The 53578-nt window shown below is 71.3% G+C and carries 60 protein-coding genes (2 of these 60 running past the window's edge); 37 read left to right on the plus strand and 23 right to left on the minus strand.

The genetic code is table 11. The features are described from left to right. Nucleotides 1-2174 carry the 5' portion of a tetratricopeptide repeat protein gene (locus AB0K18_RS23100; RefSeq protein WP_364917420.1) on the minus strand. 1279 nt of this gene lie to the left of the window's left edge, so the window shows 2174 of its 3453 coding nt (coding positions 1-2174); the start codon lies at nucleotides 2172-2174; its stop codon lies off the left edge, out of view. A gap of 116 nt (nucleotides 2175-2290) precedes the next feature. Continuing rightward, nucleotides 2291-2998, minus strand: a complete 708-nt coding sequence (locus AB0K18_RS23105) for a response regulator transcription factor (RefSeq protein ID WP_345395235.1) — start codon at nucleotides 2996-2998, stop codon at nucleotides 2291-2293. A 176-nt stretch (nucleotides 2999-3174) separates the two neighbouring features. Between AB0K18_RS23105 and AB0K18_RS23110 the strand changes: the two genes are divergently transcribed. From AB0K18_RS23110 to AB0K18_RS23150, 9 genes are all read left to right on the plus strand, one after another. Then, complete coding sequence (locus tag AB0K18_RS23110; RefSeq protein WP_364377966.1) at nucleotides 3175-3426, plus strand: MoaD/ThiS family protein; 252 nt, start codon at nucleotides 3175-3177, stop codon at nucleotides 3424-3426. A gap of 84 nt (nucleotides 3427-3510) precedes the next feature. Beyond that, nucleotides 3511-4176: a DUF2993 domain-containing protein gene (locus AB0K18_RS23115; protein ID WP_364917424.1), complete on the plus strand. Its 666-nt coding sequence runs from the start codon at nucleotides 3511-3513 to the stop codon at nucleotides 4174-4176. Between the two features lie 37 nt (nucleotides 4177-4213). Continuing rightward, nucleotides 4214-4726: a sigma-70 family RNA polymerase sigma factor gene (locus AB0K18_RS23120; protein WP_355417109.1), complete on the plus strand. Its 513-nt coding sequence runs from the start codon at nucleotides 4214-4216 to the stop codon at nucleotides 4724-4726. Next, nucleotides 4726-5658, plus strand: coding sequence for a zf-HC2 domain-containing protein (locus AB0K18_RS23125; RefSeq protein ID WP_364917427.1), 933 nt, complete (start codon nucleotides 4726-4728; stop codon nucleotides 5656-5658). Before AB0K18_RS23120 ends, AB0K18_RS23125 begins: the two co-directional genes overlap by 1 nt. Before the next feature lie 187 nt (nucleotides 5659-5845). After that, on the plus strand, nucleotides 5846-6205 hold the full coding sequence (locus AB0K18_RS23130) for a thioredoxin family protein (RefSeq protein ID WP_364917430.1): 360 nt from the start codon (nucleotides 5846-5848) through the stop codon (nucleotides 6203-6205). Between the two features lie 92 nt (nucleotides 6206-6297). Then, complete coding sequence (locus tag AB0K18_RS23135; RefSeq protein WP_350668905.1) at nucleotides 6298-6381, plus strand: putative leader peptide; 84 nt, start codon at nucleotides 6298-6300, stop codon at nucleotides 6379-6381. A 59-nt stretch (nucleotides 6382-6440) separates the two neighbouring features. Continuing rightward, complete coding sequence (locus tag AB0K18_RS23140) at nucleotides 6441-6821, plus strand: DUF4395 family protein (RefSeq protein WP_364917433.1); 381 nt, start codon at nucleotides 6441-6443, stop codon at nucleotides 6819-6821. Next, nucleotides 6818-7657, plus strand: a complete 840-nt coding sequence (locus AB0K18_RS23145) for a sulfurtransferase (RefSeq protein ID WP_364377972.1) — start codon at nucleotides 6818-6820, stop codon at nucleotides 7655-7657. The genes AB0K18_RS23140 and AB0K18_RS23145 overlap by 4 nt, the downstream gene beginning before the upstream one ends. Continuing rightward, the gene (locus AB0K18_RS23150; protein ID WP_355417121.1) at nucleotides 7657-7956 is read left to right on the plus strand and encodes a DUF1416 domain-containing protein; all 300 of its coding nucleotides are present in this window, start codon (nucleotides 7657-7659) and stop codon (nucleotides 7954-7956) included. The genes AB0K18_RS23145 and AB0K18_RS23150 overlap by 1 nt, the downstream gene beginning before the upstream one ends. A gap of 52 nt (nucleotides 7957-8008) precedes the next feature. On the opposite strand, the gene AB0K18_RS23155 is transcribed toward AB0K18_RS23150, so the two are convergent. Continuing rightward, nucleotides 8009-8560, minus strand: a complete 552-nt coding sequence (locus AB0K18_RS23155; RefSeq protein WP_364917434.1) for an XRE family transcriptional regulator — start codon at nucleotides 8558-8560, stop codon at nucleotides 8009-8011. 160 nt (nucleotides 8561-8720) lie between these two features. On the opposite strand from AB0K18_RS23155, the gene AB0K18_RS23160 reads away from it, so the two are divergent. Beyond that, a complete protein-coding gene (locus tag AB0K18_RS23160; RefSeq protein ID WP_364917435.1) occupies nucleotides 8721-10022 on the plus strand; it encodes a hypothetical protein in 1302 nt (433 codons plus the stop codon). Nucleotides 10023-10031: 9 nt separating this feature from the next. Here AB0K18_RS23160 and AB0K18_RS23165 read toward each other — a convergent pair whose 3' ends face one another. From AB0K18_RS23165 to AB0K18_RS23175, 3 genes are all read right to left on the minus strand, one after another. Next, nucleotides 10032-11573, minus strand: a complete 1542-nt coding sequence (locus tag AB0K18_RS23165) for a hypothetical protein (RefSeq protein WP_364917437.1) — start codon at nucleotides 11571-11573, stop codon at nucleotides 10032-10034. 262 nt (nucleotides 11574-11835) lie between these two features. Beyond that, nucleotides 11836-12483, minus strand: coding sequence for a hypothetical protein (locus tag AB0K18_RS23170; RefSeq protein WP_364917439.1), 648 nt, complete (start codon nucleotides 12481-12483; stop codon nucleotides 11836-11838). After that, complete coding sequence (locus AB0K18_RS23175; protein ID WP_364917441.1) at nucleotides 12480-13145, minus strand: hypothetical protein; 666 nt, start codon at nucleotides 13143-13145, stop codon at nucleotides 12480-12482. Before AB0K18_RS23175 ends, AB0K18_RS23170 begins: the two co-directional genes overlap by 4 nt. A gap of 170 nt (nucleotides 13146-13315) precedes the next feature. Between AB0K18_RS23175 and AB0K18_RS23180 the strand changes: the two genes are divergently transcribed. The 5 genes from AB0K18_RS23180 (at nucleotide 13316) to AB0K18_RS23200 (ending at nucleotide 21383) form a co-directional block, all read left to right on the plus strand. Then, nucleotides 13316-15262 (plus strand): hypothetical protein, encoded by a 1947-nt coding sequence (locus AB0K18_RS23180; RefSeq protein WP_364917444.1) that lies wholly within the window; start codon nucleotides 13316-13318, stop codon nucleotides 15260-15262. 224 nt (nucleotides 15263-15486) lie between these two features. Further along, complete coding sequence (locus AB0K18_RS23185) at nucleotides 15487-18339, plus strand: ATP-binding protein (RefSeq protein WP_364917447.1); 2853 nt, start codon at nucleotides 15487-15489, stop codon at nucleotides 18337-18339. Nucleotides 18340-18515: 176 nt separating this feature from the next. Then, the gene (locus AB0K18_RS23190) at nucleotides 18516-19745 is read left to right on the plus strand and encodes a MurT ligase domain-containing protein (RefSeq protein ID WP_345395268.1); all 1230 of its coding nucleotides are present in this window, start codon (nucleotides 18516-18518) and stop codon (nucleotides 19743-19745) included. Further along, entirely contained in the window at nucleotides 19735-20454 is a 720-nt protein-coding gene (locus tag AB0K18_RS23195; protein ID WP_355417148.1) for a glutamine amidotransferase, read from the plus strand. Before AB0K18_RS23190 ends, AB0K18_RS23195 begins: the two co-directional genes overlap by 11 nt. Before the next feature lie 137 nt (nucleotides 20455-20591). Further along, nucleotides 20592-21383, plus strand: a complete 792-nt coding sequence (locus AB0K18_RS23200) for a metalloregulator ArsR/SmtB family transcription factor (RefSeq protein ID WP_364917452.1) — start codon at nucleotides 20592-20594, stop codon at nucleotides 21381-21383. Between the two features lie 5 nt (nucleotides 21384-21388). On the opposite strand, the gene AB0K18_RS23205 is transcribed toward AB0K18_RS23200, so the two are convergent. Further along, a complete protein-coding gene (locus tag AB0K18_RS23205; RefSeq protein ID WP_364377989.1) occupies nucleotides 21389-21751 on the minus strand; it encodes a DsrE family protein in 363 nt (120 codons plus the stop codon). 62 nt (nucleotides 21752-21813) lie between these two features. Here AB0K18_RS23205 and AB0K18_RS23210 point away from each other — a divergent pair, with 62 nt between their 5' ends. The 4 genes from AB0K18_RS23210 (at nucleotide 21814) to AB0K18_RS23225 (ending at nucleotide 24296) form a co-directional block, all read left to right on the plus strand. Beyond that, entirely contained in the window at nucleotides 21814-22302 is a 489-nt protein-coding gene (locus AB0K18_RS23210; RefSeq protein WP_364917455.1) for an FABP family protein, read from the plus strand. Beyond that, nucleotides 22302-22598, plus strand: coding sequence for a DUF2470 domain-containing protein (locus AB0K18_RS23215; protein WP_364917458.1), 297 nt, complete (start codon nucleotides 22302-22304; stop codon nucleotides 22596-22598). The genes AB0K18_RS23210 and AB0K18_RS23215 overlap by 1 nt, the downstream gene beginning before the upstream one ends. 303 nt (nucleotides 22599-22901) lie before the next feature. Continuing rightward, nucleotides 22902-23315 (plus strand): Fur family transcriptional regulator, encoded by a 414-nt coding sequence (locus tag AB0K18_RS23220; protein ID WP_345395277.1) that lies wholly within the window; start codon nucleotides 22902-22904, stop codon nucleotides 23313-23315. 42 nt (nucleotides 23316-23357) lie between these two features. Continuing rightward, nucleotides 23358-24296 carry a glycine cleavage T C-terminal barrel domain-containing protein gene (locus AB0K18_RS23225; protein ID WP_364917462.1) on the plus strand — a complete coding sequence of 313 codons (939 nt, stop codon included), beginning with the start codon at nucleotides 23358-23360 and terminating at the stop codon, nucleotides 24294-24296. Here AB0K18_RS23225 and dtd read toward each other — a convergent pair. Continuing rightward, nucleotides 24293-24718: a D-aminoacyl-tRNA deacylase gene (gene dtd / locus AB0K18_RS23230; RefSeq protein ID WP_364917464.1), complete on the minus strand. Its 426-nt coding sequence runs from the start codon at nucleotides 24716-24718 to the stop codon at nucleotides 24293-24295. The genes AB0K18_RS23225 and dtd overlap by 4 nt on opposite strands. Nucleotides 24719-24780: 62 nt before the next feature. Here dtd and AB0K18_RS23235 point away from each other — a divergent pair, with 62 nt between their 5' ends. Next, nucleotides 24781-25689 (plus strand): asparaginase, encoded by a 909-nt coding sequence (locus AB0K18_RS23235; RefSeq protein WP_364917467.1) that lies wholly within the window; start codon nucleotides 24781-24783, stop codon nucleotides 25687-25689. On the opposite strand, the gene AB0K18_RS23240 is transcribed toward AB0K18_RS23235, so the two are convergent. Together AB0K18_RS23240 and AB0K18_RS23245 are read right to left on the minus strand one after the other, a co-directional pair. Continuing rightward, complete coding sequence (locus tag AB0K18_RS23240; RefSeq protein WP_364917470.1) at nucleotides 25686-27305, minus strand: DUF2207 domain-containing protein; 1620 nt, start codon at nucleotides 27303-27305, stop codon at nucleotides 25686-25688. The genes AB0K18_RS23235 and AB0K18_RS23240 overlap by 4 nt on opposite strands. A 27-nt stretch (nucleotides 27306-27332) precedes the next feature. Beyond that, nucleotides 27333-28409, minus strand: a complete 1077-nt coding sequence (locus AB0K18_RS23245; RefSeq protein ID WP_364917472.1) for an FAD-dependent monooxygenase — start codon at nucleotides 28407-28409, stop codon at nucleotides 27333-27335. A 110-nt stretch (nucleotides 28410-28519) separates the two neighbouring features. On the opposite strand from AB0K18_RS23245, the gene AB0K18_RS23250 reads away from it, so the two are divergent. Further along, nucleotides 28520-29431 carry a GntR family transcriptional regulator gene (locus AB0K18_RS23250; protein WP_364917475.1) on the plus strand — a complete coding sequence of 304 codons (912 nt, stop codon included), beginning with the start codon at nucleotides 28520-28522 and terminating at the stop codon, nucleotides 29429-29431. Here the strand turns inward: AB0K18_RS23250 and AB0K18_RS23255 are convergent. Beyond that, a complete protein-coding gene (locus AB0K18_RS23255) occupies nucleotides 29428-30162 on the minus strand; it encodes an alanyl-tRNA editing protein (RefSeq protein ID WP_364917477.1) in 735 nt (244 codons plus the stop codon). The genes AB0K18_RS23250 and AB0K18_RS23255 overlap by 4 nt on opposite strands. Nucleotides 30163-30190: 28 nt before the next feature. Here AB0K18_RS23255 and AB0K18_RS23260 point away from each other — a divergent pair, with 28 nt between their 5' ends. Beyond that, nucleotides 30191-30853, plus strand: coding sequence for an SGNH/GDSL hydrolase family protein (locus tag AB0K18_RS23260; RefSeq protein ID WP_364917479.1), 663 nt, complete (start codon nucleotides 30191-30193; stop codon nucleotides 30851-30853). Here AB0K18_RS23260 and AB0K18_RS23265 read toward each other — a convergent pair. From AB0K18_RS23265 to AB0K18_RS23285, 5 genes are all read right to left on the minus strand, one after another. After that, nucleotides 30838-31203, minus strand: coding sequence for a DUF2516 family protein (locus AB0K18_RS23265; protein WP_364917483.1), 366 nt, complete (start codon nucleotides 31201-31203; stop codon nucleotides 30838-30840). The genes AB0K18_RS23260 and AB0K18_RS23265 overlap by 16 nt on opposite strands. 122 nt (nucleotides 31204-31325) lie before the next feature. Further along, nucleotides 31326-31763 (minus strand): hypothetical protein, encoded by a 438-nt coding sequence (locus tag AB0K18_RS23270; RefSeq protein WP_364917486.1) that lies wholly within the window; start codon nucleotides 31761-31763, stop codon nucleotides 31326-31328. 3 nt (nucleotides 31764-31766) lie between these two features. Then, nucleotides 31767-32258 (minus strand): helix-turn-helix transcriptional regulator, encoded by a 492-nt coding sequence (locus tag AB0K18_RS23275; RefSeq protein WP_345395298.1) that lies wholly within the window; start codon nucleotides 32256-32258, stop codon nucleotides 31767-31769. Nucleotides 32259-32319: 61 nt separating this feature from the next. Next, the gene (locus AB0K18_RS23280) at nucleotides 32320-33225 is read right to left on the minus strand and encodes a M56 family metallopeptidase (RefSeq protein ID WP_364917489.1); all 906 of its coding nucleotides are present in this window, start codon (nucleotides 33223-33225) and stop codon (nucleotides 32320-32322) included. Beyond that, nucleotides 33222-33578, minus strand: coding sequence for a BlaI/MecI/CopY family transcriptional regulator (locus tag AB0K18_RS23285; protein ID WP_345395304.1), 357 nt, complete (start codon nucleotides 33576-33578; stop codon nucleotides 33222-33224). The genes AB0K18_RS23280 and AB0K18_RS23285 overlap by 4 nt, the downstream gene beginning before the upstream one ends. A 107-nt stretch (nucleotides 33579-33685) precedes the next feature. Between AB0K18_RS23285 and AB0K18_RS23290 the strand changes: the two genes are divergently transcribed. The 3 genes from AB0K18_RS23290 to AB0K18_RS23300 are packed head-to-tail and all read left to right on the plus strand — an operon-like array spanning nucleotide 33686 to nucleotide 35861. After that, nucleotides 33686-34333, plus strand: a complete 648-nt coding sequence (locus AB0K18_RS23290; RefSeq protein WP_364917492.1) for a hypothetical protein — start codon at nucleotides 33686-33688, stop codon at nucleotides 34331-34333. Beyond that, nucleotides 34326-35339: a methyltransferase gene (locus tag AB0K18_RS23295; protein WP_364917496.1), complete on the plus strand. Its 1014-nt coding sequence runs from the start codon at nucleotides 34326-34328 to the stop codon at nucleotides 35337-35339. Before AB0K18_RS23290 ends, AB0K18_RS23295 begins: the two co-directional genes overlap by 8 nt. An 18-nt stretch (nucleotides 35340-35357) precedes the next feature. Then, entirely contained in the window at nucleotides 35358-35861 is a 504-nt protein-coding gene (locus tag AB0K18_RS23300; protein WP_364917499.1) for an O-acetyl-ADP-ribose deacetylase, read from the plus strand. On the opposite strand, the gene AB0K18_RS23305 is transcribed toward AB0K18_RS23300, so the two are convergent. The 3 genes from AB0K18_RS23305 to AB0K18_RS23315 all read right to left on the minus strand — a co-directional run bounded on the left by AB0K18_RS23305 (nucleotide 35858) and on the right by AB0K18_RS23315 (nucleotide 40295). Beyond that, nucleotides 35858-38602: an AbfB domain-containing protein gene (locus AB0K18_RS23305; protein WP_364917502.1), complete on the minus strand. Its 2745-nt coding sequence runs from the start codon at nucleotides 38600-38602 to the stop codon at nucleotides 35858-35860. The two genes, AB0K18_RS23300 and AB0K18_RS23305, sit on opposite strands and share 4 nt — an antisense overlap. Nucleotides 38603-38767: 165 nt before the next feature. Next, nucleotides 38768-39559, minus strand: coding sequence for a class I SAM-dependent methyltransferase (locus AB0K18_RS23310; RefSeq protein WP_364917505.1), 792 nt, complete (start codon nucleotides 39557-39559; stop codon nucleotides 38768-38770). Further along, a complete protein-coding gene (locus AB0K18_RS23315) occupies nucleotides 39552-40295 on the minus strand; it encodes an SDR family NAD(P)-dependent oxidoreductase (RefSeq protein ID WP_364917508.1) in 744 nt (247 codons plus the stop codon). The genes AB0K18_RS23310 and AB0K18_RS23315 overlap by 8 nt, the downstream gene beginning before the upstream one ends. Nucleotides 40296-40409: 114 nt before the next feature. On the opposite strand from AB0K18_RS23315, the gene mshA reads away from it, so the two are divergent. The 3 genes from mshA to AB0K18_RS23330 are packed head-to-tail and all read left to right on the plus strand — an operon-like array spanning nucleotide 40410 to nucleotide 42968. Beyond that, nucleotides 40410-41690: a D-inositol-3-phosphate glycosyltransferase gene (mshA, locus tag AB0K18_RS23320; protein ID WP_364917511.1), complete on the plus strand. Its 1281-nt coding sequence runs from the start codon at nucleotides 40410-40412 to the stop codon at nucleotides 41688-41690. A gap of 36 nt (nucleotides 41691-41726) precedes the next feature. Next, nucleotides 41727-42206 carry a YbjN domain-containing protein gene (locus AB0K18_RS23325; protein ID WP_364554593.1) on the plus strand — a complete coding sequence of 160 codons (480 nt, stop codon included), beginning with the start codon at nucleotides 41727-41729 and terminating at the stop codon, nucleotides 42204-42206. Between the two features lie 18 nt (nucleotides 42207-42224). Next, a complete protein-coding gene (locus AB0K18_RS23330; protein ID WP_364917514.1) occupies nucleotides 42225-42968 on the plus strand; it encodes a phosphoglyceromutase in 744 nt (247 codons plus the stop codon). Between the two features lie 44 nt (nucleotides 42969-43012). Here AB0K18_RS23330 and phoU read toward each other — a convergent pair whose 3' ends face one another. Beyond that, nucleotides 43013-43657: a phosphate signaling complex protein PhoU gene (phoU, locus tag AB0K18_RS23335; RefSeq protein ID WP_364917517.1), complete on the minus strand. Its 645-nt coding sequence runs from the start codon at nucleotides 43655-43657 to the stop codon at nucleotides 43013-43015. 133 nt (nucleotides 43658-43790) lie between these two features. Between phoU and AB0K18_RS23340 the strand changes: the two genes are divergently transcribed. Together AB0K18_RS23340 and AB0K18_RS23345 are read left to right on the plus strand one after the other, a co-directional pair. Then, nucleotides 43791-44960, plus strand: a complete 1170-nt coding sequence (locus AB0K18_RS23340) for an ATP-binding protein (RefSeq protein WP_355430540.1) — start codon at nucleotides 43791-43793, stop codon at nucleotides 44958-44960. A gap of 64 nt (nucleotides 44961-45024) precedes the next feature. Further along, nucleotides 45025-45717, plus strand: coding sequence for a response regulator transcription factor (locus AB0K18_RS23345; protein WP_364917520.1), 693 nt, complete (start codon nucleotides 45025-45027; stop codon nucleotides 45715-45717). Between the two features lie 56 nt (nucleotides 45718-45773). Here AB0K18_RS23345 and AB0K18_RS23350 read toward each other — a convergent pair whose 3' ends face one another. Beyond that, nucleotides 45774-46364, minus strand: a complete 591-nt coding sequence (locus tag AB0K18_RS23350; RefSeq protein WP_364917523.1) for a copper chaperone PCu(A)C — start codon at nucleotides 46362-46364, stop codon at nucleotides 45774-45776. A 251-nt stretch (nucleotides 46365-46615) separates the two neighbouring features. Between AB0K18_RS23350 and AB0K18_RS23355 the strand changes: the two genes are divergently transcribed. The 4 genes from AB0K18_RS23355 (at nucleotide 46616) to AB0K18_RS23370 (ending at nucleotide 48552) form a co-directional block, all read left to right on the plus strand. Then, complete coding sequence (locus tag AB0K18_RS23355) at nucleotides 46616-47098, plus strand: CarD family transcriptional regulator (RefSeq protein WP_020544658.1); 483 nt, start codon at nucleotides 46616-46618, stop codon at nucleotides 47096-47098. A gap of 17 nt (nucleotides 47099-47115) precedes the next feature. Next, nucleotides 47116-47583 (plus strand): 2-C-methyl-D-erythritol 2,4-cyclodiphosphate synthase, encoded by a 468-nt coding sequence (gene ispF / locus AB0K18_RS23360; protein WP_364917526.1) that lies wholly within the window; start codon nucleotides 47116-47118, stop codon nucleotides 47581-47583. Between the two features lie 308 nt (nucleotides 47584-47891). Next, on the plus strand, nucleotides 47892-48179 hold the full coding sequence (locus AB0K18_RS23365; RefSeq protein WP_345395334.1) for a GlsB/YeaQ/YmgE family stress response membrane protein: 288 nt from the start codon (nucleotides 47892-47894) through the stop codon (nucleotides 48177-48179). Between the two features lie 97 nt (nucleotides 48180-48276). Further along, nucleotides 48277-48552, plus strand: coding sequence for a GlsB/YeaQ/YmgE family stress response membrane protein (locus AB0K18_RS23370; protein ID WP_364917529.1), 276 nt, complete (start codon nucleotides 48277-48279; stop codon nucleotides 48550-48552). Between the two features lie 81 nt (nucleotides 48553-48633). Here AB0K18_RS23370 and AB0K18_RS23375 read toward each other — a convergent pair whose 3' ends face one another. Beyond that, the gene (locus AB0K18_RS23375; protein WP_364917532.1) at nucleotides 48634-49854 is read right to left on the minus strand and encodes a DUF2637 domain-containing protein; all 1221 of its coding nucleotides are present in this window, start codon (nucleotides 49852-49854) and stop codon (nucleotides 48634-48636) included. 54 nt (nucleotides 49855-49908) lie between these two features. Between AB0K18_RS23375 and AB0K18_RS23380 the strand changes: the two genes are divergently transcribed. After that, on the plus strand, nucleotides 49909-50295 hold the full coding sequence (locus AB0K18_RS23380) for a PPOX class F420-dependent oxidoreductase (protein ID WP_364917535.1): 387 nt from the start codon (nucleotides 49909-49911) through the stop codon (nucleotides 50293-50295). A gap of 43 nt (nucleotides 50296-50338) precedes the next feature. Next, nucleotides 50339-51730 carry a cysteine--tRNA ligase gene (gene cysS / locus AB0K18_RS23385; RefSeq protein WP_364917538.1) on the plus strand — a complete coding sequence of 464 codons (1392 nt, stop codon included), beginning with the start codon at nucleotides 50339-50341 and terminating at the stop codon, nucleotides 51728-51730. Here cysS and AB0K18_RS23390 read toward each other — a convergent pair whose 3' ends face one another. Next, nucleotides 51731-52711, minus strand: a complete 981-nt coding sequence (locus AB0K18_RS23390; RefSeq protein WP_364917541.1) for a MerR family transcriptional regulator — start codon at nucleotides 52709-52711, stop codon at nucleotides 51731-51733. It lies immediately after the preceding gene. A 94-nt stretch (nucleotides 52712-52805) separates the two neighbouring features. Between AB0K18_RS23390 and rlmB the strand changes: the two genes are divergently transcribed. Then, nucleotides 52806-53578 carry the 5' portion of a 23S rRNA (guanosine(2251)-2'-O)-methyltransferase RlmB gene (rlmB, locus tag AB0K18_RS23395; RefSeq protein ID WP_364917543.1) on the plus strand. Its footprint extends 193 nt past the window's final position, so only the first 773 of its 966 coding nucleotides appear in the window; it begins with the start codon at nucleotides 52806-52808; its stop codon lies off the right edge, out of view.

The raw sequence follows: 53578 nt of genomic DNA on the forward strand, positions 1-53578 counted from the left end.
GCGTGGCGCAGCGCCTGCTCGCTGTTGCCGGCGATGCCGTGCACCTCGGCGAGGTCGTTGAGCGCCCGTGCCTGGCCCTCGCGGTCGCCCAGCGAGACGTGGTCGGCCAGCGCCTCCCCGATGAACCTGGCCGCCAGCGTGGACGGCCCGATGTCGCGGTGGATCGAGCCCAGGTTGCCGCGCATGAGGGCGATGGCCCTGCGGTTGCTCACCTGCATGGCCGAGGCCAGCCCGCCCTGCTGCACCTCCAGGTCGTTCTCGTAGTAGCGCAGCCGCCTGAACGGCTCGAACACCGCCGCCGCCAGCCGCCACGCCATGCCGTGCGCGCCGCTCTCCCCGGCCATCCGCACGGCCGAGACCAGCGAGCGCCGCTCGGCCTCGAACCACTCGCCGGGCGTCGCCGGGTCGTCGGCCACCGCCAGGTAGTGGTCGAGCAGCCGCGCCCTGGCCTCGCGCACCCCGGCCTCCGCGTGCCTGCCCAGCTCCCTGGCCAGCCGCTTGACCAGGTCGTGCACCCGGTAGCGCGAGCCCGGCAGCGGCTCGACCAGGTACGCCCTGTGCAGCCCCGCCAGCGCGGCCACCGCGTCCTCGACCGGCGCGCCGAGCGCCGCCGCCAGCACCTCGGGCGTGAAGTCCCGCCCTGGCAGCAGCCCCACGTGACGGAACGCCCGCCGCTGCGCCGGGCCCAGCGACTCGTACGCGAGGTCGAGCGCCGACCTGAACGCCTCCTCCGGGTCGCCCACCAGCAGCCGATCGGGCTTGCGCAACTCCTCCACCCGCCCCCGCACGCTGAGCCCGGGGTCCTCGGCGAGCTTGGCGGCCGAGATCCGCAGCGCGAACGGATGGTACGAACACACCCGCGCCAGCTCGGCCAGCGCGTCCCTGTCGGCCGCCCTGGGCGAGTCCTTGCCCAGCACCGCGATGAGCAGCGCCACCGCGTTGCCCGGGCCGAGCACGCCCAGGTCCATGAGGTCGGCGTGCCCGGTGGCCCGCAGCGGGCCCATCCGCGTCCTGCTGGTCACCAGAGCCACGCAGTCCTTGCCGCCGGGCAGCAGCGCGCGTACCTGGGTGGCGTCCGCGGCGTTGTCGAGGACGAGCAGCAGCCGCCGCCCGGCGATCCTGCTGCGGTAGAGCAGCATCAGCTCGGCCTCGTCCGAGGCCGGCATGTGCTCGCCGACCCCGAGCGAGCGCAGGATCTGCCCGAGCGCCTCCGCCACCGTCATCGGCGGCTGGCTGGGCGACTGCCCGCGCAGGTCGATGACGATCTGCCCGTCGGGGAACCGGTCGGCGTGCTGGTGCGCCCAGCGGGTGACCAGCGCGGTCTTGCCGACGCCCGGCAGGCCCTGCACGACCATGGTGTTGGTGCGCCGCGGCCGGTCGAGCCAGTCGGTCAGCAGGTCGAGGCTCTGCTGCCGGCCGGTGAAGTCGGAGACGTCGGCGGGGAGCTGGCGCGGCTTGGGCATCTCGCGTACGGGGACGGCGCTGTTCGGAGCGGGCCCGCCCGGCCGGGTCAGGAACGGCGTCACCCGCCCCTTCCACGGCGCCGACAGGTGCTCCCAGCTCCCCGCGGCGGCCCGCAGCGCGACCGGGTCGGCGATGCGCAGCCGCCGGTAGCCCGGCCTGACCAGCCAGCCCCGCTGCGTCCACTGGGTGAGCTGGCGCTGCACCACGTCGGGCGAGCTGCCCACCAGGTCGGCCAGCGTCTCCATGGACAGCGGCGGCGCCGACTCCGAGGCGAGCCCGTAGCGTTCGTCGAGGTGCAGCAGCCAGACGGCCAGCCGGGCCGCGACCGGCGCGCGGGCCAGCGCCTCGTGCCTGCGGGCGGCGAGGTTGCGCGCGAACAGCTCCTGCACCAGCGCGGTCGCCACGGCGGGCGCCGCCGCGGCCTGCTCGCGCAGCCGCCGCAGGTCGATGGGCCAGGCGCGGACCTCGGTGAGCGCGTCGACCTTGACGCGGTCGGCGGGGCTCCAGAAGGCCAGCTCGCCGACGATGTCGCCGTCGCCCCGCAGGTCGTGGACGGCCTCGCGGTCGCCGGCCGGGGTGTACTCGCGGGCGTAGCCGTAGTCGATGAGATAAACGCTGTGGGCCGGCCGGGACGGCGAGCACATCGTCTCGTTACGGTGGAACACGTGCGGGCGGGCGCCCTCGTCGACCAGCGCTTCGAACAGACCCACCGTGCACACCACCCCTGGGCGGGACGGCGGTGTCCCTGACATGACAGGCAGCAACGGCCTGTGCGACGACCTGTCACATCAGTTGACGACAGCGGGCTGCCGCTGTCAATCGGGGATCAGACGCTCGCGGTGTCGGCCTTGTCGGTGTCGGCGCGGTCGGGGACGAAGCGGTAGCCGACGTTGCGGACCGTTCCGATCAGCGACTCGTACTCGGTGCCGAGCTTGGCGCGCAGCCGCCGGACGTGCACGTCGACCGTCCTGGTGCCGCCGAAGTAGTCGTAGCCCCAGACCTCCTGCAGCAGCTGGGCCCTGGTGAAGACCCTGCCGGGGTGCTGGGCGAGGTATTTGAGCAGCTCGAACTCCTTGAACGTGAGGTCGAGCACGCGCCCGCGCAGCCGCGCGGTGTAGGTGGCCTCGTCGATCGACAGGTCACCGCTGCGGATCTCGTCGGGCACCTCCTCGGCCGCCGCCTGCGAGATGCGGCCGGTGGCCATGCGCAGGCGCGCCTCCACCTCGGCCGGGCCCGCGCTGTCGAGCAGGACGTCGTCGACGCCCCACTCGGCGGTCATGGCGGCGAGCCCGCCCTCGGTGACGATGACGAGGAGCGGGCAGTCGATGCCGGTGGTCCTGATGAGCCGGCACAGGCTCTTGGCCTGCACGAGCTCCTTGCGCGCGTCGACGAGGACCGCGTCGGCGGGCGGGGTGTCGATGAGCGCGGACGCCTCCGCGGGCGAGACCCGGACCGAGTGGAGCAGCAACCCCAGCGCAGGCAGCACCTCGGAGGAAGGCTCGAGGGCGTTGGTCAGCAGCAGCAGGTTGCTCATTACGGCCTCCTCAAACACGCAAGGACCCGGGGGCTACGTCGCCCGAGTCCATGTGAGTGAGGATATCCCACGAGTTAGTCGCGTCCATTGCGCGTCCAGCGGGTGAACAGCGCGTCTCCTGAAACAAGCTTGTTAAGGAGAACGCACAATAGGGCTGAAACGATTGTGAGGAAGGCATGGCCACAGGAAAAATACGTTATTGGGCGGCGGCGAAGGATGCCGCCGGAGTCGCGGAAGAGTCGTTCGACGCGGTCACTCTTGGTGAACTCATGACCAAAATCACACGCGATCGTGACGAACTGGCCAGGGTGGTGCTGCGCTGCTCGTTCCTGGTGGACGGCTCACCTGTGGGAAAGCGCGCGCACGATCAGGTGGTGCTCGCCGACGGCTCGGTCGTCGAGGTGCTGCCGCCCTTCGCCGGCGGCTGATCCGCTGGTGAGCAACCGCTTTCCGGGGGAATGAGTCATGCCGGATCGATAGGCTCTTGACCCCCGCCCAAGACAGGGAGCCCCATGCGCAAGCTGATCGTTTCGCTGATCGTGCTCGTCATTCTCCTTGTCGCCGCCGACCGGGTCGCCGTCGCGGGCGTCGAGCGCGATCTCGCCAATCGCATCGCCGCCTCCGCCGACCTGTCCGGCACCCCGACCGTCACCATTACGGGCATCCCCTTTCTGACCCAGGCCATCTCCGGCCACTATCCGGAGGTGCGGTTCGACCTCGGCACGTTCACCTACGGCGGCGTCCCCGTGCGCAACCTGCACGGCGCCGCCCACGACGTGACCGCGCCGCTCGACGGCATCCTGCAGAACCGCCCCGACGTCAGGGCCCGCCGCGTCACCGTCGCCGGCACGCTCAGCAGGGCCACCATCGACAAATACGCGCCCCAGGGGGTCAAGATCGGCGGCAACGGCGACAGGCTCACCGCGTCGGGTGAGGTGACGGTGGGCGCCCAGAAGGTGAAGTTCGACGCCGAGATGCGGGTCGAGCTCGTCGACGGCGGCATCAGGGTCCAGGCGGAGAAGATCGAGGGCGTGCCCGACCAGGTCGCCAGGCTGGTCTCCTACACCATCCCGTTCAAGGGCGAGCTGCCCTTCGACGTGAAGGTGACCGGGGTCAGGAGCGTGCCGGGCGGGCTCGAGTTCTCGGCAGAAGCGTCTGACGTGCCGATCCGTGGATGAGCGTGAACCGTCGCGTCGCCGCGTACGTGATGAGGACGTGACAGCAGCGGACACCGCCGACGAGGAACTCGTGAGGACCCTCTTCGACGAGCACGCTGGGCCACTCTACGGTTACGTGCTGCGCATGACCGGCGACTCGGGCCGGGCCGAGGACGTCGTCCAGGAGACCCTGTTGCGGGCCTGGCGGCATCCCGAGGCCATGTCCGGGCGGCCGATCCGCGCGTGGTTGTTCACGGTGGCCCGTAATCTCGTCGTGGACCAGCATCGCGCCAGGAAGGCCAGGCCGCCGGAGACCGGCGACGAGGCGCTGGCGGTCCTGCCGGCCGACGACGAGCTCGAGCGTGCCGTCGAGTCGTGGGCGGTGGCCGAGGCGCTCGCCGCGCTGCGGCCCGAGCACCGCGACGTGCTGCTGGAGGTCTACTACCGGGGGCGATCGGTGAAGGAGGCGTCGGCGACGCTGGGCATACCGCCGGGAACGGTCAAGTCCCGTACGTACTACGCGTTGCGCGCCCTGAAGCTGGCGCTCGAAGAACGGGGGCTGGCGCCGTGATGACGTGTGAGGAGGTCCGGATCGCGCTCGGCGCGCACGCCCTGGGCGCACTCGACCCGGAAGAAGCACTGGAGGTCGACCACCACCTGGCCACCTGCGAGGCGTGCGGCGCCGAGCTTGAGGAGCTGGCCGGTCTCACGTCGTTCCTCGGGAAGGTGTCAGAGCGCGACGTCGAGGTGGTGACCAGCCCGCCGCGGCAGGTGCTCGACCGGCTGCTCAACGACCGCGCCAGACGGTCGCGGCGCGGCCGGATCCTGACCGCGGTCGCGGCGTGCGCGGCGGTGCTGGTGGTGGGCGGCACGGTCTGGACGTCGATCCAGGTCACGTCGAGCCACGAGGCGACGACCGCCGAGGCGCCCGCGGCCGCGCGGTCCCAGGAGTCCGGTCCGCGGGTCCTGGCCGACCAGGGCGCGTCGGAGGAGAGCGCCGGCGACCGTCCCATGGTCGAGCCGCGGCGCTCCGACCAGTCCGACCAGTCGCGTCAGTCCGACGCCGCCGAGCAGGCCCCCACCGAGCAGCCGTACGGCGCGGTGACCACCCCGAGCCCCAGCCGAGCTCTGAAGACCCCGGCTCCGACCGACGCGGAACTCCGCGCTTCTCCCGCGCCCCGCAAGGCGCAGGAAGGACGCGAGTTCACCGGCACGAACCGCTCGGACGGCTACCGCGCCACGGTCCAGGCACTCCCCGCCGAAACCGGCACCGAGCTGGGCGTCCGCGTCACGGGCATCCCCGTCGGCACCACGTGCGGCCTCGTCGTGGTCGCCGCCGACGGCCGCCGCGAAACCACGGAGACCTGGCAGATCGCCCCCGACACCTACCGCGAAAGAACGGTCTTCTCCCGCCGCACCTCAATGGCGCTGCCGGAGATCACCTACTTCGAAGTGGTGGACGAGTCAGGCAGGCCCCTGATCGAGATCCCCGTCCACAAGTGACCCGAGAGAGCTCGGCCCGCTCACCGCGAGGCCCTGCGGCTGGGCGAGTCGTCCGGCGGGGCTTGCCCCGCCGGCGCTCCTCTCCCTGCTCCAGCCGCCGACGGTGGGAAGGAAACGTGGGGGCGGGAGGTTGCAGTGGGGGTTGGACCGGAGGGCGTCGGCCGCGGCGCTCGGCTTGTTGATCGGGGTGAGTCACCTGCGTCGGGACGATCGCGCACATGAGGCCGCCTCCGAGCGTCTTTCCGCGGAGGAGCTCGGGGAAGGGCTGGGAGAGCGGGCGACGCTCGTGCAGTTCTCGACGGCGTTCTGTCAGCCGTGCCGGGCGACCCGCAGGATTCTGGCCGATGTGAGCGCGCTGGTGCCGGGGGTGCGGCACGTCGAGGTGGACGCCGAGTCGCGCCTGGAGCTCGTCCGCAGGCTGGGGATCACCGGCACGCCGACCGTGCTGGTGCTCGATCCGGCGGGGACGGTGGTGAAAAGGGCGTCTGGGCTGCCCAGAAAGGCCGAGGTGCTGGCGGCGCTGGCGCGAGCCGTACCGGAAGTGTGACCGGAAAGTGTGACAGGCGATGTGTCTCACATGTCGTCTCACCAACCGGACGAGATGTGACAGATGACGAGACGCCGAGTAGTGTCTTGTTCATGAACCCATCGACAGAGCTGCTGACGAAGCGGCGCGCGGTTGATTTCTGCCGCGTCGCCACCGCGCTCTGTCGCGCTGCCTGAGGACGATCTCGCGCGGATTCGCCATCCGCCTCAAATCGACCCTTCAGGAGCATCCTGCGATGCGTGCCGATCCCAGAATGCTGCGCTTCGGCGCGGCCGTCACCACCCAGATCCTCGCCTCCGTCCTGATCTCCGAGAGCCTCCGGCTGCTCGCCGTCAGGGCGCTGAGTCACGCACTGGGTGTGGTCCGTCGCTCACCGCACACGATGCTCCGCCCGGCGCCCGGCGCCGGGAAGGACCCCGGACTCCTCCGGCCGGTCCTCGCGGTCGTGGGGCCGGCCGGATTCGCCGCCGTGATCACGTCGCAGGCCCTTTCGGCCTCGGCCGCGGCCACCCTCGCCGCCTTCCTCATCGCAGCCTGTGGATTCTGCCTTGGCTGCGCGATGTACCTGCTCATTCGCCGACTACTGCCCGCCGCCAACATGGAGGTATCCCAATGAGCCGCTCCGCCGCCCTGGTGGACGCCGACTGGGTCGAGGCCAACCTCGACACGCCCGGAGTCGTCCTCGTCGAGGTCGACGAGGATGTCAGCGCCTACGACAAGGGCCACATCCGTGGCGCCGTGAAGGTCGACTGGCGTCAGGACCTGCAGGACCCGGTGCGACGCGACTTCGTCGACAAGACCGGTTTCGAGGCCCTGCTGTCCGACCGCGGCATTTCCAACGACGACACCGTCGTGCTCTACGGCGGCAACAACAACTGGTTCGCCGCCTACGCCTACTGGTACTTCAAGCTCTACGGCCACGCGAACGTCAAGCTGCTCGACGGCGGCCGCAAGAAGTGGGAGCTCGACTCCCGTGAGCTGGTGCGCGACGTGCCGCAGCGGCCCAAGACGCAGTACGTCGCCAAGGACCAGGACACCGCGATCCGCGCCTTCCGCGACGACGTGGTGTCCGCGATCGGCAAGCTCAACCTGGTCGACGTGCGCTCGCCCGACGAGTTCACCGGCAAGCTGCTGGCCCCCGCCCACCTGCCGCAGGAGCAGGCGCAGCGCGGCGGCCACGTGCCGACGGCCCGCAACATCCCGTGGTCCAAGGCGGCCAACGACGACGGCACCTTCAAGTCCGACGACGATCTGCGCGCCCTCTACCAGGAGGCCGGGGTCGACTTCGGCAAGGACACCATCGCCTACTGCCGCATCGGCGAGCGGTCGGCGCACACCTGGTTCGTGCTCCACGAGATCCTGGAGCAGTCCAACGTGAAGAACTACGACGGTTCGTGGACCGAATACGGCTCGCTCGTGGGCGTGCCGATCGAGCTGGGGGAGGCCCGCTGATGAGTGCACAAGGGTGCGGCGCGCCGGAGCAGACCGTGGCGCTGCCCGCCGGCATCGATCTGTCCAACCAGGCCGTCATCCAGGGCGTCGTGACCGGCGCCGGCACCGCCTACGCGCGGCTGCTCGACCACTCCGGTGAGTTCACCGGCGAGGTCGTGGTCTCCGACGACGGCGTCTTCCGATTCTTCGCCGCCCCCGGCGACTGGACCGTCCGCATCATCGCGGGCGGCGGCGTCACCCGTGACGTCCAGGTCCAGGCCAAGCTGGGTGAGGTCGCCCAGCTCGCGGTGGCCGTCTGACACATGACGAAGGGCCCGCGTCCGGCTGACGGACGCGGGCCCTTCGCATGCCTCACGGCGGTGGGGTGGGGTAACGCATGAGGAGCGTGGCGCGTACGACGTCGGGACCGTGCGCGCGGTAGCCGTGCGGCACGTCGGACCGCCACGAGATGTGGTCGCCAGGGCCGGCCGTGAGCGGCGCGTCGACGGGGCCGGCGCTCAGGGTGCCGGTGAAGACCGTGACGTGCTCGCTCACCCCCTCGTGATGGGCGGGTGAGGTCTGGGTGAGGCCGGGCGGGACGCGTACGCGGTAGAGCTCGTACGTGACCCGGTCGTCCTCGAAGACCTCGAGCAGCTCGGCCTCGATGGCCGTGCCCCGCATGACCTGCGGCTCCGGCGGCGCGTCGAGGATGGCCCCGATGGGCACGCCCAGCTGCGCGGTGATCGCCCACAGAGTTTCGAGCGTGGGGTTGCGGGTGCCGGTCTCCACGCCCGACAGCGTGGCCTTGCCGATGCCCGCCCGCTTGGCCAGCTCGGAGAGCGAGACGCCGCGCGCCTGTCGCAGCCGCCGCAATCGATCGCCCACCACGCGGGGATCGGTGTCGATCGCGGGTTGCGGTTTCATACCGCAATGGTGCCGTACGGGAGGCGGGTCGTGACCCCGTTCGCCGGGGGGAAACCTTTGTCACCGCCGGGGGAAGGCGTCGCTCACCTGGCTCTTGATCGCGCAGCGTCTTCAAGGGTTGCGGCTGCGTCACATGGGACAGAACGCTACGATTCCACAGATGTCCGGTTCGACAGGTGTGACGGCGCCGCCGCAACCAGGGCCCACACCGGCTCAGCAGATGCCGTCGCCGTACTCACTGCCCCTGCACGCCCTGCGCCTGGCGGGCACGTGCGCCGCGCCGCTGATCCTCTGGTACGCCGCGGGCCAGCTCGTCCGTTTCGTGCTGCTCTACGCCGCCTCCGAGGTCGCGTACGGGGACTACCGGCAGGTCCGCCTCGTCGCCGTCATGACCCTGCTGACGCTCATCGTGCTCGCCGCGATGACCGTCACCGCCGGCATGCTGCACAGCCTGCGCGGTGCGCTGTGGGAGGTGCGCGCACGAGCCGGGGACGGCGTCACGGAGGAGAAGTTCTTCCGCACCCTCGACCGGATCGCGCCCGCGTTCGCGGTGCTCTATCTGGCCTGGGGCTTCCAGAAGGAGGACGCCAGGGACGTCTTCCAGATGGACATCTTCCACCACCTCTACGATCAGCAGGACGCGTCCTTCTTCGGTGAGCAGAGCGACGTCGGCCGCGGCCTGGTCGACCTGGACTGGCGGGTGTCGCTCGGCGCCATGGCCGTCACCTTCGGGCTCAAGTGGCTGTTCTCCAAGTTCGTCGAGCAGAACAAGGGCAAATTCTTCGGCTTCCTCGCCGCCTTCTCCGAGTTCGCCTTCGTCTTCTACGGCCTGAACGCCACCGTCGCCTTCAGCGACGCCCGCTCGGAGTGGGTGCAGCACCGCAAGGCCATCGCCGGCACCGAGGAACTGCTCACCCAGGCCAAGGAGAACGTGCCGCTCTGGGACACCGTCACCAGCTGGTGGGGCGAGGTGTGGCCGCTGTTCCTCGACGGCGTGGCCGTGCCGCTCGCCTGGCTCACCGTGGCCATGCTGGTCTTCGGCGCGTTCTCCGACGAGGCCCGCACCCTGCTCAGGGGCACCCGCCTGGAGCGCGGCATCGATCGGCTGGAGGGCAGCCACGACCTCACGCAGAAGTCGTTCGACCAGCTCACCGGCGGGTTCAGGGACCGCTGGGTGCCGCTCGCCAACTCGCTGCGGATGATCTTCAACGGCGGGATGCCGCTGTTCGGCATGATGTGCCTGTGCTACGCCGCCCTCGAGATCGGCGGCCAGTACGCGCAGCGCGGCGTCATGATGCTCATCGGCGCCCGGGACGAGTGGGTCGGCGTCTACCAGGCGGTGCCCGTGTCGTTCGTCCGGGACATGGTGGTGACCGTGCTCACCATGGCGCTGCTGGCGGCCACGTACGATCTCGCGGCCACCCGCGCCCGCCTGGCCGGCCGCCCGCTCGACGAGGGGTGACCGGCCGGCTCAGCGGCGCCTGAAGCGCAGCACCTCCACGTCCGGCACCAGCTTCTCCGCGCCCTCGCGGGTGAACAGCTCGTCCGTCGGGGTGTCCGAACGGTAGTTGCTGGGCCGGAACGACAGCTCCACCTCGTCCGCCACCGGCGTCGGCACGATCGCCAGCCCCTGGATCTTGTACTCCCTGCCCACCACGAGCCGGTCCGTCGGCCGGTCGCCCACCGCCTCGATGGGCGCCGTCCAGATCCGTCCCGCGCGGTCCTGCACCTGCACGTCGGTGGGCTCCGCCACCATCGTGGCGCTGCCCTTGTCCACGACCTTCCGGCTGATGTCCACCTTGAGCCAGGTCACCTCGGGGCCGTGCGAGCTGTCCGGGGGCGCGTCGGTGCGGGACAGTGCGGCCTTCCACTCGACGCCGTTCACCTTGCCCGCCTGGCCCGCCGCGACGAGGATCTCCTTCGTCTCCTTCTCGGTGGTCTTCTCGTAGAAGACGTGACCGTCGTAGGTCTGTGCGGCGGTCGTCAGCAGGCACGCCAGCACGGCCGCCGCGGCCACCAGCGCCGTACGCCGCTTCGACCTGCCCCCACCCTGGGCCCCGGTGCTCTCCACCGGCCCCTGCCCGCTCGCTTCGGGGCCGGGGAACGGCTCAGCGCCCGGGGCGCCCTGCGCGAAGGACTGTCCCTCTCCGGCCGCGAGACCGGGCGCTCCCACCGCCATGGGCGGGGCGACGGGCGGGGGGATGGGCGGTTGAGCCGGGGCGCCCGGCCGGTACTGCGGCGGCGGCCCGGCCGTCCTGACAGCGGGAATGGGCTGCGTCGCACCGCCGACCGGCTCCCGGGGAGCGGGCGGCCACACCTGCTGATCATTGGTGGCCCGCCGCCCCCGCACCTCACCGGCCTGCGGCCCGGCCCCCGGCCCAAACCGCCGCCCACGCCCGGACCCCCGCTGGTCGCCGGGCCCTTCGCCGAAGCCGCGCCCGTCGCTCTGCCCGAACGCCGCCTCAGAACCTTGCTCGCCGTGGGCGGGCCCACCGGAGTGCCTGCCGCCGCTCCGCCCGGCGCCGGCACCACCCGGCACCGCCGGCGCGGCGCCGGGCCCGAACGCGGGGTCACCCGCCGGCGCCTGGGCAGGCCTGGGCGCTTCAGCCGGAGCGCCGCCCCAGCCGTGCTCGGGGGCGTAGGCGGGCGTGCCGGCCCGGCCCTGGTGAGGGGTGGGGGGAGGGGTGTCGGTCGGTGGGCCGGCCCAGGGTTGCTGAGGGGCGTCGGGGTGTGCGGCGCTCCAGGCTTGGTCTGCGCCGTAGGAGGGGCCGCTTGGCTGCGGGGGGCGGGGGGCCTGTGCGGGCGCTTGTGCGGGGTCGTAGGCGCCTCTGGGAGCCCAGCCGGCGGGTTCGGCCGGATGGCCGTGGGGTGCAGAGGGGTCAGGGGCGGCGTGGCGGCGGCGGGGCTGGGGTGTGGGGGCGTTCCCGGGAGCCCAGTCGTGTTCGGACGGGGACCAGTCGTAGGCGGACGGGGCGCCCTGGCCGGACGCGCGGCCGGGGAGGCCGCCGCGCATGCCGGGACCCGGCGGAAGGCCCTTGCCAGGGGCCTGCTCATGGGCCGACTGCGGCGGGACGTCGGACCCGGGCCCGACGCCGGGCCCAGCGCCAGGTCGAGTGCCGAATCCAGCGCCAGGCTCAATGCCACCAGGCCCAGGGCCGGGCCCAGCGGCGGGCCCGACGGCGGGTCCTGCGGCGGGGCTTGCGGTGGGTTCTGGGTCGGGGTCGGGCTTGGGGTCTTTGCGGGGCGAGAACCAGTCGTTCGTGCTCATCCTGAGATCACTTCTTAACGATCGAGTAGACGTCCTGCGGCGAGTCGGCGAGCTTGCGCGCCGCCGCCTCGTCCAGGCCGAGATCGATCTCGACCTCAGGCCGGTACGGTTCCTGAGCCCCCGCCTGCGGCGGCAGCTTGAACACCACGCGCGCCCCCGGCAGCGCACCGGCGGGGACCTCGAAGAAGAACGGCCCGCTGACCCAGATGTCCGGCTGCACCCACACGTTGGCCAGCGTCTTCTGCCTGTCCACCCGGTCGGTGGCGGCGAACCGCACGCCGTCGGGGGTGAGCAGGTCGGGCTGTCCCAGGTGGTACGGCTTCATGCTGGACTTGGCCGACGCCCGGACGACGAGGAAGACGTTCCCCGTCTCGATGGTCTCGGTGTCGGAGAGCTGGATCTTCCTGGCGGTGGTGAACGAGTCGAGCCGTACGGAGAACCGCTGGGCGTCCACGACCTCGCCCTTGCCGCCCGTGTAGCTGAGCGGGTCGTTGACGGTGCCCCCGAGCGCCTTGGTCTGCAGCCCGACAGCGGCGAGCAGCATCACGAGCCCGGCGGCCACGCCGGCGACCCCGGAGCCGCGGCCACGGCGCCGGCCGCCCCGCCTGGACTGGCGGCCGGGGACGGCCTCCGAGCGCTGATCCGTGAGGGTCATGCCGTGCCGCCCTTCTTCACCGGCAGGGTCACGCGGGCCTTGATGACGGGCCGCAGGGATCGCTCGCCGGCTTCTTCGGTGACCATGGTCCACTCGAGCCGGGCGTTGTTGAAGCTCTCGCGCTCCTCGAAGGAGGCCACGTCGAGGGTGACCTTGTCGGGCACCTGCTCGCCGTCCTGCAGCCGGTACCTGACGACGACCTCGCTGGTCACGCCGGGGTGCAGCTGCCGGGTCTCGCCGCCCTTGCTGAGCGCGAACACGGACGGCCCCCACTCCTCCTTGAACGCCGGCGTGATCTTCACGAGTGACCCGGCGAAGGTGGTGGACGTGAACGCCTGCTCGGGCTTGGCGGGCGGCGAGCCCACGGGGAGGGTCTCGTCGCCCTTGTTGGTGACGTCGAAGACGAGTTCGAGGAAGCGCTTGTCCTCGTCCCACGTGTTCTGGGCCCGCTCGACCCTGAAGCGTGACCCGACGAACTTGGTGTCGTACAGGCCCTGGTCGAGCACGGCGCCCGGGCTGAGCGGCTCGACCTCCTCGGGAGCCTCGCCGAGGCCGCCCAGCAGGGCGGTGATGCCGATGACGGTCAGAGCCGTCAGGGCGATGGCGGGCACCACTACCGGGCGTCTGGGCTTGTCAGTGCGGTCGCCGGAGGGTTCCGTCATGGGTAAGGATGGTAATAGCTCCCGTTCGTCTCATCTGCCGCAATGCTCCCATCGGACTGGTCAAATTGCCGAGAACCCTGCCGCTACGGTGGTTCTAGCTCATACGCTGTCACGGAGCGGGAATGGGCTGAGCCCTACACCTAATGACATATCGGCGGCCGGAGGGTCACGTGGCGGACGTGCATCCCGAGCATGCCCAGCTCCAGGCGGACCGCATCTACCTGGGCTGGCAGTACATCCTGCTCCATCCCGACCCGGGGCCGCCGCCCAAACGCCCCTCGCCGGGCGAGGAGGCGGCCGCGCAGGAGCAGCCCGACCCCGCCGCGTCCGAGCTGCTGCGCCGCGAGCGGCAGCTGGAGGACATGCTCAACCGGCCGGTACGCCACGTCCGCCTGTTCATGCTCGTCCTCACCGTGCTCATCCTGGGCGCCGCGCTGTCCGGCTACCTCGCCTGGCCCTTCGCCCTGCTCGGGCTGGTCGCGGCCGGCGGCGTGGCGGGCATCTGCAGCTACGCGCTGCTGCAGGGCGACCGCGCGGTCAGGTACCGGGTCCTCGAACAGCAGGCCAAGGACGAACGCCGACGTCAGGAACGTGACAAGGAGCTGTTCCGCGCGCAGGAGGAGCACGCCCAGCGCTACCGCGAGTGGCAGGAGTCGAAGGAGCGCCACGACAGGCAGCTGACCTGGTACGCCGTCTCGGTGCCCGACGAGATCGACCGCATCGACGTGGCGGGCGGCACCTTACCCGGCTGGTCGGCGCTGGTGACGCTGATCGGCGCGACCCGGCTCTACAGCGGCGGCCACCTCACGGTGCTCGACCTGTCGGAGGGCGCGATCGCCAAGGACCTGATCGAGCTGGCCCGCAAGGGCGGCGACGACCCGCTGGTGTGGGTGCTGCCGGTCGACCTGCCGCGGCTCGACCTGGGCGCCACGCTCAAGCCTGAGGCGTTCGCCGACGTCCTGGCCCACGTGGTGAGCGTCAGCGAGGAGCACCGCACCACCCGCGACCTCAGCTTCGACAACGCGATCCTGGAGCGGGTGCTCGAGGTGCTCGGCGAGAACGCCACCATCAGCCAGGTCACCGCCGCGCTGCGGGCCCTGGCGCAGGTGGGCGACCCGCGCGACGACCTGCGGTTCGGGCTGATCACCGCCAGCCAGCTCGAACGCATCGGCACGTTGTTCGGGCGCGGGGTGAGCGACCGGGTGGTGATCGAGCGGGCCTGGGCGCTGGAGTCGCAGCTGCGCAAGCTGGAGTCGCTCGGCACGCAGGCCGTGCGGCTGCCGCCGGCCCGGCTGCGGGTGGTGAGCATGGACCGGCAGGCGGGCGTGTTCGGCAACCGGGTGCTCGGCACGTACGTCGCGACGGCCCTGACCCACATCCTGCGCCAGTCGCCCGCCTCCGACCGGCCCTGGTACCACACGATCATCGTGGCGGGCGCGGACAAGCTCAGAGGCGACGTGCTCGACCGGCTCATGGACGCCTGCGAGACCTCGCGTACGGGACTCGTCCTCACCTACCGCTCGCTCACCCCCACGGTCAGGGAGCGGCTCGGCAGGGGCCACGCGGCGGTGGCGTTCATGCGGCTCGGCAACGCCGAGGACGCCCGGGTGGCCAGCGAGCACGTCGGCACCGAGCACCGGCTCGAGCTGGCCCAGCTCACCGAGACGATCAGCGACTCGCTGCCGGGGCTCGACGGCGGCTACACCTCCACGATCGCCCAGGTCGACGACGAGCACGAGGACCGCGACGAGCACGCGCCCGACCTCGCGGGCGACATCACCGAGTCCACCGAGTGGGGGCGCACCGCCGACAAGATCTCCGAGAAGGAGCGGGTGCTGCAGCGCTCGCGCGAGTTCCTCGTCGAGCCGCACCAGCTCCAGCAACTCCCCACCACGTCCGTGATCGTCACGGACGCCACCGCCGAGGGGCGCCGGGTCCGCCTGGCCGACGCGAACCCGGCCATCCTCACCTTCCCCAAGACCACGCTCGGCGAGCTGGAGGACGTCCGCGAGGCGGTGCTGGCACTCGACCCCAGGGCCGGCGACGGCGACGGAGAGCCGCCGCCGAACCTCGGGCCACCACCGCCGCGCCTGGACTGGCGCAAGGGCAGGCAATGACATGGTCAATGTCAAGGTGACGAGCTGACGGTTGGCGGAATTTAACTACGAACCGTCTGTGGGGGATTGAAATGCAGCCGAGCGTCGCGTTGAGCGGGCCCTGGTATCGAATTCAGTCGATCGCAGCACCCTCGCGAAGCTCGTCGGCGGAATGGGATTTCGTCACCGTGCTTCCCGCGGTGTTGTCGGCGGCGCAGCGTGACCGGCCTTTCGTGATCGGGTGGTTGTCGCGTGGATCGGGGGCGCCGCTCGAGCTGATCACGAACGCGGGACCGCTGTCGCCGCCGCGCCAGCCGCGCAGGTCCACCGACCTGCCCGACCATCCGAGCGGGCCGCAGCCGCTGCTGTTCCCAGGGGGAGCGCGCGGGATGCGGCTGGACGAGGAGTACCTGGCCGACCTGGCCGACCTGGTGTGGACGCCGTGTCCCGGACGTCAGGCGCCGCCGTTGGGCAGCAGAGGGCGCGAGTTCGACCCCGACGAGCTCAGGCGGCCCACGTTGTTCGAGTCGACGCTGGTCACGCTCATGTCGCGGCCGTTCGCCTGGCTGGTGGTCGCCGAGCCGACCGATCTGCTGGACGCCGAGGTGGCGCACCTGCGTACCCAGCTCAACGTGCTGCGTCAGTACGGCGACGCCTCCGAGCGCTCCCGGTTCGACGCGGAGCGAGCCGAGCGGCGCATGCAGGAGCTGGACGCCTTCCGCGAGGCGGGTCTGTGGAACGTGCGCGTGCTGGCCGGTGGCGCCACCGCCGAGGAGCTGCGGCAGATCGCCCCCGTGCTCGTGGGGTCGGTCGAGATGAGCCATCATCCGTACCGGCTGCGCAGCTCGCACGGGGCCGCGTACGCGCTGCCCGAGGCGCTCGCCATCACCATGCAGGACCCGGCCGACGGCGCCGCGGCCCCCTTCGCCGCGACGGCGGGCGCGCTGGCCGCGCTGGCCGGGCTGCCCCGGCGCGAGGTGCCGGGCGTGCGGGTGCTGGAGTCGGGCTTCTTCGACGTGACGTCGGAGTCCGACGGCAACGGGGACGGCGGCGAGCTGCTGCTCGGCGAGATCCTCGACGGCCAGGACCGGGGGGTCGGCATGTTCCGGGTGCCGCTCGCCACGCTCAACCGGCACGCGTTCGTCACCGGCGCGACCGGCTCGGGCAAGTCGCAGACCGTACGCCACCTGCTGGAGCAGCTCAGCCGCGCCCGCATCCCGTGGCTCGCGATCGAGCCCGCCAAGTCCGAGTACGCCGCCATGGCGGGCCGCGTCCCCGACCCGGTCACCGTCATCAACCCCTCGGCCCCCGACGGCGTGCCGTTCAGCGTCAACCCGCTCGAACCCGAGCCCGGCTACCCCGTCCAGGCCCACATCGACATGGTCAGGGCGCTGTTCATGGCCGCGTTCGACGCCGAGGAGCCGTTCCCGCAGATCATGTCGCTGGCCCTGCAGCGCGTCTACGAGGCCACCGGCTGGGACGTCGTCACCGGCGGCGCCGTGCCGGGTTCCGACGTCCCGCCCAGCGTCCCCACCCTCGAACAGCTCCAGCAGCACGCCATGGACGTCATCAAGGAGATCGGCTACGGCCGCGAGGTGCAGGCCGACGTCGAGGGCTTCATCTCGCTGCGGCTGCGCTCCCTGCGCGTCGGCTCCGCCGGGCGCTTCTTCGAGGGCGGTCACCCCGCCGACATCGGCGGCCTGCTCGAACGCGACGTCGTGCTCGCCATCGAGGACGTCGCCAACGACGAGGACAAGGCGTTCCTCATGGGCACGCTGATCATCCGGATCGTCGAGCACCTGCGCATGCGCGCCCGCCGCGAGCGCTCGACCGGGCTGCGGCACGTCATCGTCATCGAGGAGGCGCACCGGCTGCTGCGCGACCGCGGTCACGGCCGGGCCTCCACCCACGCCGTCGAGCTGCTGGCCGGGCTGCTCGCCGAGATCAGGGCGTACGGCGAGGGCATCGTGGTGGCCGAGCAGATCCCCACCAAGCTCGTCACCGACGTGGTCAAGAACACCGCGCTGAAGGTCGTGCACCGGCTGCCCGCCGAGGACGACCGCCGGCTCGTCGGCGCCGCCATGAACCTCAGCGACGAGCAGTCACGCCACGTGGTCTCGCTGCAGCCGGGCTCTGCGGCGGTGTTCGCCGACGGCATGGACCGGCCGCTGCGGGTACGGGTGCCGCTGGGCGAGTCGCGGGAGAAGGTGCTGCCCGGGCCGCCGCCGCCCATCAGGGGGCGCAGGTCGGCCGCGTGCGGGGCGCAGTGCCGTACCGGGCAGGCGTGCACGCTGGTCGAGCTGCGCGAGGCCGACGTGCTCGCCGGGGCGCAGGAGTGGGCCTGGCTGCGGATCTGGTGCGACACGGTGGTGCTGGCCTTCGTCAGCAACCGGCCGCTGCCCGGTGTGCCGCGCGCGTTGTCGGCCGCCTGGGGCGACCTGCCGCCCCGGCGCAGGGAGTGCCTGCTCGCCACCCTCATCGAGCGCTGCGTGCAGCGCCGCGCCTGGTCGCTGCGCACGTGGTTCGACCCCTCGCTGCTCACCGAGAAGGCCGCGGAGGCCGCCGGCCGGCTGCTCGGCGGGCTCGACAGCGGCGGCGAGCGGCCGGGCGCGTCGTGGGTCATCCCGCAGGTGCGCTGGCTGCACGAGGTGGAGCGGCTCTTCCCGTACGGCCACCCCGCCCCGAACCTGCGCAGCCCCGCGCCGCCCATGGAGTACGCCCTGTTCCGCCCGTCCGCGGGCACCGGCGACCTCGGCCACACCGAGCTGCTCGGCCACCGGGCCAAGGCGCTGCGCCACCACCCGCTGTCCATGGAGGTGGACCACAACAGGGAGCTGGCCTGGCGGGTGATACTCGGCGACGACGAGCACGAAAGCGTGCAGGGCGACATCCTGACCGTGGCCATCGGGGTCGAGGCGGCGGCCAGGATCCGGCACGTCGGGCAGACCATGGGGGCGGGCTGGCTGGAGGGCGTGCTGTCGTGGCCGCGCCGGTTCGTGCTGCCGTTCGAGCAGGGCGGCGCCCCCGAGATCACCTTCGCCGAGCCGACCGGGGCGCCCTTGAACGCGGCTCCCGCCTACAGCACCCCGTCCCCGTGAGCTCTGCCGGACGCCGCTGAGTGCCGCGTCCGGCCCCGGCACAGGGCGCCGGAGGCCGGCCGCCTGCGGCACACCGGGGATCGCGCAGGGTGAACCTTCGCATGGGCGGTCAAACCGGGCGGGGTTTTCGCGCGCCCCTCCGAACCAGGCGGTAACCCGGACTAGGATCCATGCACATGACCCAGCTTCCTCTGCGGGCCCAGCTCGCCAGCGCCCTGGGACGCAGTGCCGCCACGCTGTCCAGGATGACAGGGCGCGGTGACGGATCGGTGATCGGCGGGCGGGTCGGTCTGCTCCTTGAGCCCGACCTCCTCCGCAAGCTGGCCCGTGACCGCAAGCTGGCTCTGGTCAGTGCGACCAACGGCAAGACCACCACGACCCGGCTGATCACCTCGGCCCTGCTGGAGCTCGGCGAGGTCGCCACCAACGCGTTCGGCGCCAACATGCCGGCCGGCCACGTCTCGGCGCTCTCCCAGCACAAGCGCGCCCCCTACGGCGTGCTGGAGGTCGACGAGAAATACCTGCCCGAGGTGCTCGACACGACGGGCGCGGGCGTCGTCTGCCTGATGAACCTCAGCCGCGACCAGATGGACCGCGCGGCCGAGATCTGGCTGCTGGCCCAGAAGTGGCGCAGGGCGCTGTCCGGCAAGCCCACCCACGTCATCGCCAACTGCGACGACCCGCTCGTCACCTGGGGCGCCTCCACGGCCGCGAAGGTCACCTGGGTGGCCGGCGGCCAGCGCTGGAAAGAGGACTCGTGGTGCTGCCCCGAGTGCGGCGGCCCGCTCGACCGCAAAGACGCCGACTGGGCGTGCCGCGAGTGCACGTTCCACCGTCCTGAGCCGCAGTGGGTGGTCGACGACGACGCGGCGATAGACCCGCGCGGCCAGCGGTGGCTGCTCGACATCCAGCTTCCCGGTCAGGCCAACCGCTCCAACGCGGTGATGGCGCTGGCCGTGGCCGAGGCGTTCGGACTGCCGGTCGAGCAGGCGCTGCCCCGGCTGCGCGAGGTCACCTCCGTCGCGGGCCGCTACACCACGGTCGAGCGCGACGGCCGGCACGCCAGGCTGCTGCTGGCGAAGAACCCCGCGGGCTGGCTGGAGGCGTTCGACGTCGCCGACCCGCAGCTGCCGATCATCCTGTCGGTCAACGCGCAGGGCCCCGACGGCCGCGACACCTCGTGGCTGTGGGACGTCGACTACCGCATCCTGCGCGGGCGCCCGGTGTTCGTCACCGGCCAGCGCCGGCTCGACCTGGCGTTGCGGCTCGACGTGGCGGAGGTGCCGTTCACGCTGTGCGAGTCGTTCAACGAGGCCCTGGCCATGCAGCCGCCCGGCCGGGTCGACGTGATCGCCAACTACACCGCCTTCCAGCAGATCCGATCGGAGTTCGGCCGTGCCGTCTGACAGCGCCCTTCGCATCGTCTGGATCTATCCCGACCTGCTGAGCACCTACGGCGACCAGGGCAACGTGCTGGTCCTGGAGCAGCGGGCGCAACGGCGGGGCATCGAGACGGAGACGATCCACGTACGCTCGGCCGACCCGGTGCCCGAGACCGGCGACATCTACCTCATCGGCGGCGGCGAGGACCGCCCGCAGATCCTGGCCGCGGGGCGCCTGCGCAAGGACGGCGGCCTGCACCGCGCCGTCGCGCGGGGGGCGTCGCTGCTCGCGGTGTGCGCCGGCTACCAGATCATGGGCAGCACGTTCGGCGGCGAGGAGGGGCAGCCGGTCGACGGCATCGGCCTGCTCGACATCTCCAGCGTCCGCGGGCCCGCCCGTGCGGTGGGCGAGCTGGTGGCCGAGGTGGACGCCGCGCTCAACATCCCCACGCTGACCGGCTTCGAGAACCACATGGGCGTCACCCGCCTGGGCCCCGGCGTCAAGCCGCTGTCGAAGACGATCGTCGGCACCGGCAACGGTGACGGTTTCGAGGGCTGCTACGCCGGCCACGTCGTCGGCACCTACCTCCACGGCCCCGCCCTGGCCCGCAACCCCGGCCTGGCCGACCTGCTGCTGTCCTGGCGCGTGGGCGACCTCGCCCCCCTCGACGACACCCGCTACGAGGCCCTCCGCCAAGAACGCCTCACCACGGTCCTCCAGCAGCAACACTGATTGATCAGCTCGACGCTCGGCCCGGTTCCCGCTGCCTGGGAGCCGGGCCGTCGTGTGTCCTCTGTTGACAGGCAGCTATCTGGCTGCCTATTTTGGTGATAGGCAGCCGAACGGCTGCATGTCAGGATGGCGAAACGATGGACGACGTGTTCAGGGCGCTGGCCGACCCCAGCCGCCGCCGCCTGCTCGACAGCCTCAACGCCCGCGACGGGCAGACGCTGCGCGAGCTGTGCGCGGGGCTCGACATGGCCAGGCAGTCGGTCAGCAAGCACCTCGCCGTGCTGGAGGAGGCCAATCTGGTCACCACCGTGCGGCGCGGGCGGGAGAAGCTGCACTTCCTCAACGCCGTACCGATCAACGCCATCGCCGAACGCTGGATCAACCGGTACGACCGCCACCGGGCAGGCGCCCTGGCGGACCTCAAGACGGCCTTGGAGGAACGTCCCATGGATCAGGACGTCGTCTACACGACCTACATCCGCACCACCCCCGAGCGCCTCTGGCAGGCGCTCACCGACCCCGCCTGGACCCGGCGCTACTGGGGGGTCGAGCTGGAGTCCGACTGGCGGGAGGGGTCGGCGGTCACCTGGACGTACAAGGGCGTCAGGATGGCCGACCCCGACCAGGTCGTGGTGGCCTCGGAGCCGCACCGGCGGCTGGCGTACACGTGGCACTCGATCACGCCCGAGTTCGCCGAGCTCGTCGGCCTCAGCCCGGAGGGGCGGGAGGAGATGGCCAAGGAGGCGCGCTCGACGGTGTCGTTCGAGATCGAGCAGGCCGGCGAGCTGGTCAAGCTGACCGTCGTGCACGGCGGGTTCGAGCCGGGCAGCTCGATCAGGGAAGGCGTCGGCCAGGGCTGGCCGGAGATCGTCTCCAGCCTCAAGACCCTGCTGGAGACCGGCGAGCCCCTGCCGTCAGGCGACCAGTAGCCGACTCAGTAGACGAGAGCCTGGACGCCCTCGGCCGTGACCTCCTCGACGAACGCCGGCGCGCCCGCGATGCGGATGCCGTCGATGAGGTCGTCGACGGTGATGTTCCTGCGGGCGGCACACTGTGTGCAGAGCGTCACCCGCCCGGCCGCGAGCAGGGCGTCGAGCAGGTCGGTGAGCGGCGCGGCGTGCGGCAGGCTGAACTCCTTGGCCCGGCCGGGCAGCGCGAACCACGACGACTCCCCGGTCAGCCACAGGGAGACGGGTACGCCGCTCGCGAGCGCGGCGGCCGCGACCGTGAACGCCTGGTTGCAGCGCTCGGGGGCGTCGGCCCCCGCGGTCACCTTGATCACCAGTGATCGTGCCATGCCGCCACCCTAACGCCCCGCACCGCCGCCGCCACCGGTCGCCGCCACTAGTCTTGGACACCATGGAAGAACCTGAGCTGCACCCCGGCCTGGAGCCGATCGCGTTCCTGCTGGGGCGGTGGGAAGGCGCCGGCGTGGGCGGCTACCCGACGATCGAGAGCTTCAACTTCGGTCAGGAGATCGAGTTCGGCCACAACGGCAAGCCGTTCCTGACCTACGTGAGCCGCACCTGGCTGCTCGACGACGCGGGCAACCGCGTCAGGCCGCTCGCCACGGAGACCGGCTACTGGCGTTCGCTGCCCGAGCGGCAGATCGAGGTCGTGCTCTCCCACCCGACGGGCATCGTCGAGATCTACATCGGCGAGGTCGTCTTCCACAAGATCGAGCTGCGCACCGACGTCGTCGCCCGCACCGCCTCGGCGAAGGAGTACACCGCGGGCCACCGCCTCTACGGCCTGGTCAACGGCAACCTCATGTGGGCCTACGAGATGGCCGCCGTGGGCCACCCGCTCACCGACCACATGTCGGCAGAGCTGAAGAAGGTCGCCTGATGAGCACGCCGTTCACCCCTGACGTGGTCGAGGCGATCAAGCGGCACATGAACGACGACCACGCCGAGGACGGCCTGCTCATCGTGCGCGGCCTGGGCGGCAGGCCCGACGCGGGCACCGCGGTCACGAGCGACGTCGACGCCGAGGCGATCACGTTCACGATCGACGGCGGCGAGCGGGTGCGGGTGCCGTGGGGCGAGACGCTGACCGAGCGCGCCCAGGTGCGCAAGGCCGTCGTGCGGCTCTACCGCGAGGCGTGCGAGAAGCTGGGAATGCCCGCCCGCGGGGAGCACTGAGGCTCCGGCCGAGGGCGGGCATGAAGAAGGGCCCCGGACAACACTCCGTCGCGCTGTGCGGCGGGCCGGATGGACCAATGGCCGGGATCAGACGTCCCGCCCTCCGGCTGTCAGGGGCCCCGGTGGTTGCCTCGTATTCGCTGACGTCACGAGACAACAGTCCGCGAGGTCAGCGGACAACCACCTCGCTAGCCCGACTATGACTAACCATTATTCGGACCACCTCCTTTCCGCGTACCAACGAAGCTATGCGGTCCGCCGCGAAACGGGCAAGTGAATATCGTCGCGGCATAGACTCGGTGCATGACGGAGACGCAGTGGCACGAAGAACTCCGCGCCAAGGGCTACCGGGTCACCCCGCAGCGTCAGCTCGTCCTCGAGGCCATCAAGGAGCTTGAGCACGCCACGCCGGAGGAGATCTGCGTCAAGGTGCGCGAGACGGCGCGCGGCGTGAACATCTCGACCGTCTACCGCACGCTGGAGCTGCTGGAGGAGCTGGGCCTGGTCACCCACACCCACCTCGGCCACGGCGCCCCCACCTACCACCTGGCCGCCGAGGCCGACCACGTGCACCTGGTGTGCAGGGGCTGCGACCAGGTGTTCGAGGTGCGTCCCGAGCTGGCCGAGGGCCTGGTGAAGGGGCTCGACCAGGAGATGGGCTTCGTGGCCGACGTCCATCATCTGACCGTGTTCGGCCGCTGCCGCGACTGCCGCTGACCCGGGGAGAACGCGACCGGCCGGGCGGATAGCCTGGAAGGCATGCGTAGCCCTCTGCTCGATCTCCCCGGCGCAGTCGCCGCCGACGCGCCGGACTCCGACGTAGCCGCCCACTACGGCGACCTGTTCGCCGAGCAGCGCGCGCTGGCGAAGGGAGAGGCGGTCGTCGACCGCAGCAACCGCGAGGTCGTCCGCATCTCCGGCGCCGACCGGCTGAAATGGCTCAACGACCTGACCTCGCAAAAGCTCGACACGCTGCGCCCGGGCGAGTGGACGCAGACGCTCGACCTCGACCTGCAGGGCCGCGTGCAGCACCACCTGACGCTGGTCGACGACGGCGAGACCATGCTCGCCCACGTCGAGCCGGGCACCGGGCAGAGCCTGATCGACTATCTCGACCGCATGCGGTTCATGCTGCGGGTCGAGGTGTCGCGGGCCGACGACCTCGCGGTGCTCTCCACGGCCTCCGAGGACTTCCTGGTGCCGCGGTCCGAGCTGGCCGAGCATCTCGGGCGGCCGCTGGCGGGGCTGTGGGCGTACGAGGCGCTGCGCATCGAGGCGCACCGGCCGCGGCTCGGGTTCGAGACCGACCACAAGACGATCCCCCACGAGGTGGGCTGGATCGGCGCGGCCGTGCATCTCAGCAAGGGCTGCTACCGCGGCCAGGAGACGGTGGCGCGGGTGCACAACCTCGGCCATCCGCCGCGCCGCCTGGTCTTCCTGCACCTCGACGGCAGCGTCGACACGCTGCCCCCGCACGGCGCCCCGGTGATCTTCGAGAGCCAGGAGGTCGGCGTGGTGGGTTCGGCGGCCCGCCACCACGAGCTGGGCCCGATCGCGCTCGCGGTGGTCAAGCGCACGGTGCCGATCGACGCGCCGCTGCTGGCCGGTGGGGTGGCGGCGGCCCAGGAGGTCGTCGTGCCGCCGGACGCGGGGCGTAACGTCAGCATCGATCCGTCGCTGCGCCGCCGCATCCGCTAAAACTCGAGGACGACCGTGATGGGGCCGTCGTTGACCAGGGACACCTGCATGTCGGCCCCGAACACCCCCGTCTCCACGTGCGCGCCGAGTGCCCGCAGCTCCTCGATCACGGCGTCCACCAGCGGCTCGGCCACCGGTCCTGGGGCCGCGGCCTGCCAGGTGGGGCGGCGGCCCTTGCGGGCGTCGCCGTACAGCGTGAACTGGCTGATCACCAGCAGCGGCGCCGACACGTCGGAGCAGGACTTCTCGCCGTGCAGGATGCGCAGCCCCCACAGCTTGGCGGCGAGCTTCGCGGCCTCGGCGCGCGTGTCGGTGTGCGTGACCCCCACCAGGACCAGCAGGCCGGGCTCCGCGATGGCCCCGACCGTGCGTCCTTCGACCTCGACCGAGGCCGACCTGACTCTCTGTACGACTGCTCGCATGGGATCCCATTCTGGACCAGGTCAAACGCCTCCATACACTCGTGTCGAAAGGGGTTAAGAACATGTCGATGGTTGTGGAAGTCGTCCGGTCCGGGTTCGTGGAGTCCACTCACCTGGCCCGCATGCTGACCGTGGACGCCGCGGGGCGCCCGGTCGAGACCAGGGGAGCGGTGCACGTGCCGGCCTCGCCACGGTCGTCGATGAAGCCGCTCCAGGCGCTCGGCATGCTCCGGGCCGGCCTGGACCTGGAGGACGAGCTGCTGGCGCTGGCCTGCGCCTCCCACTCGGGCGAGCCGTTCCACGTGGAGGGCGTCAGGAAGATCCTGGCGGGCGCGGGGCTGGACGAGTCGGCTCTGCTGTGCCCTGAGGACTACCCGTTCGACCGCGCGGTGACCGAGCGCGGGCGGGTCTACATGAACTGCTCGGGCAAGCACGCCGCCATGCTGGCCACCTGCGCGCTCAACGACTGGCCGCTGACGACGTACCTGGAGCCGGCGCATCCGCTGCAGCGCGCGATCAGGGAGACGGTGGAGGAGCTGACCGGCGAGCGGGTCGCCGCCTCGGGCGTGGACGGGTGCGGGGCGCCGCTGTTCTTCGTCTCGATGCTCGGGGTGACCAAGGCGTTCCGCGCGTTCCCGATGTCGTCGCCCGACGCGTACGAGCGCAAGATCTTCGACTCGATGCGCACCTACCCGGAGTGGACGTCGGGCACCGACCGGCCCGAGGCGAAGCTGATGCGGGCGTTGCCCGGCCTGATGCTCAAGGCCGGGGCCGAGGCGTTCGACGCGTTCGCGTTCGAGGACGGCCGGGCCGGCACGGTCAAGATCGAGGACGGCTCGGCGCGCGCCCGCGTCGCGGTCACCGTGGCGGCGCTGCGCTCGCTCGGCCTGGACGCGCCCGAGCTGGCCGAGCTGGGCGCCCCCGCCGTGCTCGGCGGCGGCCGCCCGGTCGGCGAGTTGCGGGTGCGCTAGAGGCTGCGGAACTGGCGGGTGGCGGAGATGGCCCCCGAGGTCGTCGTGGTGAACGTACGCATCGACCCGGCGAACTTGGACAGGTCCCACTCCGCCGGCCCGTGGTACCAGTAGAGGTTGTCGGCCCGCTGCCCGTTGCCGGTGACGGAGGCCACCACCCGCGACCAGTGCTCGACCCCGTCGAAGATCACAGCGTAGGGCAGGTAGCGGGAGAACAGCTCCACCCGGTGCTGCTCGGGCACGTCGCCCAGCTCGCCGGAGAACAGATATTGGCGGAAGCGCATCGTCTGGGCGAGCGCGGCCGAGCCCTTGGCGGTCTTCGCGGGCATGTACTGCCCGCCGGCCGCCAGCGCGCCGCCCGCGATGACGACGGCCAGGCCGAGCAGCCCGTACGTGGTGAACCAGGCCAGCGCGACGGTGGCCAGCAGGCCCACCCCGATGAGCACCACGCCGAGCGTCGTCCAGCGGGTGCGCTCGGTGTCGGGCCTGCGGGCGAACCAGCCCTGCTTGACCACGTCGGCGTAGAGCGCGTCGCGCACCTCGCCGAGGTGGCTGGCGAACGAGCCGGACAGCTGCGACAGCAGCACGTGGTCGCGGCCCTCGAAGACGGCGTCGTAGAGCGCCCGCTCGTAGGGCAGGAGCGCGTCCACGGGCGCGCTGGGCAGCTTGACGAGCATCCAGTCGGGCGCGTCGTACGTCTGCCGCGGCTGCTCGTCGATGCGCAGGTAGCCGCGGACGGCGAGGTCGACGATGGTCGCGGTGACGTCGACGACGTCGGCCTGCTCGTCCACCAGCGTGCCGATCTGGCCGGGCCGCACGCCGTCGGGCGGGGTGAAGTGGCCGTTCTGCACCGCCGCCATGGGGCCGCCGTCGTGGCCCGCGGCCCTGGCGTCGCGCCCGCGCGTCCAGTAGAGCAGCCCGATGCCGCCGAGCAGCAGCACCAGCAGGCCGGTCAGGGTGCCGCCGGTGATGGCGTCGAGGGTGAAGGCGGCCGACAGGGAGAAGCGCCGGTCGAGGATGGGCTCGGCCCCCGTGACGCCCTCCGGGTAGCCGACGACGACGGTCAGCGTCTCGCCTGACGCGAGGTCGTCCTGCTCGAAGTCGGCCTGGGTGGCCTCGTGGTTCATCGAGGCCGAGGTGCAGCCGACGGCGGAGGTCAGCTCACCGGCGAAGCACGACAGGCTCTGGATCTGGCCGGGGCCTTGGACGTGCACGGTCGCCTTGGTGACGGGCTGGTTCCAGCCGCCGACCGCGAACCAGCGCAGCTCGTCGACGTCGCCCGAGGGGGTCACCGCGCCCTTGACGTCGTACTCGACGGTCTGGCCCGCCACGGTGAGCACGTCGCCCGACAGGGTGCCGCCCTTGACGTTCGCGATCTGGTACAGGCGGTCGCTGGTGTCGTCGTAGCGGGTCCTGGTGAGGAACGTCCGCTTGAGCTCTCCCGACGCCCCGCCGATCTTCTCGACCACGTGCAGGGTGCCGTCCTTGCCGAGGGTCATCGTCACCTCGTCCGTGATCCCGGCCTGCGCCGCTGCGGCCGGGGCCGCGGCTGAGGCTGCGGTCAACGTCAGAGCGGTGGCCGCGAGGGCGGTCAACGTGAGTCTGAAACCCGTCATGGCGGGACATCGTAGCGGTTTGTACCGTCAGTCCAGCGTGATGGCGTTGGCCGCCCGCTGCACGCTCTCCGGGGAGGCGGGCCCGCCGGGGTTCTCCAGGGCGAGCGCCTGGTTGGCCGCGACGAACGGCCGCAGGCGCCGCTCGTACCGCTCCCAGGCGCCCAGCGGGTCCGCGATCAGCTCCTCGGCCAGCACGTACGCCCCCACCATCGCCAGGCTCGTGCCCTGTCCCGACAGCGGCGAGGCGCAGTAGCCGGCGTCGCCGACCAGCGCCACCCGCCCGGTGCTCCAGCGGTCCATCCTGACCTGGGCGATGGCGTCGAAGTAGAAGTCGTCGGCCTTCCACATGGCGTCGAGGAGCCTCGGCGCCTCCCACACGTGGGCGCAGCGCTCCTGCACCAGCCGCTTCTGCCCCTCGACGTCGCGGTGGTCGTACGGGAAGGGCTCGGCGGCGAAGCCCAGGTTGACCAGCATCCGCGCCGGGTCGCGATCGCTGAACACGACGCCTCCCGCCTCGCCCTCGGTGAACCAGGTCTGCCAGTGGTCGAGGCCGAGGAAGTTGTCGGCGGTGAAGATGGAGATGTACTGGCCGAGGTGGTGCACATACCGCGACTCGGGGCCGAAGGCCAGCGCGCGCACCTTCGAGTGCAGGCCGTCGGCGCCGATGACGACGTCGTAGCGGTCGTGGCCGCCGCTCTCGTACGTCACCTCGCCGTCCTCGGTCAGGGTGGCGATCGAGTCGCCGTGGACGCGGCGGGCCGGGCTCGCTGCGGTGAGCGCGGCGACCAGGTCGCCGCGCATGATCTCGACGTCGGGGCTGTCGAACCGGCCGCCGCTGACCGTCTGCTCGGTGTCGCGCATCAGCTCGGTGCCGTGGCCGTCGACCATGGACATGCCGCGCATGGTCGTGCGCAGGCCCCTGATCTCGTCCAGCACCCCCATCCGCTCGGCGACGGTGAGCGCCGCGCCCCTGACGTCGATGGCCTGCCCGCCCTCGCGCGGGGTCGGCGCCCGCTCGACCACGGTCACCTCCGCCCCCGCGCGCCCGAGGAAGTGGGCCAGCACGGCACCGCCCACACCCGCACCGGAAACGAGGACTCTCATGGTGTCGCTCCTTGCTGTTGACGTTGTACGCAAACGTGAATGTACGCAGTACATACAGCAGGTAGCAAGCTATAGTAGGGAGAATCTGTACTAGTACAGGAGGAGAGCCGATGGCCGACGCGGTCCCGCCCCACGCCCGCATCGCCGCCGACATCAAGCGGCGCATCGCGGAAGGCAGGCTCCGCCCAGGCGAGCGCGTGCCCTCGACCAGGCAGCTCGCCAGAGACTGGAACGTCGCCCTGGCCACCGCCGCCAAGGCGCTCACGCTGCTGGCCAGAGAGGGCGTCGTGGTCGCCGAGCCCAGGGTGGGCACCGTCGTGGCCGAGAGCCGCACCCCCAAGCTCAGGCCGGCGTCGCACGAGCACGACCTGACCCGCGAGCGCATCGTGCGGGCGGCCGTCGAGATCGCCGACGAGGACGGGCTGGAGGAGCTGACCATGCGGGGCCTCGCCACCCGCCTGGGCGTCGCCACCATGTCCCTCTACCGCCACGTGGGCGGCAAGGACGACCTGGTCATGCTCATGGTGGGCGCGGTGATCGGCGACTTCCCGCTGCCGCGGGAGGCGCCCGAGGGCTGGCGGGCGGCGATGGAGATCTCCGCCAGGACGCAGTGGGCCGTCTACCGCGCCCACCCATGGGTGGCCGGCACGACCTCGCTGACCCGGCCGATGCCCTCACCGGCGCTGCTGGAGCACACCGAGTGGGCGATGCGCGCGCTCACCGGCACGAGCCTCGACCCGGTGACCAAGATGCACGTGCACACCCTGCTCTTCAGCTACGTGCAGGGCATGGCGGCCAACCTGGAGCTCGAACGGCGGGCCCGCGCCCACACCGGCATGAGCGCCGAGGAGTGGATGGACGCGCAGTCTCCGGCCCTGCTCGGTCTCGCCGCGTCGGGCCGCCATCCCGCCTTCGCCCGGCTCATCGAGGAGTTGGGCGACGACTTCGACCTCGACCTCGACCTGCTCTTCGAGTTCGGCCTGACGCCGCTGCTCGACGGCCTGGAGAAGGTGGTCGGCTAGTCGGCGATGCGGATGCGCAGGCGGCGGAAGCCGCGTCCCTTGCTCTCGACCTTGGCCACCTCGATGCGGCCGATCTGCTTGGTGGAGGCGACGTGGGTGCCGCCGTCGGCCTGGGTGTCGAGGCCGACGATGTCGACGATGCGGACGTCCTGCACGCTCTCGGGCACGAGGTTGGTGGCCGTGCGGACGATGTCGGGGATGGCGAACGCCTCGGCCCTCGGCAGCACCCGTACGTCGATGCGCCGGTCGGCGGCGATCTCGGCGTTGCAGGCGTGCTCCACGGCCTCCTTGAAGCCGGGCGGCACCTCGGGCAGGTTGAAGTCCATGCGGGCGCTCAGCGGGTCCATGTTGCCGCCGGTGACCAGGCAGCCGTAGTCCCTGAACACCACGCCGCACAGCACGTGCAGGCCGGAGTGCGTACGCATGAGCGCAGAGCGCCGCTCGTCGGCCACCGCGGCCCTGACGACCGTGCCGGCCGGCGGGATCGGATCGTCCTCCGCCGGAATCAGGTAGAGATCGTCGCCTTTGCGCACTCCGACGATGCGGGTTTCGACGCCTTGCCAGATCAGAACGCCGTGATCCGCCGGCTGGCCGCCCCCACCTGGATAGAATGCCGACCTGCTCAGCACGATGCCCTCGGGTGTGGCGTCCAGGACGACGGCCTCGAAGTCACGCAGACTCTGGTCGGACAACTCCAGTCGTTGCGTGCGTCCGTGGAGATCGGTGCTCATATCGGCAGCCTAGTGCCCTGGGGTGGTCATGCGGAGCCTGACGCGAAGCGCCGCGGTCCTCGTGCTGCTGGCCCTGCCGGCCTGCGGCGACGTCGCCGACCCGCCGCTCGGGGCGCGGCTGCCCGCGCCCGTGCTGATGTTCGTGGGCGACAGCTTCGCCGTGGGGTCAGGGCCGGTGCCGCGCTGGGAGAGCTACGCGTCCCAGACCGCCAGGCTCATGGGCTGGCAGCCGATCATCGCCGGCGCGAGCGGCACCGGCTTCTGCAACGCCGGGCGGGCGGGCCGCACATTCCAGCGCTCGTACGAACTGGAGCTGGCCTGGCGGCCGGCCCCCGACCTGCTCGTCATCTCCGGCGGCCACAACGACCGCCGCTGGAGCCCCGACCACGTGCGTCGCGCCGCGACCGCCCTGCTCGCCCAGGTGCGCACCCACTGGCCCGAGACCAGGACGGTCATGGTGGGCCCCATCTGGCTGGAGGACCCGCCGCGCCGCGCGTACGGCGTGCGCGACGCCCTCGCCCAGGCCGCCGCGGCGGGGAAGGTGCCCTTCCTCGACCCCATGCTCAGGACGTGGCCGCGCGAGGCGGTGCTGCCCGACGGCATCCACCCGACGCGCGCCGGCCACGAACGGCTGGCCGCCTGGCTGGCCGGCGAACTGAGAGCCCACCAGAGGGCTTACCAGGGGCCGTAGGGGCCGCTGTTGCCCCGGCCGCCCATGCCCTTGACGGCCGGCTTCACGTCGACGATGTAGACGGTGGCCGCGATGACGGCCGCGATGGAGAAGATGCCGAGCCCGATGCCGAGGAACCCGCTGCCGCCGACCATCGTGAACGCCTGGAAGTAGCTCAGCGCGCCGGCGGCGGAGAACAGCGTGGCCAGGGCGAGGATCAGCAGCCACAGGTTCTTCTGCAGCTTGCCCGCCGCGACGAAGGCGTTGGCCGGCACCCGCAGCGCGTGCACCAGCGCGTAGACCGACATGCCGAGGATGGCCACGGCGAGCACCAGGAAGAGGAGGTTGAAGACCCCGTAGATCATGTTCATGTAGTCGTCTCCGCCCAACGCCGCGAACCAAACGGCTTCAGCCTAATAGGCACCCCCGACCCGCGGGCACCCCGGAAAGGAAAGGCCCGCCTCCGCGCTGGGAGACGGGCCGCGGGCATGGGTCAGGCCTTGGGGGCCTTGCCCGTGCCGGACGTACGGGTCGCGCGCGGCTTCTTGACCGGCTCGACCGGCTCGGCGACGGGCGGCTCGGCGGCCACCGACACCTCCTCCAGCTCAAGGGCGGCCTCGCCGGTGGTCTTGCTGACCACGCGGCGGCCACGGGTGGCGAACTCCTCGTAGGCCTCGGTCGCCTTGTGGGTGAGCGTGTCGGCGTACGTGCGGGCCTTCTCGGGCAGCTCCCTGGCGATGCCCTCGGCCTTGTCGGCGTACTCGCGGGCCTTGACCGGCAGGTCCTTGGCCAGGTCGTAGCGGCGGGACTGGAGCTTCTGCAGCTGCTCGGGCAGCTCGCGCAGCTTCTCCACGGCGAAGTCGCCGACGCCGGCCACGGCGTAGAACGGCTTGGACTCGGTGAGCTTCTTGACCTCGGTGGCGAGCGTCATGGGTTAACCTTCCTTGGTTTCCTGGGTGACGTTGCCGTTGCGTGAGGTCGCCGCATAGGGCTCAAGAGCGGCGAGAAACTCCTCGGGCAGCGGCTCGTCGTCCGAATCGGCGTCGCGCCGGGGGCGGGCATTCTGGGAGGTCTGCTCGTCCTCGGCGGGATGCTCCTTGCGGAACGACTCATAAATGTCGATCAGCACCTGGCGCTGGCGTTCGCTGAGATGCGAGTCGGCTCTGATCGCGGTGAGCACGTCGCTCGGCGGCTCACGGTCCTCGATGAGGCCCGCCTGCACATAGAGCGCCTGCGAGGAGATGCGCAGACCTTTGGCGATCTGGTTGAGGATCTCCGCGCTCGGCTTGCGCAGGCCGCGCTCGATCTGGCTCAGGTAGGGGTTGGACACCCCTGCCGCCGCGGCGAGCTGGCGCAGCGAGATCTTCGCCTGCTGCCGCTGATCGCGGATGTATTCACCGATCGAGCCGACTTTGGGTAGTGCCATGCCTCATAGTCTGCCTCGCCCTGCTTGCAATTGCAAACAGAGTGGTTAACACCTGCAAGCGTCAGAGCTGGAAGAACCAGAGCAGCGGAGCGCTCGTGACCAACGTCACAGACAGGGCGATGTAGCTGGAACGGACCGTCATGGTCAGCTCGGGCAGCGGCTTGACCAGGCGATCGACCCTGGCCATGACGTTGTGGACGTGGACGCCGAGCATGCCGTGGGGCGTCGGCATCGCCCCTGACGCGCCGAAGCGCAGCAGCGCCGTCGCCAGCCGGCGCGGCGAGCAGTAGCGGCGGGCGCGGTCGTCGGCGGCCATCTCGATCAGCAGCTCGACCTGGGCCTGCGCGTCGGCCACCACCTTCGACCAGGGCAGCGCCCTGCGCAGCGCAGCGAACGGCAGCAGCACGAGGTCGTGGCGCTCGCGTACGTGGGCCGCCTCGTGGGCGAGCACGGCGGCCAGCTCGTCCTCCGACAGCAGCTTGAGCGCGCCCTCGCTGACCACGACCTGCGAGCGCAGCCCTGGCACGCAGTAGGCGGCGGCGCTGGGATGGTCGAGCACCCGCACGCCCGGCACGCCCGGGTCGTCGTGGGAGATCAGCGCGAGCAGCATGCGGTGCCTGCGGCGGGCCCGCAGCGCCTGCACGCCCGCGGTGAGCAGCACCGCGACCAGCACCGCGAGCGCGGTGAGCCCGGCGATCAGCGCCAGCACGTGGAGCGGGTCCCACGCCTGCGCGGGCGTCTCCCCGCGCGCGAACGCGACGAGCCCGGGGATCACGCCGGTGCCATAAGGCTGGACGGCGAAGGCGAGCATGGCGCCCGTGGTGGCGAGGCCCCAGGACACGCCGAGTGACTGCCAGACGATGATGGCCAGCCTGGGGGCGCGGGAGGTCCACCGGGCCGTGGTGAAACGCCAGGAGCCGACCGCGCACGCCAACGCGAGCGCTGCCAGCACCGCTGCCGTGATCACTCGTCCTCCAGCTCCGTAAGGGCTCTGCGCAGGATCTCCGCCTCCGTGCCCGACACGGCTTGGGCGAAGCGGGTCAGGGCGGCCGATCGGTCGCCCGTCAGGTCCAACGCCTCCAGCATAAGCTCGGCGATGTATGCGTCGCGGCTTTCGGCCGGCTGATATCTCCACGCGCGGCCGTCGCGGGTGCGCTCGAGAAAGCCCTTGCGGGTGAGGCGGTCGAGAACGGTCATGACCGTCGTGGGTGCGAGATCGCGGTCGGCGATGAGTTTGCCGACCTCGCGGGCGGTCAGCGCCGTGCTCTCCGCCCAGAGGATGTCCATGATGCTGCGCTCAAGCTCGCCAAGACCCTTCACGTCTTTCAGAGTAGCTCTACAACGTGTCGAGCTGGCATCCGGGGCGCAGGACTCCCTAACGTTGCTACGGTGTCACCGTCCGTAACCGACAAAGGAGTACGCCGAGCGTGGACCTGGAAGACGAGCGGCGGCTCGACCAGCTGATCCGGCGGCTGGAGACGTGGGCGGTCTTCGCCCGCGAGCCGGGCGTCACCGCCTCCGTCCAGGCCGCACTCCAGCGGCACTGCCGGATCGACCACGCCGCCATCCTCATGTTCCCCAGCGGGCTCGACGACCTGCGCGCCTCCCTGCGGATGCGCGGCTTCGAGATCCTGCGCACCTGCCCCAGCACGGTCGTGCGAAGTCGGCTGGCCGAGCGCTACGACCTCGACCTGCCCGTCCTCATCGCCTACGCCGTGCGCGCCACCGGCCCCGCCCTGGAGGTGTTCGTGCCCGAGCACGGCCCCGGCATCGGGCGGGTCGCGGTCCGCGAACGCGAGCGCAACGAGGAGACCCACCTCGCGCTCGAAGTCATCAGGCCCGACGAGATCGTGGTGCGCGGCCTCGGCAGGCTGCTCACCTCGGTGCTCGGGTTCGCCCCCGACGGCGGCGGGTTCAACCCGTACGAGGACGAGAGCAGGGGAGGCCGCACGGTGCTGTACTTCGGCCGGCCGGTCGCCTGGCCCCGGCGCGTCGAGCTGGCCTGCGCCGGCCACTATCCCCACGTCCTGCGCTCCCACCTCGACCGCACGCCCGCGCTGGTGGCCGATGGCTGACGACGGCGCGCACCGCGAGGTGCTGGCCAAGCTGACCGGCGCCTGGCTCACCCAGGCGGTGGCCGCCATGGCCGAGCTGGGGCTGGCCGACCGGCTCGACGAGCGCCCGCTGACCTGCGGCGAGCTGGCCCGCGCGTGCGGTGTGCACGCGGGCGCGCTGTTCCGGCTGCTGCGCCTGCTGGAGAGCCACGACCTGGTCGAGCAGGGCACGGGCGGCGCGTACGCGCTGACGCCCACCGGCGCGCTGCTGTCCAGCCGCCACCCCGACTCGCTGGCCGACCTGGCCCTGTTCTACGCGGGCCCGTTCTACGCCTCGTGGGGCGCGCTGCCGTACGCGGTCAGGACCGGCAGGCAGGGCTTCGAGCACGTCTACGGCAAGCCGTTCTTCGACCACACCGCCGAGCACCCGGAGATGGGCGCCGCCTTCGACCGGGCCATGGCCTGCGGGTCGTCGTTCTTCACCCAGCTTCCGCAGGTCTACGACTTCACCCGGCACCGCCACGTCGTCGACGTCGGCGGTGGCCGCGGCGCGCTGCTCGCGGCCGTGCTGGCGCAGGTCGAGGGGGTGCGCGGCACGTTGTTCGACGGTCCTGGAGCCGTCGAGCGGGGCCGCGCGGCGCTCACCGAGGCGGGGCTGGCCGATCGGTGCGACTTCGCGGCGGGCGACTTCTTCGCGCAGGTGCCGTCCGGCGGCGACGTCTACCTGCTCTCGCGGATCCTGCACGACTGGGACGACGAGCCCTGCGCGCGGGTGCTGGCCAACTGCCGGGCGGCGATGCCCGCAGGCGGGCGGCTGCTCGTCCTGGAGCGGCTCGTCCCCGAGCGGCCGCACGACGCGCCGGGCGCGCTCGCCATCGCGTGGGACGTGCACATGCTCGTCAACAACGGCGCGGGCCGTGAGCGCACCTACCTCGAGTACGAGCGGCTGCTGGCCGGCGCCGGGTTCGCGCTGGAGGACGTACGCGGGCTGCCCCTCGACGTGAACGTGCTCGTCGCCCGCGCCTGAGCTGGCAGGCTGGGCGTCATGGAAGTGACGCTCGTCCAAGGCGACATCACCGAGCAGCGGGTGGACGCGATCGTCAACGCCGCCAACTCCTCTCTCATGGGCGGCGGCGGCGTGGACGGCGCCATCCACCGGCGTGGCGGCTCCGAGATCCTCCAGGAGTGCAGGAACCTCAGGGCCGGCCACTACGGCAAGGGCCTGCCGACCGGCCAGGCCGTGGCGACCACGGCCGGCCGGCTGCCCGCGCGCTGGGTCATCCACACCGTCGGGCCCGTCCACTCACGCTCGGACGACCGCTCCGCGCTGCTCGCCTCCTGCCACGTCGAGTCGCTGCGGGTGGCCGACGAGCTGGGCGCCGCCACGGTGGCCTTCCCCGCGATCTCGACCGGCATCTACGGCTGGCCGGTCGACGACGCCGCCCGCATCGCGCTCGACGCCGTGCGCGGGGCCCCGACGTCGGTGCGCGAGGTGCGGTTCGTGCTGTTCGACGCGGTCGCGTACGCGGCCTTCGAGACCCTGCTCTAGGGCGCCCACGGGGGCGCGACCGCCCACGTGGCGTCCTCGTCGTAGTGCGCGGGGTCGTCGAAGGCGTGCGGGCCGCCCGGCACCGCGATGTGCACGGCCTCGGCGAAGTGCCTGACCGCGTGCCCCGCGATGTTGTACGACGCAAGCGTCACCCCCGACGAGCCCGCCCGCGGCGGCTGCGCGCAGAAGGTGGCGTCCTGGTCGAACAGCGCCGTGCCGTCGCGGGCGTCCTTGCGCACCCTGAAGTCGGCGTGGCGCAGGTAGTGGCCGGCGAAGTTGCGCGACTCGAAGGAGTAGCAGCTGCCGTCGGCCAGGCCCCGCCGGACGTGGAAGGTGGCGTCCTCCTTGAGCAGCTGCGCGCTTGAGGCGGTCACCACGTCGGTGCGGGCGAGCCCGTCCCGGTGACGCAGGTAGCGGTCGGTGAAGCCGGGCGTGGTCACCCGCAGGCTCAGCGCCGACCCCACGGTCAGGTCGGCGCCGCTGCGCCACCACGGCGTGGCCGGCAGCCAGGTGACGTCGGCGGCGAAGCTCGCGGGGGTGTCCCATGTGTTGGGGCCGCCGCTGCGCGCCACGTAGACGGCGTCGGCGTAGTGGCGCAGGAAGTGTCCTGGCAGGTTGAGCGACTCCAGCGCGACGCCGGTGCCGGCCTGGGCGTCGCGGGCGCAGAACGTCGCGTCCCTGTCGAACAGGGCCGAGCCGTCGCGGGCGTCCTTGCGCACCCTGAAGTCGGCGTGGCGAAGGTAGTGGCCGGCGAAGTTGCGCGACTCGAAGGAGAAGCAGGCGGCGTCGGCCAGGCCGGGGCGGACCCGCCAGGTGGCGTCCAGCTTGAGCCCGTCGGCGCTCGCCGCGCCGACCACGTCGGTGCGGGCCAGGCCGTCCTGGTGGCGCAGGAAGCGGTCGGTGTGTCCCGCGGTGGTGACGCGCAGGGAGACCAGGCCGTCCGCCGTCAGGCCCGTGGCGGATCGGATGACCGCCCGGTTCGCGGCCCGTACGCGGGCCGCGTCCATCTTGAGCACCCGCCTGTCGTACGTCCACAGGCCGTTGACCTCGTTCTCCACGTCCGTCGGCTGCGTGTAGATGGACGCGGACAGGCCGTTGTTCACGATGAGCGGTTTGAGCTGCTCGTTGATCGCCACGTAGCGGTCGGTCAGCGCGGTGGAGCTGGTGGTCATCTCGTACGCGAACCCGGTGCCGGGCCACTGGTGACCGGGGCTGAGCAGGCCGAGGCCGCCGAACTCGCCCAGCACGGCCACCCTGCTCGCGCTCGGCCGCTGCGGGGTGCCGGGGCCGACGTAGATGTGGTCGTCCACGACGTCGCCGTTGCCGCCGTCGAAGCCGCAGCAGTTGGAGCCCGAGTTGTTGTTCACCAGGCGGCTCGGGTCCCAGCCCTTGACCAGGTCGGCGATGCGGGCCGGGTCGTACTCGCCCCAGCCCTCGTTGAACGGCACCCACTGCACGATCGAGGTGAACCCACGCAGATGGTCGATCATCCGGCGCAGCTCGCTCTCGAAGTTCGACCGGTCGGCGGCCGAGGGGGTGGCGCCGGTGCGCATCGACGGCATGTCCTGCCAGACCAGCAGGCCGAGGCGGTCGGCCCAGTAGTACCAGCGGGCCGGCTCGACCTTGACGTGCTTGCGCACGGTGTTGAAGCCGAGCGCCTTCTGCTGCTCCAGGTCGAAGCGGAGGGCGGCGTCGGTGGGGGCCGTGGAGATGCCGTCGGGCCAGTAGCCCTGGTCGAGGGTGCCGAGCTGGTAGACGAACGTGCCGTTGAGCGTGGGGCGCAGGACGCCGCCGACCATGGCTTTGCCCACCGACCTCATGCCGAAATATCCGGACACGGTGTCGCCGCCGCCGGTGCCCGTCAGCGTGACCCTGAGGTCGTACAGGAAGGGGTCGTCAGGCGTCCACAGCCGCGCGTCCGGCACCGGGATCCGCAGGTGCGCGCCCGGCGCGCCCGTCGCCGTGCCGACCACCGTCCCGCCCGTCATGACCTCGGCCCTGACCTGCTGCCCCGAGACGCCGGTCGCGTGCACCACGAGGTCGAGTTGCCCGGCGGGCACGTCGGGGGTGGTGTCCAGGCGGGTGATGCTCGCCGCGCCGACCGGCTCCATCCACACCGTCTGCCAGATGCCCGAGTGCGCGGTGTAGAAGATGCCGCCGGGGGAGCGGCGCTGCTTGCCGATGGGGGCGCCGGTGGCGTCCACGGGGGCGTGCACGCCGACGATCAGCTCGTTCGCGCCGCTGCGCAGAGCCGGGGTGATGTCGAAGGAGAACGGGTCGTAGCCGCCGGTGTGGGTGCCGACCGGCACGCCGTTCACCCAGACGCGGGTCTCCCAGCTCACCGCGCCGAAGTTGAGCCGCACCCGGCGGCCCGACCAGCCGGCGGGGACGGTGAAGGTTCTGCGGTACCACATGCGGTCCTCGTGCCGCTGCACGCGCGACAGGCCCGACTCGATCGGGTACGGCACCAGCACCTCCCCGGCCAGGTTCTGGCCCACGGGCGGCGTGGTGAGCGATCCGGTGCCGGCGAACTGCCACAGGCCGTTGAGGTTCTGCCACTCGGGGCGTACGAGCTGAGGCCGCGGATACTCCGGCAACACGTTGCCCGGCGTCACCTCGGCGGTCCAGGGGGTGGTGAGCGGGGGCGCGGCCAGCGCCTCCTGCACGGGTAAGGCGACGACTGCTCCCGAGAGGACCAGCACCGCCGTGAGGCGGGCGGCCCAGCCGGAGAATCTGCTCATCTCGGCTCCTTGACGCGAGGACCGGTGCTGACTCCCCCCGACAGGTTGCGATCGAAGCTGAACGACTTCGACCGCACCGTGACCATATAACGGAGTTAACGTGCGCGAAATAGACCGTTTCCAGCGGAAACCGACCGGTGCTCCGAGTGCTTCAGCGGGAGTGCTTCAGCGGGGATCGATCGCCGACCACGGCAGGGTCAGCTCGCCGAGCCGCCACCGGGCGACGCCGCCGAGCGGCGGGTGGGCGGGCACGGGCCAGGTGCGTGACAGCTCCCCGATGGCCGCCAGCCACCGCTGCCGCCGCCCGTGCGCCCCGTAGGGCGCGCTGACCGCCCAGGACCGGTCGAAGTCGCTCAGAAAGGCGTGGATCCGCTCACCCGGCACGTTCCGGTGGATGAGTGTCTTGGGCAGCCGGTCAGCGAGGTCGGACGGCCGCTCGAAGGCGTCGAACCGGGCGGAGAAGGTGATGGTCTCCGGCCCCTCGGCGGTCAGCCCCACCCAGACCGCCCGCCGCCCGTTCTCCGACGAGGTGCCCTCCACCAGCACGCCGCCGGGCGCGAGGCCCGCCCGCAGCACCTCCCAGTAGTGCCACGCCTCGTCCTCGCCGTACTGGCGCAGCACGTTGAACGCGCGGACGAGGGCCGGCCGGCGCGGCACCGGCAGCTCGAAGCCGCCCAGCAGGAAGCTCAGCCCCTCCCGCTCGTACGGCCTGGCCAACGCCACCCGCGCGGGATCGATCTCGAGCCCCACCACCTCGACCTCCGGCGCGACACCGCGCAACCGGGTGAACAGCTCAAGCGTCGTGGTGTGCGAGGCGCCGTAGCCGAGATCCACCACCAGGGGCCGCTCGGCGGCGCGCAGCAGCCGGCCGTGCACGGCGGCGATCCAGCGGTCGCCGCGCCGCAGCCGGTTGTGGCCCGTCGTGCCCCTGGTGATGGTCCCGACCGGTTTAGCCACTGACGCGGTGCACCTTGTGCTGCGCCGCCTGGGCGCGCGGCCTGATGACCAGGCGGTCGATGTTGACGTGGGCCGGGCGGGTGACGCACCAGGCGATGGCGTCGGCCACGTCGTCGGAGCTCAGCGGGTCGGGCACACCCTGATAGACGCGGGCCGCGGCCGACTCGTCGCCCCTGAACCTGGTGACCGCGAAGCCCTCGGTCTTGACCATGCCGGGCGCGATCTCGACCATCCGCACCGGCTGCCCGACCAGCTCAAGACGCAGGGTCTCGGCCATCGAGCGCTGGGCGTGCTTCGCCGCGACGTAACCGCCGCCGCCCTCGTACGCGACGTGTCCCGCCGTCGAGGTGAGCATGACCAGCACGCCGTCGCCCGACTCGACGAGTTTGGGGATCAGCGCCTGGGACATGCGAAGGGAGCCGAGCACGTTCACGTCGTACATCCGCTGCCAGTCTTCCATCCGGCCCTCGGCCACCGGCTCCATGCCGTACGCGCCGCCCGCGTTGTTGACCAGCACGTCGCACCGCTCCAGGCCGGCCACCAGCGCGTCAACAGAGTCCTGTGAGGTCACGTCGAGCGTCACCGGCCTGATGGAGGGCACCTCGGCGGCCAGCTTGTCCAGCCGGTCGCGGCGTCGCGCGCCCGCAACCACGTCATAACCTTCGGCGGCGAGCCGCCGCGCGGTCGCCTCGCCGATTCCGCTGCTAGCACCCGTCACCACAGCCGTTTTCCGCATGGCCCCCATCCTGCCAGGAGCCCGGAGGCACGACTTTGTACCCCCACAAATGACCAGTTGTCGGGAATGTCAGAAATGTTGGGACAGTTGTACTCGGTCTGGAGGTGGTGTCGAGTGAGGCGACGACGGGTCAGCCGGGTCGCGACCATCAGCATGCACACGTCGCCGCTGGACCAGCCCGGCACGGGCGACGCCGGTGGCATGAACGTGTACATCGTCGAATGCGCCAGGCGACTGGCCCGGCTCGGCGTGGAGGTGGAGATCTTCACCCGCGCCACCGCCCGCGACCTGCCACCCGTGGCGGAACTCGCCCCCGGCGTCCTCGTCAGGCACCTCACGGCCGGTCCGTACGAGGAGATGGACCGCGCGGAGCTGCCCGGCCAGCTCTGCGCCTTCCTGTCCGAGGTGCTGCGCACCGAGGCCATGTACGACCCCGGCCGCTACGACGTCATCCACTCCCATTACTGGCTGTCCGGCCAGGTCGGCTGGCTGGCCAAGGAACGCTGGGGCGTCCCGCTCGTCCACACCATGCACACCATGGCCAAGGTCAAGAACCTCCTGCTCGCCCGCGGCGACAGGCCGGAGCCCGCCGCCCGCGTGATCGGCGAGCAGCAGGTCGTGGACATCGCCGACCGCCTGGTCGCCAACACCGCCGACGAGGCCGGCGAGCTGATCGACCTGTACGGCGCCGACCCCGCCCGCGTCGCCGTCGTGAACCCCGGCGTCAACCTCAACGTCTTCACCCCCGCCTCCCAGGGCGCCGCCAGGCACCGGCTCGGCCTGCCGCAGGACGCCCACGTGCTGCTGTTCGTCGGCCGCATCCAGCCGCTCAAGGCCCCCGACGTGCTGCTGCGCGCCGCCTCCAGGATGCTCATCGACGAGCCCGCGCTGCGCGAGCGCCTGGTGATCGCCTGCGTCGGCGGCCCGTCGGGCAACGGCCTGGCCAGGCCGTCGTTCCTCACCGAGCTCGCCACCGAGCTGGGCATCGCCGACGTCGTCCGCCTCGTGCCGCCGGCGCCCCAGGAGGAGCTGGCCGACTGGTACCGGGCCGCCACGGTCACCGTCGTGCCGTCGTACAGCGAGTCGTTCGGCCTGGTCGCCCTAGAGTCGCAGGCGTGCGGCACCCCGGTGGCCGCCGCGGCCGTCGGCGGGCTGCGCACGGCCGTCCGCGACGGCGTCTCCGGCCTGCTCGTGGACGGCCACGACCCCGCCGACTGGGCCATCGCGCTGCGCCGCCTGCTCTCCGCGCCGCGCAGGCGCGAGCGGCTGTCGGCCGGCGCGCGCGAGCACGCCGCCGCCTTCGGCTGGCAGGCCACCGCCGCCCGCCTCATGGAGGTCTACGCCGGCGCCATCGCCCATCTGCACCAGGTGCCGGTCGCGCTGCCGGGGAACTGACCGTACTTTGTTCTGCCGCCTCTTAAGGTGAAGGGCATGCGCGAAGTCGTCGAAGCAGCACTCAAAGCAGCGGACGTCACCTACGACGAGCCCCGCCCAGGAGCGTTCCTGGCCAGGCTCCCCGGCCAGCACAAACTCGCCACCATGACCTGGCTCATCGTCGGCGAGCGGGTGCTGCACGTCGAGGCGTTCTTCTGCCGGCAGCCCGACGAGAACCACGCCGAGTTCTACCGCTGGCTGCTCGGCAAGAACGGCTCCATGTACGGCGTGCACTTCTCCCTCGACCCCGTCGGCGACGTCTACCTCGTCGGCAGGGTCCCGCTGGCCGCCGTCACGGAGGAGGAGGTGGACCGGCTGCTCGGGTGCGTGCTGACGTACTCGGACGACTGGTTCGACCGGGCACTTGAGCTCGGCTTCGCCTCCTCGATCAGGCGCGAGTGGGAGTGGCGGGCCAAGCGCGGCGAGTCCCTGGCCAACCTCCAGGCGTTCGCCCGCTTCGCCGACCCCGACCGGTAGAACCATAGGATTGGCCGCATGGCGACTTTGGTGCTGCTTAGGCATGGCGAGAGTGACTGGAACGCGAAGGGCCTGTTCACCGGCTGGGTGGACGTCAGCCTGTCCGCCAAGGGCGAGGACGAGGCCCGCCGCGGCGGCAAGCTACTCCAGGAGGCCGGGCTGCGCCCGGACGTCGTCCACACCAGCCTTCTGACCAGGGCCATCCAGACGGCCCAGCTCGCGCTGGCGGAGGCCGACCTGCTCTGGCTGCCGGTCAAGCGAAGCTGGCGGCTCAACGAGCGCCACTACGGCGCCCTCCAGGGCAAGAACAAGGCCCAGACCCGCGAGGAGTTCGGCGACGAGCAGTTCATGCTGTGGCGCCGCTCCTACGACGTGCCCCCGCCCCCCATCGCGGACGACGACGAATACTCCCAGGCAGGCGACCCCCGCTACGCCCTGCTGCCGCCGGAGCTCATGCCCCGCACGGAGTGCCTGAAGGACGTCGTGGACCGCATGCTGCCCTACTGGTACGACGAGATCGTCCCCGACCTCGCGGCCGGCCGCACGGTGCTGGTCGCCGCCCACGGCAACTCGCTGCGCGCGCTGGTCAAGCACCTCGACGGCATCGGCGACGACGAGATCGCCGGGCTCAACATCCCGACCGGCATCCCGCTGCTCTACGAGCTCGACGCCGACTACCGCCCGACCGTCCGCGGCGGCCGCTACCTCGACCCCGACGCCGCGAAGGCCGCCATCGAGGCCGTCGCCAACCAGGGCCGCTGACAGCAGGGGGGTGCGAGAGCACCCCCCTTTTTCCGTCGTGCGCGTCAGTCGGGGCGCGACCCGGTGACCAGGTAGACGACGGCCTGCGCCACCCGTACCGCGTGGTCGGCGTACCGCTCGTAATAGCGCCCCACCAGCGTGATGTCGATCGCCGGCTCCACCCCGTGCGCCCAGTCCTTGGCCAGGATCTTCGAGAACAGGCGGCGGTGCAGCCGGTCCATCGCGTCGTCGTCCTGCTCGAGCTCCAGGGCCGAGTCCACGTCGCGGGACGCCACGCAACTGCCGGCCTTGGTGACGAGGTTCTCGGCGATCTGCCCCATTTCCAGAAATGTCGGGCGCAGCCCCGGCGGAATGGCCGAGTCGGGGTGCCGCAGCCGCGCCACCTTGGCCACGTGGACGGCGAGGTCGCCCATGCGTTCGAGGTCGGTGCCCATGCGCAGCGCCGTGATGACCATGCGAAGGTCCACCGCGACCGGCTGCTGCCTGGCCATCAGCTCGAAGATCGACGCCTCGAGGTCCGCGAAGGTGGCGTTCACCTCCTGGTCGCGGGAGATCACGCTCTCGGCGAGCTGCAGGTCGGCGTCAAGGAGGGCCGTGGTGGCACGGGAGATGGCCGAGCGGGTCAGCCGGGTCATCTCCACCAGCTTGTCGGTCAGCGAATCGAGTTCTTCGTGGTACGCGTCGCGCATGCCGTCACCGTACGGCGGGGCCGATGAACGAACTCCGACCGCCAGATGAACTTTCCGGGAAAGAGGCGTTCATCCCCTGATGAGGGGGTCTGTCCCTGCAGGAACGCCACCTACCATCGAAGGCATGAGTGAGATGGCCATGAGCTTCGCGGCCCTGGCCGGGTTCGTGGTGGGCGCGCTGGCGGTCCTCTTCTACCGCAACCAGATCGAGGCCCCCAGCCGCACCACCACCGACGGCGTCGAGACCGGTGCGGCGCTGCCCCAGGGCGTCGCGTCCGTGCTGGCCGTGCTGCCCTCGTCCGCCGTCGTCCTCGACGCCCACGACCGGGTGCTGCGGGCCAGCTCGGCCGCACGCGCGTTCGGGCTCGTCAAGGGCGACCGGCTGATGGCCGCCGAGCTGCTCGCCCTGGCCCGCCAAGTGCGCCGCGACGGTGAGATCCGCGAGAGCGAGATCGACGTGGCGGGACACAAGTTCGGCCAGGAGACCACCAACTTCGCCGTACGCGTGGCGCCGCTCGGCTCCTACGGCCAGGTGCTCGTGCTGGCCGAGGACCAGACCGAGCGGCGCAGGGTCGAGGCCGTGCGCCGCGACTTCGTCGCCAACGTCAGCCACGAGCTGAAGACCCCGGTCGGCGCGCTCAGCCTGCTGGCCGAGACCATCCAGGACGCCGCCGACGACCCCGAGGCGGTCAGCCGCTTCGCCGGGCGCATGCAACACGAGGCCGCCCGGCTCAACTACCTCATCCAGGACCTGATCACGCTCAGCCGGATCCAGGGCGCCGAGCCCATCCCCACGCCGGGCCAGGTCTCCATCGACGAGGCCGTCAACGACGCCATCGACCACTGCAACACCAGGGCCGTCGCCAAGGACATCACGCTGGTCTCCGGCGGCACCGAGGGCCTGCGCATCTGGGGCGACGCCGAGCTGCTCGTCACCGCCCTGCGCAACCTCATCGACAACGCCATCGTCTACAGCCCCGAGCACACGCGGGTCGTGGTCAGCGTGCGCCCGGCCGGCGACTCCGTCGAGATCAGCGTCAGCGACCAGGGCATCGGCATCCCCGAGGAGGCGCTGGAGCGCATCTTCGAGCGGTTCTTCCGCGTCGACGCCGCCCGCTCACGCGTCACCGGCGGCACCGGGCTCGGCCTCGCCATCGTCAAACACGTCGCCGCGGCCCACGCCGGCGAGGTGTCCGTCTGGAGCAAGGAAGGGTCCGGCTCCACCTTCACCCTGCGTCTGCCCGCCTTCGGCGGCACGGCGCTGGCAGTACCACCCTCGATCCCCATGGAGGCAGCCTCGTGACCGCACGAAGCGAAACCACCGTCGGACGCGCCGGCCGCGTCATGAGGCCCGCAGGAGCACGCGCATGACCCGCGTCCTCGTCGTGGAGGACGAGGAGTCGTTCTCCGACGCCCTGTCCTACATGCTGCGCAAGGAGGGCTTCGAGGTGTCGGTCGCGGCGACCGGCCCCGAGGCGCTCGACACCTTCGACCGCAACGGCGCCGACCTGGTGCTGCTCGACCTGATGCTGCCCGGGCTGCCCGGCACCGAGGTCTGCCGTTCACTGCGGCAGCGCTCGAAGGTCCCCGTCATCATGCTGACCGCCAAGGACAGCGAGATCGACAAGGTCGTCGGCCTGGAGCTGGGCGCCGACGACTACGTCACCAAGCCGTTCTCCTCGCGCGAGCTGGTCGCCCGCATCCGCGCCGTGCTGCGCCGCCAGGGCGACGTCACCGAGGAGCTGGAGAGCGCCGTGCTGGCCGTGGGGCCCGTGCGCATGGACGTCGACCGCCACGTCGTCGCCGTCCGCGGCGAGCCCGTGCAGCTGCCGCTGAAGGAGTTCGAGCTGCTGGAGGTGCTGCTGCGCAACGCCGGCCGGGTGCTCACCAGGGGCCAGCTCATCGACCGCGTCTGGGGCGCCGACTACGTGGGCGACACCAAGACGCTCGACGTGCACGTCAAGCGGCTGCGAGCGAAGATCGAGTCCGACCCGTCCAACCCGCGCTGCATCCTCACCGTGCGCGGCCTCGGCTACAAGTTCGACGCCGTGGAGGAATGACAGACCCCGGTACCGATCGTGCGGGTACCGGGGTCTTCTCATGCCCTCTGAAGGCTCTAGTGCGCCTCCTCCTCCGCCTCTCCCGTCGGCGACGGCGTGGGCGTCGGGGTGGCCGCGGGGGTCGCGCCGGGAGCCGGGGGGTACGACGCGTATTCGCGGCTGCGCGTGACCACAGGGACGTTCATGGACACGACCCCGGCGTTGGCGAACTGGAGGTCCAGCTTGATGCTCTCGCCGCCCCTGAGGCTCTTGGGGATCGCCTCGAGGACCAGCTGAGGGGACGGCTTGCCGGTGTTGACGAGCTGGTTGCTCGGAAGCTGAATGGGGGCGGTGATCTTGACCGTGCCCATCTCGCCGGCGTTGACGGCCTGGAGAGTGTCGGGGGTGCCCGAGGTGTTGAGGATGTTCAGGTAGATCGGGGCCGAGCCGCGCCAGGCGAGCTGGGCTCCCGAGTCCGGGCCGAGGATGAACGCCTGAGGGATGTGAATGCCGCTCTTAGCGCCGTACTGACCGTTCTCGATCAACACCTGGGCCTCGTTCGGCGCGTACGGCATGTTGGTGGTGGCGTCGAATCCTGCCCCGCAGCCCGCGAGCACGGGGGCTGCCAAGAACGCGGCGGCTACGACAATCCAGCGACGGCTGGTCACGGGCGGGTTCTCCTTGGTTCTGCGCAGGTGTCGCGCGTGCGTGATGTGCAGCGCCCACCATATCCACCCCAATGCAAGGTCATATCCGCACCCCCGCAGGTCATTCGCTATGTCCGGAAATGCGATTCATAGAGTTGAGCGGTTGTCAACCCCCAATATGCGGCTTTGACCTGCAGTTATGAGGATTTCACTGTTCCGGGAGGCTGTGGATGCGTGGTACCCTGGAGTACAGCGGAAGGGGTACTTGTCACATGACTTTCCAGGTCGGCGACACTGTCGTCTACCCCCACCATGGGGCTGCTCGGATCGAAGCAATCACGACGCGATCCATCAAGGGTGAGGAAAAGACCTACCTGGTGCTCAAGGTCGACAAGGGCGACCTTACCGTCCAGGTGCCAGCTGAAAACGCAGAACTCGTCGGTGTGCGCGATGTTGTCGGCCAGGAAGGCCTTGAGCGGGTTTTCGACGTCCTTCGCATGCCGCACACGGAAGAGCCGACCAACTGGTCTCGTCGCTACAAGGCCAACCTCGAGAAGCTCGCGTCCGGCGACGTGAACAAGGTTGCCGAGGTGGTTCGGGACCTGTGGCGGAGAGACCGCGAGCGTGGCCTGTCCGCCGGCGAGAAGCGCATGCTCGCCAAGGCGCGCCAGATCCTGGTCAGTGAGCTGGCCCTGGCCGAGAAGACCAATGAGGACAAGGCAGAGGCCCTGCTCGACGAGGTTCTCAACTCCTGAACACGAATCTTCCACGGGTGGGCGTCGGAGTCGACGTCCACCCGTTCGCATCACCGGGCTCAGGACGCGAGCTCAACCTCGCCGGTCTGCACTGGCCGGGTGAGCTGGGCGTCGAGGGCCACTCCGACGGCGACGTCGCCGCCCACGCGGCCTGCGACGCGCTGCTGTCCGCGGCCGGTCTGGGCGACCTCGGCAAGCTGTTCGGCACCGCCGACCCGCGCTGGGCGGGCGCCTCCGGCACGGTGCTCCTCGAAGAGACCGCCCGTCAGGTGCGGGCGGCCGGCTTCGAGATCGGCAACGTGGCCGTCCAGGTGATCGGTAACCGGCCGAAGCTCGCGCCCCGGCGCCTGGAGGCCGAGAAGGCGCTCAGCGCCGCTCTGGGGGCGCCTGTGAGCGTCTCCGCCACCACGACCGACGGCCTGGGGCTGACGGGGCGTGGGGAGGGTGTGGCGGCCGTGGCGACCGCTCTGGTGGTCGCGCTCTGATCGGACTTCGCGATCGTCGGTTCTCGCGGTCACGGCGCTCTTGTCGCGGCCGTGAGGCTCTGTCGCGGTCCTGAGGCTCTATCGCGGGTCGTGAGGCCGTCCGCGTGAACCGATCCCGTGTCCGGCGCGTCCTCTTTGTGGGATACGTGAGGGTGTCCTGGCGGGTCGTCGCCAGCCCGCCGAAAATGCGGAGGCGGCGGTTCGTCACTGGCGCGGTACGGACCGCCGCCTTCCCTCATGGGTAATTCGCCAGCTCAGGGGGTATGTGTCCCGCCAAGACATGTGAACGTCTTCGGGGGGAGCTCCACATGATCGGCGCGATCGTTAGCGCAGTAGTCATCGGCGCCATCGTCGGTGCGCTGGCCAGACTGCTGGTGCCGGGCAGGCAGAACATGTCCATCGGCCTGACCCTCATCGTCGGCATCGTGGCCGCCCTGATCGGCACTCTGATCGCCCAGGCGTTCGGCTGGGCCGACACCAGAGGCATCGACTGGATCGAGCACATCCTGCAACTCGTCCTGGCCGTGGCCGGTGTGCTCCTCGTGACCCGGATGGGCATGGGACGCGGCGGCCGAGGCGGCCGAACAACTACCTGACCTGCACATTTGCAAAGCCGGCGCATAATCGCCGTAGATCGGGTAGCGACCATCCCGTGAGGGTGAACCGCTCAGCCTCACGGGGAGGTTTCATGTCATGACCATCGAATCCATCCTCGGCGCCATCGTGATCGGCGCCGTGATCGGCGCAATAGGCCGTCTGCTGCTTCCCGGCAGGCAGGCCATCGGGTGGATCCTCACCATCGTCGTCGGCATCGTCGCCGCCCTCCTGGGCACGCTGCTCGCGCAGGTGCTGGGCGTGGAGACCACGCCGGGCATCGACTGGATCGAGCTGGTGATGCAGGTGGTGCTCGCAATCGTCGGTGTGGGCCTGGTGGCCGGACTTCGCCGCGGCAGCGGCAGAAGCATCTGATCCACGCCGTACGCAACTGGCGGGATGGAAGGGCCCGCCCGGGATCGTGTTCCCGGGCGGGCCCTCTTTCCTGCTTCTTCGTCAGTCCTCGGGCGGGCGCGGGGTGCTGCGGAGGCGTTCGGCCGGGGCCGGGGAGTCGTCGGCGATCACCCGGTGCGGGGCGGTGTCCTCCATCTCCTCACGCGTCTCCTCGCTGCGTCGTCGCTCCTGGTCGTCGGCCAGTTCGGGGCCGTGGTGCGGGTCGGGGGCGTCGTCGTCGAAGACGGGGTGGGGCTGGGTGTCGGCGTCCTTGTCAGCTGACTCGGGCGAGGGGCGCGGGTGGACGAGCACGTCGGCCGGCTTGACCCGGTCGCCCCAGCGGACGGGGCGGGTCAGCGGCTCCTCGTCCGGCTCGCTCGCCGCCTCTTCCGGCACGTCTTCCTGTACGTCGTTCCGCGGCTCTTCCCGCAGCCCTTCGCGCGGCTCTTCCCGCGGCTCTTCGCGGAGCTCTTCCCGCGGCTCTTCCCGCAGCCCTTCGCGCAGCCTTTCGCGCGGCTCTTCTTGGGCCTTTTGCCGGGTCTTTTCTTGGGCTGTGGCCTCGGGCTCCGGCCGGGCCCGTACGGGGCAGGTCTCGGGCTCGGGCTCGGCTGCGGGGCGGTTCAGGGGCTTGCGGGCCGGCTGGGGTTCCGGGTCTTCCTCGTTCTGGACCGGCCACTCGGTCACGCGGCCCGACACCGGGGGCGTCTCGGCGGCGGCGGTGGGGCCCACGACCGGCGTGGGCTCGGACAGGGGCTCGGGCAGGGGCGCGGGCGTCTGCGTCGCGAGCGGGGGCGGCTCATCGGCGCGCGACCCCCGGAACGGCACCAGGTCCTGCTCCTCGTCCTCCCGGTACGCCGGCGCGCGATGGGCCTGCACGTGCTTGATCAGCAGTAACCACAGCCACAGCGCCAGGGCCAGCATCACCCAGGGCGCGAGCGCCACGCCGATGGCCGTCTGCCGGACGTCGAAGGTGACGCGCACCGCCGTGGCCACGTTCGCCGCCGCGGCCGCCGCGATCAGCAGGACCAGCACGAACGCCGCCTGCACGCGTACGAGCATCTTGGCCGAGCGCAGCAGCAGGACGCCGACCAGCGCGACCACCAGCAGCGCGTCGAACGCCGCAGGGTAGAGGAAGGCGAGGTCCTGCCTGGCCTCGCCGGTGACGGCCAGCGCGCGCAGATCGTCGAAGGAGAGCGCGCACGCGGCCCCGGTCAGGGCGGCGACGGCGAGCCCGGCCAGGGCGAGGCCCAGGCGGCGGAGCAAAGAGGGGGGAGTCACGTCCATGGCGTCTTCGAGACTACAGAAGAATGGGGATCACGACCGATCAAGGGAGGCCGCATGACCAAGTTGTCGGAAGATGTCCGCAAACTTTTGGACGCGCCGAATTATGCGACGGTGACCAGTCTCAACGCCGACGGCGGGCCGCAGTCATCCGTGGTCTGGGTGCGTACGGACGGCGACGACGTGCTCTTCTCCACCGTGAAGGGCCGCGTCAAGCCGCGCAACTTCGAGCGCGACCCGCGCGCGAGCCTGCTGGTCATCGATCCCGACAACCCCTACAGGTACGTCGAGGTGCGCGGCCGGGTCACGATCACGGCCGACCCGGAGGGCGCGCTGATCGAGGAGCTGTCGCAGAAGTACCGAGGACGCCCATGGGAGGACAAGCCGGGCACCGAACGGCTCATCGTCCGCATCTCGCCCGACAGGGTGTACCTGCGGGGCTGATTTATCGGCCTGACGACGCCGCCGAGGCGTTAGCCTTTCTTTCGTGAGCCTGCACATCTACGACACCAGCACGCGCGCCATCCGTGAATTCGTTCCGGTCGAAGCCGGCCGGGCGTCGATTTACCTGTGTGGGGCCACCGTGCAGGCTCCTCCGCATATCGGGCACATCCGCTCGGGTGTCAATTTCGACGTGCTCAGGCGCTGGATGGCGCGTTCCGGATACGAGGTGACGTTCTGCCGCAATGTCACCGACATCGACGACAAGATCATCAGGGTGTCCGCCGAGGAGAGCGTGCCCTGGTTCGTCGTGGCCGAGCGCAACCAGCGGGCCTTCGCCTGGGCCTACGACACGCTCGGATGCCTGCCGCCGACCGTCGAGCCGCGCGCCACCGGCCACGTGCCGGAGATGATCACGCTGATGGAGCGGCTCATCGAGCGCGGCCACGCCTACGCCTCCGGCGGCGACGTCTACTTCGACGTACGCTCCTACGAGGAGCGCTACGGCTCGCTGTCCAACCAGAAGCTCGAGAACATGCGGCCCGCGGCCGACACCGACGACGAGTCGTGCAAGCGCGACCCGCGCGACTTCGCGCTGTGGAAGGGCGCCAAGCCCGGCGAGCCCACCTGGCCCACCCCGTGGGGCCCCGGCCGGCCCGGCTGGCACCTCGAGTGCTCCGCGATGGCGACGAAGTACCTCGGCCCGACGTTCGACATCCACGGCGGCGGCATCGACCTGATCTTCCCGCACCACGAGAACGAGATCGCCCAGTCCCAGGCCGCCGGCGACGGGTTCGCCCGCTACTGGATGCACAACGGCATGCTCAAGATCGGCGCCGAGAAGATGAGCAAGTCGCTCGGCAACTCGCTGCTGATCCCCGACATGGTGCAGAAGGTGCGTCCCGTCGAGCTGCGCTACTACCTCGCGGCGCCCCACTACCGCTCCTCGATCGACTACTCCGAGGAGGCGCTGCTCGAGGCGGCGGCGGCGTACCAGCGGATCGAGGGGTTCGTGACGCGGGCCGCCGAGGTGATCCACGACGTCGACGCCCACGCGCCGCTGCCGCAGGCGTTCGCCGACGCGCTCGACGACGACCTCGGCACGCCGCAGGCGCTCGCCGTCGTGCACGAGGTGGTGCGTGAGGGCAACGTGGCGCTGGCCCGCGGCGACAAGGAGGCCGTGGCGCGGCTGCTCGCCGAGACCCAGAACATGCTCGACGTGCTCGGCCTCGACCCGCGCTCGCCGCAGTGGCGCGGCACGGGCTCCGACCTGTCGCCCGTCGTCGACGCGCTGGTCGCGGTGGCGCTGGAGCAGCGCAAGTCGGCGCGTGAGCGCAAGGACTACGCGGCCGCCGACGCGATCAGGGATCAGCTCGCGGCGGCCGGCATCACCGTCGAGGACACCCCCCACGGGCCCCGGTGGGAGCTGAGCCGCTGATCAGGCCGCCGTCGCGTCCAGAGCGGCCGCGATCCACCTGAACAGCGCGGGGTCCCGCTCATCCGGGGCCGGCGGGGTCCCGTTGATCCGGGTCACGAGCGCGATGTACCTGCCGTGGGTGGCGTCGTACGCGGGGTCCTCGGGCACATCCTGCGCCACGAGGAAGGCTCTGGCCAGCCGCTGCCTGGACTCGGTGGTGGAGCGTCCGCCGGTCAGTCCTGCGGTGGCGTCCGCGAGGCGTACCACCAGCTCCTTGGCGCGAGGGGCCTGCGGCGGCAGGCCCGAGCGGTACGCCGTCACCAGCTCCTCGCCGATCTTCGCCCCCTCTCCGTGGATGAAGTCCCACGTCGGCGGGGAAGCCAGATTGCGGCCGGGGAACGTACCGTAGACCTCCTGGAGATAGGCGCGGACCGCGGCCCTGAACTCCTCGCCCTGCACCAGGTCGGCCAGCTCGATCCAGGCTTCGAGCTGCTCGGCGGACGGGTCGTCCGGCAGGCGCGGGTGCAGCGTGCGGAGCCGGTCCACGAAGCCGGGCGGCACGTCGAGTGACGCGCCGACCTCGGTCCAGAAGTCGTCGATGAGGCGCTCGCGTTCGTCGTCCTGCATGGAGACGAGGCGGTGCATCAGGGCCGCCTGGGCGGCCGTGCCGCGCTGCCTGACGAGCGTACGCAGCACCGCCCGCCTGGCCCGCAGGTCGCGCTCCTGCCGCTCCACCAGCTCCAGGTGGGCGGCGAGGAGATCGTGCAGCGACGTCTCGCCCGCGAGCAGCTGGCGGATGTCGAGCAGGCCCGCGTCGAGCTCCCTGAGCGTGCGGATCAGCTCCAGGCGGGCGATGGCGCGGACGTCGTACAGGCGGTAGCCCGCCTCGGTCAGCCGGGTGGGGGTGACGATGTCTGCGTCTGAGTAGTACCGGATGGCGCTGACGCTAAGGCCGGTGCGGCGCGCGACGTCCCCGATGGGGTAGAGGTCGTTGTCGTCCATGTCCGCCACTATGGACTCTCAAGCGGATCGAGACTCAAGCCCCCCTTTTTCCGGACGTCCTGAGAAGGGCGGCGGCCCGAGTACCCTTGGACGCATGGCAGCAGGCGGTAGGGCATCTGGCAGGCCCGCGAAGAAGAAGGGCCCGGCCAAGGGCACCGGTGGGCAGCGCCGCCGTTCGCTCGAAGGCAAGGGCGCGACGCCGCCTGCCGAGATGCGGCACTGGTACAAGGAGAAGGCGCGCGCCGAGCGCATCGCGCGGGAGGAGCGCGGGGGCGGTCGCCGTCCCGGCGCGGCTCGGCCGCAGCGGCGTTCGGAAGACACGCCCGAATACATCGGCGGGCGCAACCCGGTCCTGGAGGCGCTGCAGGCCGGGGTGCCGTGCAACGCGCTCTACGTGGCGCAGCGCATCGACAACGACGATCGCGTACGCGACTCCATCAAGATCGCAGCCGAGCGCGGCATCGCCCTGCTCGAGGCCACCCGCGACAAACTCGACCGCCTCACCGAGGGCGGCGTGCACCAGGGCATCGCGCTGCAGATCCCGGCCTACGACTACGCGCACCCGTCCGAGCTGGTCGAGATCGCCCACGAGGCCGCCGAGGTGCCGCTGATCGTCGCCCTCGACTCCGTCACCGACCCGCGCAACCTCGGCGCCATCGCCCGCTCCGCCACCGCCTTCGGCGCCCACGGCCTGCTCGTGCCGTCCCGCCGCTCGGCCGGCGTCACGGGCGGCGCCTGGAAGACGTCCGCGGGCACCCTGGCCACCCTGCGCGTGGCCCGCGCCGCCAACCTGACCGCCGCGCTGCGCGAATACCGCGACGCCGGCCTCTTCGTCGTCGGCCTCGACGGCACGGGCTCGACCGAACT

Source organism: Nonomuraea sp. NPDC049421 (assembly GCF_040677005.1).
GTDB classification, from domain to species: domain Bacteria; phylum Actinomycetota; class Actinomycetes; order Streptosporangiales; family Streptosporangiaceae; genus Nonomuraea; species Nonomuraea salmonea.

Coding starts and splice junctions, on each gene's coding strand:
- AB0K18_RS23160 (WP_364917435.1), top strand. CDS start 8,721: ATGTCCGGTTCGACAGGTGTGACGGCGCCGCCGCAACCAGGGCCCACA.
- AB0K18_RS23355 (WP_020544658.1), top strand. CDS start 46,616: ATGACTTTCCAGGTCGGCGACACTGTCGTCTACCCCCACCATGGGGCT.
- dtd (WP_364917464.1), bottom strand. CDS start 24,718: ATGCGAGCAGTCGTACAGAGAGTCAGGTCGGCCTCGGTCGAGGTCGAA.
- AB0K18_RS23245 (WP_364917472.1), bottom strand. CDS start 28,409: ATGAGAGTCCTCGTTTCCGGTGCGGGTGTGGGCGGTGCCGTGCTGGCC.
- AB0K18_RS23140 (WP_364917433.1), top strand. CDS start 6,441: ATGCGTGCCGATCCCAGAATGCTGCGCTTCGGCGCGGCCGTCACCACC.
- AB0K18_RS23235 (WP_364917467.1), top strand. CDS start 24,781: ATGTCGATGGTTGTGGAAGTCGTCCGGTCCGGGTTCGTGGAGTCCACT.
- AB0K18_RS23250 (WP_364917475.1), top strand. CDS start 28,520: ATGGCCGACGCGGTCCCGCCCCACGCCCGCATCGCCGCCGACATCAAG.
- AB0K18_RS23375 (WP_364917532.1), bottom strand. CDS start 49,854: ATGGACGTGACTCCCCCCTCTTTGCTCCGCCGCCTGGGCCTCGCCCTG.
- AB0K18_RS23205 (WP_364377989.1), bottom strand. CDS start 21,751: ATGGCACGATCACTGGTGATCAAGGTGACCGCGGGGGCCGACGCCCCC.
- phoU (WP_364917517.1), bottom strand. CDS start 43,657: ATGCGCGACGCGTACCACGAAGAACTCGATTCGCTGACCGACAAGCTG.
- AB0K18_RS23345 (WP_364917520.1), top strand. CDS start 45,025: ATGACCCGCGTCCTCGTCGTGGAGGACGAGGAGTCGTTCTCCGACGCC.
- AB0K18_RS23270 (WP_364917486.1), bottom strand. CDS start 31,763: ATGACGCTCGCCACCGAGGTCAAGAAGCTCACCGAGTCCAAGCCGTTC.
- AB0K18_RS23175 (WP_364917441.1), bottom strand. CDS start 13,145: ATGACGGAACCCTCCGGCGACCGCACTGACAAGCCCAGACGCCCGGTA.
- AB0K18_RS23150 (WP_355417121.1), top strand. CDS start 7,657: ATGAGTGCACAAGGGTGCGGCGCGCCGGAGCAGACCGTGGCGCTGCCC.
- AB0K18_RS23155 (WP_364917434.1), bottom strand. CDS start 8,560: ATGAAACCGCAACCCGCGATCGACACCGATCCCCGCGTGGTGGGCGAT.
- AB0K18_RS23145 (WP_364377972.1), top strand. CDS start 6,818: ATGAGCCGCTCCGCCGCCCTGGTGGACGCCGACTGGGTCGAGGCCAAC.
- AB0K18_RS23340 (WP_355430540.1), top strand. CDS start 43,791: ATGGCCATGAGCTTCGCGGCCCTGGCCGGGTTCGTGGTGGGCGCGCTG.
- AB0K18_RS23125 (WP_364917427.1), top strand. CDS start 4,726: ATGACGTGTGAGGAGGTCCGGATCGCGCTCGGCGCGCACGCCCTGGGC.
- AB0K18_RS23325 (WP_364554593.1), top strand. CDS start 41,727: ATGCGCGAAGTCGTCGAAGCAGCACTCAAAGCAGCGGACGTCACCTAC.
- AB0K18_RS23330 (WP_364917514.1), top strand. CDS start 42,225: ATGGCGACTTTGGTGCTGCTTAGGCATGGCGAGAGTGACTGGAACGCG.
- AB0K18_RS23370 (WP_364917529.1), top strand. CDS start 48,277: ATGACCATCGAATCCATCCTCGGCGCCATCGTGATCGGCGCCGTGATC.
- AB0K18_RS23295 (WP_364917496.1), top strand. CDS start 34,326: ATGGCTGACGACGGCGCGCACCGCGAGGTGCTGGCCAAGCTGACCGGC.
- AB0K18_RS23110 (WP_364377966.1), top strand. CDS start 3,175: ATGGCCACAGGAAAAATACGTTATTGGGCGGCGGCGAAGGATGCCGCC.
- AB0K18_RS23105 (WP_345395235.1), bottom strand. CDS start 2,998: ATGAGCAACCTGCTGCTGCTGACCAACGCCCTCGAGCCTTCCTCCGAG.
- AB0K18_RS23225 (WP_364917462.1), top strand. CDS start 23,358: ATGCGTAGCCCTCTGCTCGATCTCCCCGGCGCAGTCGCCGCCGACGCG.
- AB0K18_RS23115 (WP_364917424.1), top strand. CDS start 3,511: ATGCGCAAGCTGATCGTTTCGCTGATCGTGCTCGTCATTCTCCTTGTC.
- AB0K18_RS23165 (WP_364917437.1), bottom strand. CDS start 11,573: ATGCGCGGCGGCCTCCCCGGCCGCGCGTCCGGCCAGGGCGCCCCGTCC.
- AB0K18_RS23380 (WP_364917535.1), top strand. CDS start 49,909: ATGACCAAGTTGTCGGAAGATGTCCGCAAACTTTTGGACGCGCCGAAT.
- AB0K18_RS23170 (WP_364917439.1), bottom strand. CDS start 12,483: ATGACCCTCACGGATCAGCGCTCGGAGGCCGTCCCCGGCCGCCAGTCC.
- AB0K18_RS23260 (WP_364917479.1), top strand. CDS start 30,191: ATGCGGAGCCTGACGCGAAGCGCCGCGGTCCTCGTGCTGCTGGCCCTG.
- AB0K18_RS23390 (WP_364917541.1), bottom strand. CDS start 52,711: ATGGACGACAACGACCTCTACCCCATCGGGGACGTCGCGCGCCGCACC.
- AB0K18_RS23255 (WP_364917477.1), bottom strand. CDS start 30,162: ATGAGCACCGATCTCCACGGACGCACGCAACGACTGGAGTTGTCCGAC.
- AB0K18_RS23275 (WP_345395298.1), bottom strand. CDS start 32,258: ATGGCACTACCCAAAGTCGGCTCGATCGGTGAATACATCCGCGATCAG.
- AB0K18_RS23315 (WP_364917508.1), bottom strand. CDS start 40,295: ATGCGGAAAACGGCTGTGGTGACGGGTGCTAGCAGCGGAATCGGCGAG.
- AB0K18_RS23215 (WP_364917458.1), top strand. CDS start 22,302: ATGAGCACGCCGTTCACCCCTGACGTGGTCGAGGCGATCAAGCGGCAC.
- AB0K18_RS23265 (WP_364917483.1), bottom strand. CDS start 31,203: ATGAACATGATCTACGGGGTCTTCAACCTCCTCTTCCTGGTGCTCGCC.
- AB0K18_RS23210 (WP_364917455.1), top strand. CDS start 21,814: ATGGAAGAACCTGAGCTGCACCCCGGCCTGGAGCCGATCGCGTTCCTG.
- AB0K18_RS23305 (WP_364917502.1), bottom strand. CDS start 38,602: ATGAGCAGATTCTCCGGCTGGGCCGCCCGCCTCACGGCGGTGCTGGTC.
- AB0K18_RS23190 (WP_345395268.1), top strand. CDS start 18,516: ATGACCCAGCTTCCTCTGCGGGCCCAGCTCGCCAGCGCCCTGGGACGC.
- AB0K18_RS23200 (WP_364917452.1), top strand. CDS start 20,592: ATGGACGACGTGTTCAGGGCGCTGGCCGACCCCAGCCGCCGCCGCCTG.
- AB0K18_RS23300 (WP_364917499.1), top strand. CDS start 35,358: ATGGAAGTGACGCTCGTCCAAGGCGACATCACCGAGCAGCGGGTGGAC.
- AB0K18_RS23135 (WP_350668905.1), top strand. CDS start 6,298: ATGAACCCATCGACAGAGCTGCTGACGAAGCGGCGCGCGGTTGATTTC.
- AB0K18_RS23365 (WP_345395334.1), top strand. CDS start 47,892: ATGATCGGCGCGATCGTTAGCGCAGTAGTCATCGGCGCCATCGTCGGT.
- AB0K18_RS23220 (WP_345395277.1), top strand. CDS start 22,902: ATGACGGAGACGCAGTGGCACGAAGAACTCCGCGCCAAGGGCTACCGG.
- AB0K18_RS23240 (WP_364917470.1), bottom strand. CDS start 27,305: ATGACGGGTTTCAGACTCACGTTGACCGCCCTCGCGGCCACCGCTCTG.